This is a genomic window from Campylobacter sp. BCW_6871, from assembly GCF_001762325.1.
GTDB classification, from domain to species: Bacteria; Campylobacterota; Campylobacteria; order Campylobacterales; family Campylobacteraceae; genus Campylobacter_D; species Campylobacter_D jejuni.
The window spans coordinates 57,672-106,861 of sequence record NZ_MJWQ01000005.1 but is presented as its reverse complement, the minus strand read 5'-3'; the positions used below and the strand labels follow the sequence as shown (position 1 = coordinate 106,861).

Here is a 49,190-nt window from a genome sequence, read left to right as displayed (position 1 = left end):
ACAGAAATCACTGATGTATGTTCTTTTTATATCATCAATCGCACTTTTAAAGATGAAGAACTTCTACCTATAGGTAAAGCATGTAAAAACACAGAACTTTTAGTTTTTGATGAAAATATGAATTTCATAAGCCCTAAACAAATAGGTGTTAAAGGAGAGCTTTACGTGCGTGGAACTTCTTTGTCTTTAGGGTATTATAATGACAAAGAAAAAACCAAACAAGCTTTTATTCAAAATCCTTTGCATGACAATTATTTAGATTTACTCTATAAAACAGGAGATATTGTTTCTTATAATGAATTTGGAGAGCTTTTGTGCTATGGAAGAGCAGATAATCAGATCAAATATATGGGGCATAGGATAGAACTTGGAGAGATAGAAAGTGTGATCAATTCTCATGCAAGTGTAAAAAATAGCGCTTGTATTTTTAAAGAAGATATTATTTGTTTTTATGAAAGCAAAGAAGAGCTTGATTTTAAATCTTTTTTAAAAGATAAATTACCTTCTTATATGATCCCAAAAAATTTTATTAAAATTAACAAATTTAAGCTTAATCAAAATGGTAAAATTGATAGGAAAGTTTTAAAAGAACTTTAAGGAGATAAAATGGAAGAGATTAAACAGTTTTTTAAAGAAATTGGAAAAGAAAACATTGATGAAAATTCTAAAAATTTAGTGACTAATGGTCTAATAGATAGCTTAGATATCATGAAATTAGTAACTCAAATAGAAGATTTTTACGATCAAGAATTAGACATGGATTTTATAATGCCTGAAAATTTCGAAGATTTTAAAACCATAGAAGCAATGATAAAAAAGGCTTTTAATTTATGAAGATTGTCTTACTTGGATCTTGCGAATCAAGATGGAATTATATTTTTTTTCAAACTTTTAAAAAACGCGGAATAGATATTAAAACTTTAAGTTTTGGTGCAATGCATCCCTACGGACATATTTATAACTTTTATAGAAAGAAAAATGATGCTTTTTTTAGTTCCGCAGATCTTTTTATCTATACTATCGACTCCGCAATTTTTTCTAAAAATAATGAAGTAAAAAAAGAATATTTATACGCCTATGATTGTATTTGCAAAATTTTGAGTAGTTTAAATTGCAAAGTTTTAATGATTCAATGGCATCATTATGTTCATGTTAGCGGAGATTACACACCTTTTTGCAAAATCCAAAGTGAAAAATATGGTTTTAATTTTATAGACGCTTATCAATTTTGTTTAAAAGAAGAGTTGTTGGATTTTTTTACCTCATTTTCCGATTATGCTCATCCTATGGATTTTGTGTATTCCAAAATGGCTGAAAATATTATAAAAAATCTAGAAGTATTGAAGCCGCAAAAACCTGTTTCAATTCCAAAATTGCCTAGTTTTAAAGTTTTGGATTTAGATGAAATAGAAAATAAAAACGATAATAATTTTGTAATTGCAAGAACTTACTTATATAGAGAAAAAGTATATAAAATAGATAATATAAAAGAAATTAATTTTTCAGAAAATGATCTCAACATGAAAATTATTGGTGTTCATACTTGGAACGATGCTTTCTTATCTGTTGGCTATAATTCTTGTTGCATACTAGAAAATAACAAACAAAAAGTAGCATTCACATCTTATTCGGGAGAAACTTTTAGAAAAATAGATTTTAATTTTATTGTTAATAAAACAATTAAAATTCATCACTTTTTTGACAAAAATACAAAAAAATCTAGATTTGATTATTATAATTCAAGATATGAAAATAATAAACAAAGTGGAATTATAGGCTTTCTTCTTGTATCAAAAGAAGAGAAAATGGAAGATGTAGAAATTCCAAAAGAAATAGAATTTGAAATTTCAAAGGAATATGATTTTACTCACCTTTGCGAATATTTAAAAGAATATAAAATTATTATCGAACAATATAACCAAAGGAGAGATCCTGCCAAACTCCAACCTTTGCAAGATCAAATATCCAACTTGAGCAATGAAAAACAAAATTTACTCAATGAAAAAAGCAATCTTGAGAATAAACTCAACTCCATCCCTATTAAAAAACAACATTTAGAATTAGCTAATTTAGAACAAGACCTAATCATTAAAAAACTAGAAAGTAAAAAGTTAGCTAAATCTTTAGGAATTAAAATGGATATTATTAATCCTAAAGTAACTTTTATCCAAGCTAATTCAGCTAAAGCAAGAATTCAAAACCAACTTTCTTATAAACTAGGACAAGCTATGATAGAAAATTCAAAAAGCATACTAGGTTATATAAGAATGCCTTATGTTTTATCTTATATAAAAGATAAATACAAACAAGAAAAAATCAAAAAAGACCCTTCTTTGAAATTACCCCCTTTAGAATCTTATCCTGATTATAAAGAAGCTTTAAAATTTAAAGAACATTTATCTTATAAGCTAGGAGAAGCTTTGATAAAGGCTAGTAGAAATTGGTATAAGGGTGGATATCTAAAACTATTTTTTGAGATAAGAAAGCTTAAAAAAGAATTTAAAAATAAAGAAATATAATTTTTCATCTAAGTATTGAATTTGATTATTTTTGAAAGATATTTTTGTATTTTTCAAATAAATTTAAAATTCAAAAAAATAATCCCGATCAACTTTGATGATGGTTATACCTACTATGATTAAAAATAGACTTAGCTTATTTTTTGATAAAATTTGTTAAAATTATGTAAAAATTAACTTTGAGAAAGAAATTTTTATGGATAATTACGAATTTAGCGAACTTTTAAAAACTTTAAAAAACAAAGTCGGCAACATAGCCTCCATCATCAAGCCTGAAAATATCCAAACAAGGCTTAAAGAAATCGAAGAGCTTGAAAATTCTCCTTCTTTTTGGAGTGATGTCAAACAAGCAGGGATCATAGGCAAAGAAAAAACCAAAATCACCAATCTACTTAAAAACTATGAAAATGCTTTTAACGCCCTAAATGACGCAAACGAACTTTTCGATCTGGCCAATAGCGAAAACGATACAGAAACGCTTGAAGCTTTATTTAATGATGCACCAAAACTTGAAAATACTATCACAAGTCTTGAAATTTCCATGCTTTTAAGCGGGGAAAATGATGGTAAAAATGCCATTGTTTCCATTCATCCAGGTGCAGGAGGAACAGAAAGCAATGACTGGGCAAGCATACTTTATAGAATGTATTTAAGATTTTGCGAAAGAGAAGGTTTTAAAGTCGAAACTCTAGACTTTCAAGAAGGCGAAGAAGCAGGACTTAAAGATGTGAGCTTTTTGGTTAAAGGAGAAAATGCTTATGGTTATTTAAAAGCTGAAAATGGTATCCATCGCTTAGTAAGAACTTCTCCTTTTGATAGTGCAGGACGCCGTCATACAAGCTTTTCAAGTGTTATGGTAAGCCCTGAACTTGATGATGATATAGAAATTGAAATCGAAGAAAAAGATATAAGAATAGATTATTACAGAGCAAGCGGTGCAGGCGGACAACATGTCAATAAAACAGAATCAGCCGTGAGAATCACGCATTTTCCAACTGGTATAGTTGTACAATGCCAAAATGACAGAAGTCAGCACAAAAACAAAGCTACCGCTTTTAAAATGCTAAAATCTCGCCTTTATGAGCTTGAACTCATGAAACAACAAGATAGCGCTAATGCTGGAGAAAAAAGCGATATAGGCTGGGGGCATCAAATCCGTTCTTATGTACTTTTCCCTTATCAGCAAGTCAAAGACAATCGCAGTGGAGAAGCTTTTTCTCAAGTGGATAATATCCTTGATGGAGATATCAAAAAAATGATAGAAGGCGTTTTGATTGCTTTAAAAGCGGAGTAACAGGCTTAAAAATAAGTAATTTCCGCAAAATGTCGGTATAAAAAAATTAGAAAGATAGCGGGACTTTCCCGCTTGTTTTATTATCTTGCATAAAACCTAAATGCGTCATTCGCGGAACAATAAATTCTTTTCTTAAGATCTCTATCGCAATAAATACTCACAACTTTATAATCTCTTTTATCATTTGGATTTAATAAGAAAACATAGTTTGAGTATGGAGTTTTATCTATTTCTAAATCACGCTTCATTTCTTTGATTTTACCTTCTGGGTCTTTAATATCACTAATTGCTCTGACTGAAGTATAATCATAAAGCTTATAATTTGGATATTTTTTCATAATCTCTTGATTACCTAAATCAAACATAGTTTGATCGTTGCCATTGTTTTTTAACTCGACTAAATCGCCATCGCCACAACCTATAATTAAAGTCATAGCTCCTAAAGCCAAAGCACTTGTTAAAATCTTTTTCATTTTTACTCCTATTTTAAAAATTAAATTAATATAATTATACCTAAATTTAAAATTTAAATATCATTTTTGCAATAAATTCTAAAGTAAAAATCACATAAAATTTAACTCATAATCATTTCATTCAAACAAATTTTTATGCAAAATTTCTTCTAAAACCACAGTAGCATAAGAGCCTTTTTGCAAGAAAAACTCTATACAAAAATGAGCTTTTTCTTCATCATAACGCCATTTTAACTCTTCTAAATATCCCCACATAAAGCGTCTTGAACCTTGCATTTTAGCCTTAAACTCTAAGACATCTTTAAAAATTTCATTTTCTAAATTTAAAGCCAAACCTTCTCCTGTTTCATAAGCCTTAGTACCGATTAAAAGCCCCATGGCGCTTATATCTCTTGCCTTAAAACGCCCAAGCTCAGCACTCAAATCCTCGCATAAAAAACACTTTCCAAAAGGATAATGCCCTAAAACCTCGCCTTTTAAAAGCTTAAAAAATTGTTCTTGTTTTTTAAGTTCCTTAGCTTCTTCTTTGGAGATTTTATAAATTTGGATTAATTCTTTTTCACTAAAATCATTTGCAAAATGTGATAACTCCACTCTTTTACTCAAATAGCGATTAAAAAGCTCACTTTGAAAAGCCGAGATTAAAAACTCTTTCATTTTTACATTTTTCATCTTTTTACCACGCAAAATTTCAAGCCCTTCTTTATAATTATCCCCAAATTTTCCAAAACGCTGATAACCAAAATAATTCGCAAAACCTTGTTTATCCAAATTCATCAAAGCTTGTTCTAGTTTTAAAGCATCGCTTGGTAAAACTTTTTTTAAGCGTATGAAAAAAGAATTTCCTTTTAAATGCCCTATTCTTAGCTTGTTTTCATGGGTAAAAATTTCTAAAATTTTAAGTTTAGGATGAGAAAAATTTGACAAAAAACTCTCAAATTTTTTAGGCATAGAAAGGTATTGAAAGGTTGATCCTTGCTTGTCTTTAAGCCCTGCATAACCAAAATCTTTTATTTTAACCCCGCTTGCTTCACTTAAAATTTTTAAAGCTTCATTTGTGGTTAAATCTTTTTTATTGATATGTAAAATAAGATGCTCACCCTTACCGCTAAATTCATACAAAGGCTTTTCACGCACTACAAAATCATCGCTATTTTTACTAAAATACGCATTAATAGGACTGTGTTTTAAACTATACAAAGGCTTAAAAATGGTGTTCTCTTCCGCTAAATTCATATTTTCCCTTCACTGCTTTTCCAAAGATATTTAATTTCACGCCGTGTTTTTTGGCTATTGTTTCTATATTTTGCCGTTCTTTTTCATCAAAAGCAAATAAAATTTCATATTCTTCTCCGCTATAAAGCGTATAATCATCAAGTTTTTTAAACCAAGAAATACCGCATTTATTTAAGGCTAAAAGTCTTGATAAATCCTTACTTAAACCATCTGAAATATCCATAGCACAAGAAATCAAAGGTGCGATTTCATAAAAAAAACTAGCTCTTAATTTTGGCTTTATAAATACATGGTTTGGTTTTAAAGTGCCCCCATTTTGTAAAATTTCAAGCCCTTTTAAACTTTGCCCTAATTTTCCTGTATAAGCAATTAAATGTCCCTTTTTTAAACCTTTTCTAAAAACGGCTTTATCGTTAATCTTTGAAATGATAGTAAGACTAATGTCTATTTTATCATTACTTATAGTATCGCCGCCTATGATTTTTATATTAAATTTCCTAGCTGTTTTTAAAAAACCTTTTTGCAAGGCTTTGATCTCATTTTCGCTTAAATTTTTTGGTAAAGCAAGTCCTAAAAGTGCGTATTTTGGTACAGCATTCATCGCAATAGCATCTGAGATATTGACAAGCATTGCTTTTGTAGCGATTTGCTCTAAGCTAAGCCACTCTCTTTTAAAATGCACATTTTCAAAAAACAAATCCTTGCTAAAACACCAATCATCAATAATAGCTCCATCATCGCCATTTTTTTCATTTAAAAAAGCTTTGATAATAAAATCTTCTTTGTTCATAATGCGTGATTTTATAAAATTTCCTTTTAAATTCTAGTGAATTTTAGAAAAATTTTATATAATATAGAAATATTTAAGGAAAAACCATGAAAAAATTAGAATTAAGAATTTTTAGATTTGATAAAACCAAGGATTATGAGGCTTATTATAAACCTTATATTTATGATAATTATGAAAATTTTGCAAGTTTTTATGATTTGCTTTTGCAAGTTCAAGATGATGATATTTATTTTGATTTTGATAAAGATGAAGATACTTACATAGTTGTAAATAAGCAAATCATACCACTTTTTACACCTTTAGAAAAAATAGCAAAAGAATTTGATTTTAATCTTTGTATCGAGCCTTTAAGTACAAAAAGAGCTATTAAAGATCTTATCATTGATAAAAATGATTTTTTAGACAAATACAAATATCTTGAAAAATTTGGCGATGAAGAGGATAAAAAGCTTTATGCAAAATATGATTATTTATATTATGCAAGTGAAATTTTAGACTATCTTCCTGAATATATGGGCGATGGAGTGTTTTATTTGGCCTCAAAAATGATAGAAAAATATCCTGAAAAAAAGATAGAAATTTTAAAAACTCTAGCAGATAAAGAAAAGGGTATTTTTTATCACCTTGAAAGTAAAAATGAAATTTTAGAAACAACGATCAAAAACCTACAGAATGAAATTTTAAATTTAGGGCTTTTTGATAAAAATATTTTACACTTTGATTTACCTAAAACCAATGCTTTTGATAATGAGATTAAAGAACTTAAGGAAATTAAGCATAATTTTAAAGATTTCAATATAGCTTTTTATGGTTTTAATGCTTGTGATACTTTAAAATCCAAACTTGAAGCTAAATTTATTTCCTATGAAAACAGTACAAAAAATAATGGTTTTACTTTGCTGAATTTAAATCCTACACTAAGCTATAAAATGGCTGCAGATATTGTTTTGGACGCTTATGATAGCGGGGCTGATTTTATGGTAGTAAAAGAAGAAAAAGATTTTTATCTTTTTGATACTTGTGCTAAAAAACTTATGCAAACAAGCGGAAGGGAATTTGAAGACTTTTATATTTTAAGTCGTTTTGAGTTTTTAGCCCTTATCCAAGGCATACAAGCTCCATCATTAAAAAATCACACTTTAAAGGTTAGTTTGATATGAAAATCTCTTTAGAATGTAAAGATCTCATCATAGAAAAAACTTTAGAACTTTTTTTAAAAGATCATTTGGTAATGAAAAAAGATTGTGATTTCATCATTAGCGATGAAAAAATTCACACCGCAAAACCCTTATTTATCATCTCTAAAAACTCTCCATTTTTAAGCGTACCATTTAGCAAAGAAGCCTTGTTTGAGTCTTTAAATGAATTTGATAATGCCTTAAAAGCAGCAGCTTTGCAACTTGCACTTGAACAAAAAAGACTGCTTGAAGAAAAAATTGACGCTATTGCTTTGGAATTTAAAAAAGATTATGAAAATAAAATCGATCTTGCCATAAAAGATCTTAAAAACAAACTCGTAAAAGCACTTAATGATGAATGATGAATTTATAAGCGTTAAAGACTTTTTTAATCACAATGAAAAAAGAAAAAAATTTCTTCAAAAACAAGAAATTAGTTCCCCTAAAGAAAAAATAAAAAAAGTCAAAGAAACAAAGCTTTATACAAATATAGAAAGTGGTAAATACAAAGGAAAAAAACTACTTTTACCTAGTCTTACAACAACAAGAAGTACTAAAAGCATAGTAAAAAGTTGTGTTTTTAATGTAATAAGGGAAGATTTAAGAGATAAAATTTTCATTGAAGCCTTTGGCGGAAGTGCTTTGATGGCGGCTGAAGCACTAAGTAATTATGCTTTAAAAGCTTATGCTATAGAACTTGATGCAAAAGCCTATAAAATTGCTTTAGAAAATGCTAAAAATATAGATCCAAATTTAGAAGTTATCCACGCAAATACTTTTGAAATTTTACCCAAATTCATAGAAAATTCAAAAAATGAAATCATCTTATATCTTGACCCACCTTTTGATATCAGAGAAGGTTTTAGTGATATTTATGAAAAAATTTATCATTTTTTAGAAAATTTAGATTTAAAGACTTTAAATTTAATCATTTTTGAACACCACTCAACCATAAAAACTCCCGAAAAAATCCAAAATTTTCAAAAAATTAAAGAAAAGAAATTTGGATCAACTAGCTTAAGCTTTTACACTTCTTAACTTACTTGGAACACTTCTTGCTTAATCTATCATCAACAATAGATTAAAGGAAGAATCCATGAGAGTTTTAACGATATTTTTACTCTTTATGACAAGCATTTTTGCAGTGCAAATCAAGGATGTAGCAAACACTGTAGGTGTAAGAGATAACCAACTCATAGGTTATGGACTTGTTGTAGGACTTAATGGAAGTGGCGATGGAACAAGCTCTAAATTTACACTACAATCCATCTCAAACCTTTTGCAAGGTATGAATATCAAAGTAGATCCTAACGATATCAAATCAAAAAATACCGCAGCTGTTATGGTTACAGCCAAACTTCCAGCCTTTGCAAAAAGCGGAGATAAACTTGATATTACCGTTTCATCTATGGGTGATGCAAAATCTTTACAAGGCGGAACACTTTTACTGACTGCACTTCGTGGGATTGATGGTGAAATTTATGCTATAGCACAAGGCTCTATCTCAACAGGAGGTTTAACACCTAGACCAGGAGGAGCAGGTTCTCACTCAACTGCTGCAACCGTAATGGGCGGAGCTAATGTAGAAAGAGAAATTCCACAAAATTTTAGCCAAAATAATGATCTAACCTTAAGCTTAAAAGTAGCAGATTTTAAAACCGCAAATGATATAGAAAGAGTTTTAAATACCGTTTTTGGCGAAGAAGTGGCTAAAGCTATCGACTCTCGCACAGTAAAACTCAAAAAACCTGAAGATCTTTCAAATGTTGATTTTATGGCAAGAGTTTTAGAACAAGATATAGCTTATAAACCACAAAGCAAAATTATCATCGATGAAAGAACAGGAACAGTGATTGCTGGAGTTGATGTAGAGGTAGAACCTGTTTTAATCACTCATAAAGATATCACCATAAAAATAGATCCAAACAATAACGCAGTAGCTAATCAAAATGAAATCGATATGAAAGATGGTGGTTTTGTAGATCCAAGTTCAAATACCTTAAGAATCAACAATGCAAAAAGCACAGTTGCAAATATAGCTAGAATGCTTAACAAACTTGGAGCAACCCCAAATGACATTATCGCTATTATGGAAAATTTAAAGCGCGCAGGTGCAATTAACGCGGATTTGGAGATCATCTAATGAAAGTGGATAATTTTTTAAATACTTATAGTATGAATAGCGCTTTACTTGATCGTGCAGCCAAAGCAAGAAGTTTAGAATCAAGAATCAAAATAAATAATAATGATATAGTCACAAAAACCAAAGAAGATGAAGCCTTAAAAGAACAAACGGATGCTTTTGAAGCATTTTTTTTAAAGCAAGTTTTAGATGTATCTTTAAAAAGTCAAAATTCACTCTTTGGAAAAGATGCCAGCGATGAAATATACTCTTCCATGTATAACGATACTATGAGTAAAGCTTTAAGTGGAGGTATGGGTTTTTCAAAATTATTATACGATTTTTTAAAAGAAAGGGGTTAAGTTTTTTAAATTTGAGTCGATATGGTTTGTAGAGGATTATAACTAAGATCAAGGAGGCAGAAATGATCAATCCTATACAACAAAGTTATGTGGCAAATACCACATTAAATACAAATAGAATAGATAAAGAAACAAAAACAAACGATACTCAAAAAACGGAAAATGATAAAGCGAGTAAAATCGCAGAGCAGATTAAAAACGGTACTTATAAAATCGATACAAAAGCTACGGCTTCTGCGATTGCTGACTCTTTAATCTAAAACTTTCATTCTCCTTTTTTTGAGAGAGAAAAGGAGAAAATATGCTTAAACAAAAACTTGATGAAGTAAATGCTATCTTAGCAAAACTTATTGCTTTAACCGAAGAAGATATAGAAAATATCAAAGTGGCTAAACATGAGAGTGTAACGCCAAGTGTAGAAGAAAAAAACAAACTTATCGCCGAATTTATTACAGCTAAAAAACAGCTTGATGTTGCCTTGGTTGAGCTAAATAATAGCTCTACAAAAGGGCTTAGTGAACTCTTAGATGATGAAGATAAACAAAAACTAGATCTACTTAAAAAAAATCTTCAAAACCTTCATAGTAAAAACAAAGAGTATGCTAAATTTGTTCTTATTGTCAAAGATTTTCTTGATAGCTTAGTAAATAAAATGTTTGATATCAATGATGGAACAAATAATGCTTATGGAGATAAAAAGACAAATCCAGAGTCAATTTTCAAGATCAATGTATAAGGATTTATAATGGGTATTTTTGGAACATTATACACAGGTGTTACAGGCTTAAAGGCAAGCGAAGTTCAAATCGCAACAACTGGAAATAATATCTCAAATGCTAATGCAACTTTTTATACACGCCAAAGAGTAGTGCAAACTACAAATGGGTATATTACCACAGGTGGAGTTCAAGTAGGCACAGGAGCTGCTATAGAAAGTATAGTGCGTTTGCATGATGAGTATTCTTACTATAAATTAAAAGGTGCATCAAACCAACTAGAATACACTAAATACATGGCTTCAACCTTACAAGAAATCGCTCAGCGTTTTCCAGACTTACAAAATACTGGAATTTTGAAAGATTTAGAAAATTATAACAAAGCTTGGAATGATTTTGCATCCAACCCCAATGAAAATGCCACAAAAATAGCCCTTGTAAAAGCTTCTCAAACCTTAACAGAAAGCGTTAATAACACTTTTGCAACCTTGGATAAAATCCAAAAAAAAGTAAATAATGATATTAAAAATACGGTTGATGAGATTAATAGAATCGGTGAAGAAATTGCCACTATAAATAAACAAATTTATGGACAAGAAGCCTTACCAACAGAACACGCAAATGAGCTTAGGGATAGAAGAGATGAACTTGAGCTTACTCTTTCAAAGCTAGTTAGTGCAGTTGCAAGCAAAAATGAAATCAATCAAGACAATCGCCTTGATACAACCATCACTGATCCAGGACATCAATACAATCTAAGCATAGAAGGTTTTAGTATAGTAGATGGGATAAATTTTCATCCTTTAAAGCTTGATTATGATGATAAAAATAAATCTTATAGCATTTATTATGAAACCCCTGATGAAAAAGTTCGCGATCTTACTGCAAAGATTAATGGTGGACAGCTTGGTGCTCAGCTTGACTTACGCGGTAGAAACTATAGCAAAAGCGAAGGAAAATATGAAGATGGAATTATCCAAGGTTATATGGATTCTTTAGATACTTTTGCCAAGACCATGATCAATGAAACTAACAATCTTTATGCGAGTTCTGCGAAAAGTTCTGTTACTTCTGATTATCTATCTGGACTTAAGGGAGATATTCCTTTAGTTAATTACGACAGAACCATACAACCAGGAAGTTTCGATATAGTCATTTATGATGATAAAGGCGATAAAAAACTCACCAAAACCATCACCATAGATGTAAATACAACCATGAATGATATCATGCGTCAAATCAATGCTAATACAGATGATAATAACGATCACAATGCAAATAATGATGTTGATGATCATATCAATGCAAGTTTTAGCTACGATGCAAAAACTGGAGATGGTTTATTCCAAATCAATGCAAAATCAGGCTTTAAGGTAGCCATTGAAGATAAAGGCACAAATTTCGCAGGTGCGTTTAGCATAGGTGGTTTTTTCAGCGGAACTGATGCAAGCGATATGAAGGTAAAAGATTCTATCTTAAATGATCCAAGCACAGTAAGAGCAAGCTCAAATGGGGTTGATAGTGGCAATGACATGGCAAATAAAATCATCCAACTTCAATATGATAAAGTTAATTTTTATAATGAAGATGGCACTATTGATAATCTTACCATGGAAGAATATTACCGCAAACTTACAGGTAAAATAGCTTCAGATGGTGAAAATAACAATGTTGTAAATTCAAGCAATGAAACTCTTTATAATTCTGTTTATAGCGAATACCAATCTAAAAGTGGTGTAAATACAAATGAAGAATTAGCCGCTCTTATACAATACCAATCAAGTTACGGTGCTGCAGCAAAAATCGTCTCAACCGTAGATCAAATGCTTGATACCTTACTAGGGCTTAAATCTTAAGCTCTAGCAATATCAAGTGAAAAATTTTATCCATCTTAAAGCTAAGCTTGATTTTTTAGCCAATCAAAAAAATACCAATCATTCCCTTTTTGAAACTCCAGATCCTTTGCAAATTGCTAAAATTCACAATGATGAATTTATTGCCTTAATTTGTGCTTTATTTGCCTATGGAAATGCTAAAAATATAGTAAATTTTCTAAAAAAACTTGATTTTTCTTTATTAAACCTTCAAGAAAAACAAATAAAAAAAGAACTTAAAAAATTTAAAATACCGCTTTCAAAATGAGAAAGATATACAAGAAATTTTTATCACTCTTTCAAGACTTAAAAATGAAATTTCACTCTACGAACTTTTTTATCAAGCCTATCAAAAAAGAGAAAATACCACAGATGCCATCTTAGCTTTTATACAAAAAATCAAAACCTTAAATTCATATTCAAGTTATGGGTATGAATTTTTCTTTGGAAAAATTTGGCAAAACACCCCTACTTCACCTCTTAAACGCTATAATATGTATCTAAGATGGATGGTTAGAAAAGATGAACTTGATCTTGGACTTTTTACCAAAATTCACACCAAAGATCTTTTAATTCCACTTGATACACATACACATAAAATTTCCTTGACTTTAGGACTTCTAAAGCGTAAAATATATGATTATAAAAGTGTTTTAGAACTCACGCAAAATTTAAAAAAATTAGATGCAAATGATCCCATAAAATATGACTTTGCACTCTATCGTTTAGGGCAAAGTAAGGAAATTGACAAATTTAAGGAGTGAAAAATGGGCTTTGAGCACTTAGATACAATTTATTATTTCATACTTTTTTTTGTAGCTCTTTTTGCTGGTTTTATAGATTCTATTGTAGGTGGAGGAGGGCTTATTACTCTACCAGCACTCATAGCCTGTGGAATTCCTGCGCATTTATCCTTAGCAACAAACAAACTCCAAAGCGTCTTTGGTTCTTTTACGGCTACTTTAACTTATTTTAAATCCACCACTCTACCTCATCTTGCTTGGGGTGTTTTTTTTACAGCCTTAGGAGCAGCTATAGGAAGTTATAGTGTTCTTTTTGTAAAAGATGAGCAATTAAAGCTTATTATCTTAATCTTTTTAACTCTTACTTTCTTATATACAGCCTTACGTCCTAACTTAGGCAAACACGAAAGTGAACCTAAAATAAAAAATATCAAAATTTTTCATTTAATTTGTGGCTTAACTTTAGGATTTTATGATGGATTTTTAGGGCCTGGAACGGGTTCATTTTGGATTTTTGCTTGTGTGATGCTACTAGGTTTTAATATGAAAAAAGCAAGCATTAATACTAAAATTTTAAATTTTACAAGCAATATTATTGCCCTTGCTATATTTTTATGGCAATACGAACTTTTATGGGCTGTAGGCTTGCTTATGGGTGTAGGACAAGTTTTAGGAGCTTATTTAGGCTCAAAACTTGTATTAAAAACTAATGGAAAGTTTATAAAAACTTTATTTTTAATCGTTGTAGGAGCTACTATCATTAAAGTAGCTTGGGATTATTTTAGTTAAAATTGACCCCTGAGCTAAGCTCCCACATAGGTAAGAATATACCTAAAGCCAAAAACAAAACTAAAAGCGCTACAAATAAAGTCATCATTGGTTCTAAAAAAACCAAAAATCTATCCATCAAATTTTCGCTTTTTTGTTGATAATATTTGGCAATTTCTTCACTTAATACTTCAAGTCTTCCACTTTTCATCGCAACACTAAGCATAGAAAATACCAAAGAATCAAAAATATCAATCTTTTTAAAAACCTGACTTAACTCAAGACCAGAATCTATAAAACTAAAAAGTTTTTTATACTGAAAAATTAAAAATTTATTTTCAAGCCCTATAATAGCTAAATCAAAAGCTTTAGATATTGAAATTCCATTTTTTAAAAGTAAAGAAAAAGCCATAAAAAAATAATAATTTTGATTATAAATAATCAAACGAGAAATCAAAGGTATTTTTAAAAATAAAAAATCGCAAGAAAAAGCAAAAGAATGAAAATTTTTATAAGCTAAAATAAGCATAACAATAAAAATAACAAACAAAAATATGCAAAAAATTCCATAGTCATCTAAAAAATTATAAATTTCTAACATTACATGCGTGATAAAAGGTAAACTCGCGCCTAAATTTTCAAATAAATCTTTAAAATTAGGCACTACAAAAAGCATTAAAAACAAAAATGCTCCGATAATACTTAAAAAAACCAAAGTAGGATATCTAAAAGCCTTTTTTAATTGTTTTTGAGTCTCTAAGCTTTTTTCTCGAAGTTTAGAAATTTGACTAAACACTTCACTGATTTTTCCTGTCTTTTCAGCTGTTTTAATCAAAGCTAGCTCCGCACGATTTAATCCAAAATTAGCATTTTCAAAAGCTTGATTTAAATTTTGGGCTAAAATTAAATTGTCTAATATTTTTTTCATAATCTTGCAAGAATGCATAAGATATAATTCTCTAATCGCTTCTTGAACACTTAATCCAACTTCACACAACAAAGCCAGCTCTTTAAAAAAGAGTATGAAATTTTCATCTTTTAATCTCTGAAAATTAGATTTTTGAATTTCTTTTATATCAATGATTTTCCAATTCTTTGATAAGGCTTTTGCTTGTGCTGTATTTAAATTTTCAGCTTTTATAGTTTTTGTATAATTTTGATTGTTTTTAAGAAATTCTACTTCATAAAATTTCATCTTACAACCCTTAAAAGCTCATCTATACTTGTAAGACCTTCTTTGGCTTTTTTTAAACCTTGTTCAAACATAGTTTGAAAACCATATTTTTTTGCAAGCTCCATTAAAATCGTTTTATCTTGATTTTCCCTAATTGCACAAGCTAAATCTTCATTGATCTCTAAGCACTCAGCGATTAATTCTCTGCCAAAAAATCCACTATGATGACAACGCTCACATCCTTTTGGTTCAAAAAATTCACCTTCAAATTCAATATAATGTTTTTTGCTTTTTTGCTTACACCAAGGACAAAGTTTTCTAACCAAACGCTGTGCTATAACAAGACTCAAAGCCGATGCTATCAAGTAACTTTTTGCTTGCATATCCAAAAGCCTATCAATGGTACTAAGAGCATCATTAGTATGCAAGGTGCTTAAAAGCAAATGACCTGTTAAAGAAGCTTTAAGTGCAATATCTAAACTTTCTTCATCGCGAATTTCTCCTATCATGATAATATCAGGATCTTGCCTTAAAATTGCTCTTAAAATACTATTAAACTCGACTCCAACTTTTGAATTAAGCAAAATTTGCTGCACTAAAGGAATTTTATACTCTATAGGATCTTCTGCGGAAATAATCTTTTTTTCAATACTTTTCAACTCGTTTAAACACGCGTATAAAGTTGTGCTTTTACCACTACCTGTAGGGCCGGTTAATAAAATCATTCCATTGGGACGATGTAAAATCTTTTTTAAAATTTCTAAATTTTTATCTCCAAGATTTAGTTTATACAAATCCAAAATTTCTTTATCATGTTTTAAAATTCTTATAACAACACTTTCGCCATAAATCAAAGGCAAACATGAAACACGAAAATCATATCTTTCATTTTCAAAATCTAATTCAAAACTTCCATCTTGTGTTTTTCTTGATTCAGCTAAATTCAAACAAGCTAAAAATTTGACATGAAAAACCAAAGCTTCATAAACATCCTTCTCAAAAATAGCAAATTCACGCAAAATTCCATCAACTCTAAACCTAATCAAAGCGTCATCGTTCCTTGCTTCTATATGAATATCACTCGCATGAAAAGATAAAATTTCATGTAATAAAAAATCAAAAATTTGACTGATGCAACTTTGATCATCTCTTTTTTGATTTTCTTGCCATTCAAGTCTAAGCTTAATGCTTAATCTTTTAATCTCCTCTTGAATGCGAATTTGATTTAAAATTTTAGCTATCTTTAATTCATCGGCAATTGCAGTGTCGATTTTTTCACAAATCATAAAAGTCTTAACTTGCTCTAAAAGCTCTAAAGAACAAGGTTTGGATCTAATAATCATAAAGCCGTCATTATTTTTAATAAGCAGAAATTTAAATTTTAAAAGTAAAGAAAAAGGTATACCTTCATAAATAAAATCATTATCTTCATCTAAATCAACAAAATGTAAATTACAAAAATTTGCTAATTTTTTAAAAAAATCCCAAGAAGTGATATTAAATTTAGTGCAAATTTCATCAAGACTTATTTCATTATCAATATAAGCTTGAAAAATTTTATCCATTCTACTTTCCATCTAATTCCATTAAACCATAATAATTTATATAAGCATCTAAAGCACTTTGAGCTTCTTTTTCTTCACCTAAAGCTCTTTTAGCCTGAGCAAAAATCAGCCAAGAATCTTGTTTTTGCTTGTCAAGTTCATTGGCTTTTAAAGCCCAAAATATTGTCTTTTGATAAGCTTTAATATCAAAATACTTCTTAGCTAAATTTAATGCCTTTTCATAGCTTGGATTTTGATAAAAAGATTTTTTTAAATCAGAAATATTTAAAATTTTAGAATCAATTTCTATCTTACTAATGTGTGTATTTTCCCGCACCGCTTTAACTTCTTCTAGTTCTTTATATAACTTTTCCCTAGAAATCTTATTTTTTTCTTGTAAAATTTGCGCTTGAAGAATCTTTTGCTCTAAATGCTTTTTATGTTCAATAGCTTGCAAATAAATATTTTTTTGCTTATTATATTTTTGCATTAGCACAAAAAAACAAAATGCTATCACTAAGATTAAAACAATTAAAAATAAATATTTTAAATATTTTTTAAGTAAAAAATATTTATACCTAAGCTCAAGTTCTTTAATTCTTTCTTGCATACCTTACCTTAATAAGCCATTCTCTAAAGCACTAAGCTTTAAAATATACTCTTGACTTTTGTTTGTATCAAAAAAACTATTTATCTCATAAAAACTTTTTAAAGTTTTATCAATATATCTTAAATTTCCTTGAGAAATTTTTTGTAAAAACTTAAGACATTTATTTGAAAAATTCATTCCGAATTTCAATTTAATATAATCATCAAGCTCTAAAAGACTAATATTTTTCAATTCAAAACAAGCACTTAAACGACTTTTAAAATGCTCTTTTTTAAGTATATTTAACTTTTTATGAGAACTTAAAACAAAACTTATAGAATCACTATAAATCCTAATGCTTTCTAGCATTGCATAATCATACATTCCTACTTCATCAAGAATGATTAAACTCTGACCTTGTGAAATCAAAAACTCAATTTTTTCTTTTAAGAAACTCTGATCTTTAAAATTTTCATTAATAAAATCAACATTATATTTTTTTGCCAATCTTTGCAACAATACACTTTTACCGCTACCACTTTTTCCCCATAAAAAAATAAAAGCTTTTTGGCTTTCTAAAATTTGATTGATTTGATGAAAAATTTCTTCTCTAAATGGAATAATTTTACTCATAATGCTTAAATCCTAGATCTTTAAGACTTGGAGCGTTTACACTATCTACTATACTTGGAGTGATAATAAAAACAATTTCGGTTGCTTTAGAATTTAAAACTTCTCCTTTAAACAAAGAACCTAGAATTGGAATTTTTGATAGAAAATTGATAGAATTTTTCTCATTAGATTTATCGTGAGAAATCAATCCACCTAAAATTAAAGTTTGATTATTCTCTACTTGCACAACACTAGAAAGCTTTTTTTGTATGGTATCAGGAGCAATAGTTCTTGGTTCTTTTTGTCGTTTATTATCTTCTGGATACTTAAAATCACTTAAGCTTGGATTAATTCTAAGCATTATTTTTCCATCATCAGAAATTTCAGGCAAGATATTGAGTAAAATGCCTATAAAAATAGAATAATTATTATAACTTTCACTAACAGTAGTCCCATTTTCAGTACCTTTAGAACTTTCTTTGACTTGATAATTTATAGTATCGCCTACAGAAATAATGGCTTGTTGATTGTTTAAAGCCATAAGCTTTGGATTAGAAAGCACGCTAGTTTTTCCATTTTGAGAAAGAAAGTTAATAATAGAATCAAAATTTAAATTCGCCCTTAAACCCAAATTCTTAACAAAACCTTGCCCATTTTGAAACTGAATAAAAGAATTTTCATTATTTACTTGCGAATTTAAACCTATATTAAAATTTTGCCAATTAATCCCACTAGAATGGCTTTCATTTAAACTCACAGCAAGTATGCTAACATCGATAATAACTTGTTTTTTAAGACGATTTTCTAGTTTTTGCAAATAATTTTTCACACTTTTTAACTGAGAATTTGTTCCAGTTACTATAATAAGACCTGCATTGGGATTTATGATGGGAGTTTTAGCCTCATAATCTTCATGAGAATTTTTTAATAATACAATAATCTCTTTTTCTATATTTTGCCAAAAATCAAATTTTTCCATACTTTTAATCATATTGTCTTCTGCATCATCAAAACTACCGCTATATTCACTTTGCCTTGGTTTAGCGTCTACAGACGCTTTAGTTATGCTTTGTCCTTCTCTGATAGAAGTGATATAACTTATCTTAAAAATCTTCGTATTAATACCTGAAATTCTTAAAATTTTACCATCAAAATCATAGCTAAGATCATGCTCTTTGATAAAAAAATTAAAAATTTCGTCTAAACTCATTTGATGAATATTGACAGAATTTTGCAATGTTTCTAATTTTTCTTTGGCAATTTTATCTTTAACAATAATACTAAAAGAACAATATTTTGCAAGCTCATCAAGACTTTCTTGTATGCTTAATTTTTCATTAATACTGATATCAAAAAGACGCTTTTGACAATCTAAAGCATAAAGATAATGGCAAAAAAGAATGTTAATTAATATTAATCTTATCATTTTTATTTATTTGGATTGCAATTTCTAAATTATCATATTGGAATTTAATCTCTTTAGTATTTATTTCATGTATTATAGCATCATCAATCATATCACCTTTTTTATACCATCGATCATAAATTTTTACTTTATCAAGCATAATTGCAGTAATTTTAATATGTCTTAATTTTTCAAAAGTAGGATTCACAAATGGGTTTTGAAGAGTATTAAAATTTATGCGATTTTCTTTATCTATAAGTTTAAAATACTCTTCAAAATTATCTTGTGCAAACAAAGTGCTAAAACACAATGTAGCACTAAAAATATATTTTATCAGCTTTCAACCTCATTACTATAATCAGCCATAGCGATACGCTTAAGCTGTCTATAGCGACGTTGAGCGTCTTTTTTATTGCGTTCAAAAAGCTCAGCAGCATGTTCAGGATTTGCTTTTTTAAGTGAATTATAACGCACTTCATTCATCAAAAATTGCTCATATAAATCCCAATCAGGCTCTTTTCCTGTTAGAGTTAAAGGATTTTTTCCTTGTTCTTCTAAACGAGGATCAAAGGTATAAAGTGGCCAATAGCCACACTTTGTAGCAAGCTCACCTTGCTCTCCTGAGTAGCCCAGCCCACCTTTAATACCATGAGCTATACAAGGAGAATAACAAATCACCAAAGATGGTCCATCATAGGCCTCAGCTGCAGTGATAGCTTTGATAAGATGAGTATAATTTGCCGTTGAATTTACTTGTGCTACAAAAATATAACCATAAGTCATAGCAATTTGACCTAGATCTTTTTTCTGTATAGGTTTGCCTGCTGCTGCAAACTGTGCTACAGCTCCTGTTCTAGAAGATTTTGAACTTTGACCGCCTGTATTAGAATAAACTTCTGTATCAAGCACTAAAATATTTACATTTTCTCCACTTGCTAAAACATGATCAAGTCCGCCATAGCCTATATCATAAGCCCAACCATCACCACCAAAAATCCAGTGAGATTTTTTACTTAAATACTGTTTAAGCTCTAATATATCTTGTACGGCTTTAATATTTTTATTTTGCTCTAAAATAGGGATCATTTTATCTTTAATTTCCACAGACATAGCACCATTGTCTTTATTTGCAATCCAATCTTTAAAAAGGGCTGATAAAGCATTTGGAACTTCTTGCATACTTTCATTCATGATATATTCAATGCGGTGTCTTGTATTTTCAGTTGCAATTTTCATACCCAAACCAAACTCAGCATTGTCTTCAAAAAGTGAATTTCCCCAAGCAGGACCGTGTCCATTTTTCACACTTTTTCTATAAGGAGTTGATGGAGCTGAACCCCCATAAATAGAACTACAACCTGTCGCATTAGCCACAATCATTCTTTCACCGAACAATCTTGTAATTAAAGTAATATAAGGAGTTTCTCCACATCCAGGACAAGCTCCATGGAATTCAAATAAAGGTTGGGCAAATTGTGCTCCTTTTGTAGTTTCTTTATTTAAAATATCATCTTTGTATGTGATTTCTTTAAATAAATAATCCGCATTTTCTTGCTCACCAAAATCCATCTCTTCTTGAAGTGGCACCATAACCAAAGATTTTTCTTTAGTAGGACACTCATGAACACAAAGCTCACAGCCTGTACAATCAAGTGGAGAAACTTGAATTTTAAAGCTTAATTTTTCTCCTTTGGTTCCTTTAGCTTCTAAAGCATGATCTTTTACACCGCGAGGTGCATTTGCCATTTCTTCATCATTAATCAAAAATGGCCTGATAACAGCATGCGGACAAACTGAAGCACATTGATTACATTGAATACAATTTGCCTCTATCCATCTTGGTACCATAACCCCAACACCGCGTTTTTCGTATTCGGTTGTGCCGTGTTCAAAACTTCCATCTTCATAACCTAAAAAGGCTGAAACAGGCAAATCATCACCCTTAGCCGCATTCATAGGTTTTACGATTTTTTCAACAAATTCAGTACCTTTATAGGCATTAGTTTGTTCTTTTTCTTTAAGCTCTAAATTTTTCCAATTTGGATCCACTTCAACTTTTACAAGTCCATCAGCACCCACATCAATAGCCTTGTAATTCATTTCTACAATAGCATCGCCTTTTTTACTATAAGATTTATACGCAAGCTCTTTCATGTATTTTTGTGCGTCTTCATAAGGAATGATTTTTGCAAGTTTGAAAAAGGCTGATTGCATAATGGTATTTGTACGATTTCCCAAACCTATATCACGAGCTAGTTTGGTTGCATTGATGATATAAAAATTTACTTCTTTTTCAGCTAAAGTTTTCTTTACTGCATCTGGAAGTTGTCTTATGGTTTCTTCAGCATTCCAAATACTATTTAAAAGGAAAGTTCCTCCTTTGCGAATTCCTGCTAAAACATCATAAATTTCCAAATAAGCCGCTACCGAACAAGCGATAAAATGCGGAGTTGAAACAAGATAAGTTGAACGGATAGGTTTTTTAGAAAATCTTAAATGGCTTCTTGTATAACCCCCTGATTTTTTAGAATCATAAGCAAAATAAGCTTGAGCGTAAAAATCCGTTTTATCCCCGATGATTTTAATCGAGTTTTTATTTGCGCCCACAGTTCCATCAGCACCAAGTCCGTAAAATAAACATTCGATCGTACTTTCATCTCCAAGTGAAATTTTCTCTCCAGTACTCAGTGAAGTATGAGTTACATCATCAACTATACCTACAGTAAAGCCATCTTTTGGATTATCAAGTTTAAGATTTTCAAATACTGCTATCATTTGAGCAGGATCAACATCCTTTGAAGAAAGTCCGTATCTTCCACCCACTATAACAGGAGCATTTTCTCTTCCATAGAAAGCTGATTTTACATCAAGATAAAGTGGCTCCCCAAGACTTCCTGGTTCTTTGGTTCTATCTAAAACTGCGATTTTTTTCACTGATTTTGGCATAACATCAAAGAAATATTTTAAGCTAAATGGGCGATAAAGATAAACTTTTAAAATCCCTACCTTTTCACCCTTAGCATTAAGATAGTCTACCACTTCTTCAAGTGCTTGAGTCACAGAACCCATAGCAACAATCACACGCTCTGGCTCTTTATGTCCATAATAAGTAAATGGTTTGTATTCTCTACCTGTGATTTTTGAAATTTCTTGCATATATTCATTAACAACATCAGGCAAAGCATCATAAAAACGGTTACTTACTTCTCTAGTTTGAAAATAAATATCATCATTTTGTGCTGTTCCGCGTGTTTTTGGATTTTCTGGATTTAAAGCATTATTTCTAAATTCAAGCAAAGCTTCTCTATCTAATAATCTATCAAAATGTGCATAATCCATTACTTCAACTTTTTGAATTTCATGGCTTGTTCTAAAACCATCAAAAAAATGCAAAAATGGCACTCTTCCCTTAATTGCAGCTAAATGTGCTATACCAGCTAAGTCCATGGTTTCTTGCACGGAATGCGAACAAAGCATAGCAAAACCAATTTGTCTTGCCGCATAAATATCTTGATGATCACCAAAGATAGACAAAGCTTGAGCAGCCAAAGAACGCGCTGCTACATGGATTACACAGGGGAGTAATTGACCTGCTATTTTATACATATTTGGAATTTTAAGGAGTAATCCTTGAGAAGCTGTATAAGTTGTAGTCAAAGCCCCAGCCTGTAAAGATCCATGCACACTACCTGCAGCACCTGCTTCACTTTGCATTTCTACGATTTTTACAGGAACTCCAAAAAGATTTTTTTTACCTGCAGCTGCCCACATATCGGTGTAATCAGCCATAGGAGAACTAGGTGTAATAGGATAAATTCCAGCAACTTCAGTAAAAGCATACGCAGCGTATGCAGCAGCCTCATTTCCGTCCATAGTTTTCATAATTTTACCCATTGAGACCTTCCTTTATATTGATAATTTTTATAATTTTTTAGCTATCAATTTACTATAAATTCTCTTAAAAGGCGTTTAACGAAAACTTGAAATTAGTTTAATCTAGCTATATAATTAACAGCCTCATATGCATTTAAAAATACCATAGAATGAGCTTTTAATTCATTTTCATTGCCATAGCCACAAGTTAAGGCTAAAGGAGTGATATTAGCAGAAATTGCAGCTTGAATATCTAGTATTGTATCGCCTATCATATAGGCATTTTCTTGAGTTTTATTAAGTCTTTTTAAGGCTAAAATTATAGGTTCAGAACTTGGCTTTGGATTTATGACATCTTCAAGTGTAATTAAAGTTTTAAAGAATTTTTTAACTCCCAAATAATCAAGTAAAATCGGAGTAAATTTACCTCCTTTTGTTGTAACTATACCAAGATCTGCAATTTCGCTTCCAAGTTCTAATGCTTCTTTTGCTTTAGCCAAAAGAGTGGTTTGTTCTAAATAAATTTGTGCATAAATTTCACGATAAGCTAATACAAATTCTTTACTTAAATTTACTTTATCTGGATAAAGCATTCTAAACATTTGCTCTAAAGGATAACCTATGAGATTTTTGATTTCTTCATTATTTTTAGAAGTTAATCCAAGGGCTTTAAAAGCTCCTTGGAAAGAATTTAAAATAGCATCAGTAGAATCAATTAAAGTGCCATCTAAATCAAATAAAATAGTTTTATTCATTATCTTAAAATAAATTTAGCATCCACTCTTCTATTATCCGCTCTACCTTCTTTAGTGTCATTGCTTGAGCGAGGATTATCTTGACCATAACCTACTGTTTTGATGCGACTTTTTTCTACACCATATTTTTCAAGTTCATTAGCAACACTTTTAGCACGTCTTTCAGAAAGCTTTTGATTATAAGCTCTTGAACCGATATTATCTGTATGTCCTTCAAGAATAGTATCATATCTTTCATTTTCATCTAAAACTTTTGCAATTTCTTTGATTTTTTCTTGAAAAGTTGGATTTATAGTAGTTTTATCAAAACCAAAATGACCTTCCAAAGAAATAGTTTTTTCGCAACCATTTTCATCTAACAAAGCACCTTCTCTTGGTTCTACAGGACATTTTGCTTGTGGAGCTGGACGAGTATCAGCAACTTCTTCTACAGCTTTTTCCTTTTTGCCACCAAAACCAAAACTAATACCTAAAGTTGAAACCCAATTATGGTTTGCATGATTAAAATTAATTTGATCTCTAGTTTCAAGTTTTAAAGCCAAAGAATCGCTAAGACGGAATTTTACACCCGCGCCATAATGTCCAAATCCACCGCTTTTATTATCATAAGCAGCATTTGAAAAATCTTCATATCCTCCACCTGCTAAACCATAGAAATAAAATTTCTCACCTACATCAATACCTTTAATAGCACTCAAATAAGTTCTTGTAATATCTGTAGTTTTATTTGTATTTGTATATTTAACATCAGAATAATGCTCTAACCCAAATTCTAATTGATCAAGCCAAAAATCGTCAAAATGATAACCAAGTCTAATCCCTGGTGCATAACGATTATCCATATCTAAATTACCCTCAAAGTAATTATAGTTTAAAGTTGGAGTGATTTCAAATTTTACATTGTTATCAGCACCAAATAAAACACTTGCCAAACCTAAACATAAGAATATTTTTTTCATAGAAAAAACCTTTCATTGTGTTATAAAATAAAAATTTAAATTTCGCAATTATAACATAAATGATAGAAAAAAGGATGAGTTTTATAAAAAATTGTAGAAAGGTGGGAAAATCCCACCAAAAATATTAACGTTTAGAGAATTGTGGGCTTCTTCTTGCTTTGCGGCGTCCATATTTTTTACGCTCAACAGTTCTACTATCTCTAGTAAGAAGTCCTTTAGGTTTTAATAAGGCTCTAAAATCAGCATCCATAGCTGCTAAAGCTCTTGAAATTCCATGTCTTAAAGCTTCAGCTTGAGCACTATAGCCCCCGCCTAAAGTAGTTGCTTTAATATCCATTGAAGTTTCTTGTTTAGTCACAAGTAAAGGTTGAACCACTTTAAGCTTAATCGCCTCGTGTCCACCAAGCCAAGTGTTTAAATCAACACCATTAACACTAATTTTACCACTACCTGGTTTTACCCATACCTTTGCGATAGCAGTTTTTCTCTTACCTGTTGCGTATGTTGTTGCCATGATTATTTTCCTTCTTTAGCAATTTGCGCAGTGTGTGGGTGCTCACTACCCGCATAGATTTTTAATTTTTTAAGCATAGCTCTGCCCAAATTTGTTTTAGGAAGCATACCTCTAACTGCTAATTTATATAATTTTGCAGGATTTTTTTCAAGTAAATCACCAAATTTTTCGCTTTTTACACTTCCAAAATATCCTGAATGTCTATGATAAAGCTTATCTTCTGCTTTATTAGCACCTGTAAATACAGCTTTTGAAGCATTGATGATAATTACATAATCACCACAATCAACATTTGGAGTAAAGCAAGGCTTGTTTTTACCTCTCAAAATTGTTGCTACTTCAGTTAAAAGACGACCAAAGCGTTTGCCTTCTGCGTCTAAAACAATCCATTCTCGTTTTACTTCGTTTGGCTTTGTTATCTTTGTCATAATTTTTACCTTTGCCAAAAATTTAAAATGTGATTGTATAAAAAATAATATTAATTTTTACTTAATTTAAGTAAAAATAAAGTTTATATTTCCAAAATTTGAATTTCATTTTCCAAACAATAAACTATAAAAGCACGCACTTTATCTTTTTTCAAAATTTCACTAATGGCGATCTTATAAGTTCTTACCTGCTCTTTATGTTTATCTTGCATAGCAAGACCTGTTTTATAATCAATTATGAAAGCTTCTTCATCTTTTAAGGCAAGCAAGTCTAATTGTTTAATTTCTCCATTAAAACTCAAAGCTTGTTCTTTTAAAAGCTTTCCATCACCAATCAAATTTTGAAATTGAATATTTTTAAGTAAAATTTCAATTCTTTTAAAAAGCTTTTCAAAATCACTCTCATCTAAAAAATGTCTAAATTTACTCTTGCATCTTTGAGTAAGTATTTGAAAATTTTCACCCTTAGGGAGTTTTAAATTTTGCATAAAAAAGTGAAAAGCATTTCCAAAATATAGCTCTTTACTATCAAGCTTTTCTTCACTTTGAACTTCTTGTGGGCTAATTTTTTCAAATTTTTGTAAAGCTTGAATACTTTCTTTTTTAACACTTAAAATTTGCTCTTTGCTTTCTAAAAAACCTCTCTCTTGAGAATGTATATTTAAAAATCCCCCCTTAAAATAACTTGGATAATTTCCATTTACACTTTCTTCGTTTCTTTTTATGATAATCAAACTTTCCTTAGCTCTTGTAAAAGCCACATAAAGTTTATTAATATCATCTTCATAATTTGCTCTTGTAATATTTTCTTTAAAAAGGGTATAAATAGGCTCTTTAGTAAGCTCTCGAATTTTATCCTTAATATGGAGTTGCCAACCTTGATTGATATCATATTCAAGCATGATATCTTCATTGTTTGAATTGTTTTTAGATAAACTATCTAGCAAAATCACATGATCAAATTCCAAACCCTTAGATTTATGCACACTCATAATACTAATACCCATATTTTGTTCGCTTACTATTTTCAAAGTACAAGGCTCAAATAAAAGCTTTAAAAAATTTTCCTTAGTTTTAGCATATTCGATAAATTGCATTAAAGCGATATCATTTAAATCAAGTTTTAATTCTTTTATTAAAAAAAGTATATTTTCCATAGCATTTTTTGAAAAATCAAGGGTGATTTTTCTCGGCTCAAAACCTAAAAGTTCTTTTAAAAATACCAAGTAAAACTCATCACCAAAAATACAATATTTAGCATATTCCAAAACAAGTCTTACGCTTGCTTTATTTTCAAGTAAAACATTGCTTTGAGTAAACGCAGGAATTTTTTGCTCTCTTAAAAAATCCAAAACCATATCTGCATCGCTATTTTTCCAACACAAAATACAAATATCATCATAAGAAATATTTTTAGATCTTAAAAAATTAATTTGCTCAAATAAAGTTTCTAAAGTCTTTTCCTTGATTTCTTGGGCTTGGTTTTTAACCTTTTGTTCTTTAGATTCCACAATACGCACAAAACCACCTTTTTTACTTTCTAAGGCAAATTGCTCTTTATAATCTTTGATTTTTTCTTTAAAAGTTTCATTAACAAAATCAACCAAAAGCTCTTTAGAGCGATAATTAGTATTTAAACTATCACTTTTAATTTGACTAAATTCTTGTTTTAACAAATCAAATAATTCTTTTTTTCCTTTACGAAAGCGATAAATACTTTGTTTTTTATCTCCTACGTAAAAAAAAGTGCGATTTTTCTTAACTCCTTCTCCTGAAACAAGCTCAGCGATCAAAGGGCGTAAAATTTGATATTGAATCACGCTTGTATCTTGAAATTCATCAATAAGCAAATGCGAAATAAAACCATCTAAACGAAAATAAATCATATCCTTAAATTCACTGGTTATTAGCTCATAAACTTTTTTACTCACATCTTGGAAATTTAAGGTATTTTTATCTTTATGAAATATATTTTTAGCTTCACTATAATGATTTAAAAGATTCATTAAATTAGCAATTTTATAATTTTCAAGCTCTATGGCATAGGTATTTAAAGCATTTATAAGCTCCATTCTCTTTGCGCTAAAATGCAAGTTAGTGCTTTCTAAATCTTGTAAATATTTTGTACTTTCAAATTTTGTCATAAAGCTTGATTGCATAAACACGGATAAATCTAAAACTTCGCTTTTAAAATTGTCACACAAATTTTTATAATTTTTTACATGAGTAAGACCCAAACAATAACTTCTTAACTCACTATAGGCTTTATTGATATAAGCTTTAGATGGATTTGGAATTTTAGGAAGATTTTGAAAATAAGCATTCTCATAAAATTTTTCAAGCTCGTTAAAAAAATTTTCTTTCTCATCAACTAAATTAATATAATAAGCCAAATCTTTTAATTCATCTTTTTTAAGAAGTTTTAAAAAAATCTCTCTTACATCAAGCCTCTCTTCACTCATTGTAAAATCACTACTTAAGCCCAAATTTAAAGCAAAAACACGCAAAATTTTTCCGAAAAAAGCATCAAAAGTGCTGATTTTTAACTCTGTTCTTAAAAATTCTTCTTTTTTAGCATCTCTTAAAGAAATAAGCTCTTCTTTATCTTTACCTAAAAGCTTGCAAAGTTCATTGCATTCACTGGTTTTATTTTCTTTTTCTAAATTTAAAAAAGCCTCAATAATTCTTTTTTGCATTTCATTAGCAGCTTTTTTGGTAAAAGTTAAAGCTAAAATTTCATTAATCCTAACCCCTTTTAAAATAAGTGCTACAAAACGCACACTCAAGGCAAAGGTTTTTCCGCTTCCCGCACTCGCTTCTAATGCCAAAAAAGGCTCAAATTGACTCATTTTAATTCCTTTTTATAAATGAGTTTATAAGGACAATGCTCATCTTGTTCATTTTCAAACTCTATTTCTTCCTTGCTCATAAGAACTAAGTCTTTAAGTCTTTCTCTTAGCTCATCTAAACTTTTAGCTTTTTGGTGCAATATTTGCATACTATTTAAATCATAAAAACCCACGCTTGCATTTTCATCATATAAAGCTTGGTAAAAAGCAAGTTGATAAGAATTACTTGGTACTTTTCCACTTTTATAATCAATGATCAAATTACCTTCTTTTGAACTATCGATACGATCTATAGTGCCCTTAAGTTTTATACTATCTGCTCCGAGCTTTAAAATATTATTTAACTCAAGCTCTGTATGTGCGACATAAAAGCCTTTTGAAAAATGCTCTTTTTCGTTTTTAGCAAATTGTATAAATTTTAATTTAAATACTTCAAGATCAAGTTCACTGATATTGTATTTTTGATATTCTTTATTCAATAAATTTGCAAAAACTTTTATATCAAAATCATTATTTGCATAATTTTTATAATAAATTTCAAGCATTTTATGGATGAAATTTCCTTGATTTTTCGCTTTACTTTCCTCGCTTAAAACCCTAGGTTCTGCTAAATTTAAAATATAACGATAATAATAAGTTCTTTTTTGATTTTCCAATAAATTAAAACGACTAAAAGAAAGCGGAAACTCGAAAGGATTATGCTTTAAAATAGGAGCTTTTATAGGAGTTAGATTAGGTTTTATACCTTCATAGTCTAATTTTAAAGCATTAAGATAAGCTTTTTGGTGGATATGAGTTTCATAAAAAAAGTCAAAATCAAGTTCATCTAAAAAACGTGATTTGCTTTTTTCTTCATTTTCCACAAAGCAAATACTTACTTCTAAAGCATTCTTCATCAAGCTTTCATAATAAAATCTTTGTAAATTTTCTCTTCTATCATAGCTAATCAATCCTGCTTTTTTACGCACTTCATTGTTTAAAAAAAGTTCATTAACACTTCTTTTGGGAATAAATTCTTCATTAAAATCAACCAAAATCACCCCATCAAAACAAAGCCCACGACTTTCTAAAAGTCCCATTACCGTAACCTTACCTCCACCTACATCACTAAGGGAAAGTTGTGAAATTTGCATGAAAAAAAGATGGATCAACTCTTTAAGAGTTAAAGACTGATTTTTTAATAAATCTTTAATAAAATAAAGTTCTTTTCGTATCAAATAAATAAGTTCTTGCTTTTCATTTTCTAAAAATAAAGCAAGTAATTTTTCAAAATATTCAAAATCACATTTCTCATCAAAATACTTTTTAAACTCTATAAAATCAAGCTTTAAAGAATGTAAAAGTGTATTGTGATAATCAAAAATCATCTGCGTGTCTTCAAAATAATCCTCTTGATTTTTATAAACAAAAGAAGCACTACTAGCACTTTCATAAAGTGCTTGAAATTTTTGATAAAATAAACTTTCTTTAATACTAATCCCACTTGCAAAATTAAGCATATTGTCTTTATCAAAAAGTCTTAAAAACTCACAAAAACTTTCATCTGGAGTTATAACTACAATATTTTCAGACTTTAAACCTTTGCGTACAAAATGTGAAATTTCATCCATAACAAAAGCGCATTGTAAAGCCCTTAATTCAAAAGATTTGAGTTTAATTTTTGAATTTTTTGTTTTAAAAATTTCTTCTTTTAAAATCTCTTGTTTTGAAAGATTGATTTCATAATGAGTGTTTATTTTTAAATCAAATGTTTTTAAAAAATCAAGTTTTAAAAGATATTCGAGATTAAATTTACTTGTTTTAAAACTTAAAACCACTTCTTTAATCTGAGAAATTTCACTTAATAAATTTTCTTCAAATTTACTCAAAAAACCTTGCAAATCATAAACTATAGCTTCATACTCATCTAAAAAATCTTTATTAAGAGTGTAATTTTTAGGCAAAGAAAGATCATCATAAAAAGAATTCTTTTCAAGCAAAACAAGATAATTTTTATATACCTCATCTAAAATTTCCAAATGTTCATTATAGGTGGCATAATAATCATTATTTTTAAGATCTTCTATGCTTTTTTTTTCTAAACTAAGTTCTTTGAAAAAGGAAAAAAGATATTCGTTATTTTTCAAAAAAGCAAAAAATTCTACCGAAATTCCTAGTTTTTTTTCTAAATCCTTACTTTTTAGACAAGCTTCTTGCATTAAAAGTAAGCTTTCATAAGAACTTGCCTTATGAAAATTACTCAAACAAACTTTATCTAAAAATTCACCTATATGAATAGCACTATCTAATAAGGCATTTTGCTGTTTTTTGTGGTTATAATACTCTCTAATTTGTCTTGAAGAACTAAAAATTCTTAATTTCATTGAGCATTTAATTCGTAGCTAAAAAAACCCACTGTTTCTTGATTTGCATAAAACTTTAGCTTAAGCTCCCATCTACCTTTATCTAGTTTAGGTAAAGCGATACTTAAAATTCCATTTTTAACTTGTCCTTCTAACTTTTGATCAAAATTTTTAGTGAATGGTCTTGTAAGAAGAACTTGAACTTTTAAATCATCAGAATTTATATTTTGCAATGCAGAAATTTTAAAATTTGCAACATAGGAATTTTGATCCACTTCATAACTAGGAATTTTTCTTTTACCTATAAAAGTGATTTTATCATTTTGAAAATTTACTTTAAAAAATTTATCAAAATTTACTTGTTGTTTTTGTATTTGATTGTAATTATTTTCAACATTTTGATAAGAGTCAAAATAAAAATCATCCTCATATACAGGATGGTGACTTGCTATAAAAATCGTTACAATACAAGCAATAATTATAGCCAAAAGTGAAAGCAAAATACCATAAGGCCAAAAACTTCTTTTAGTTTCTAACATTTTTTTTCCTCTTTATTCTTCTTTGTGCATAGTATAACAATGCAAAGCAAATAAATCCATAGATAAGTATTCTTAAGATATTGATAGCATCACGATTTGCATTACCTATAGAATGTTCTAATTGTAATCCCAAGGATTTTGCCACACGATCTACAATATCTGCATAACCATTAAGTATAGCAGCATTATAAATATCACCTTTATTTGTAGCTAATATCGGCAAAATAGATCCTGTTCCAGGATAAGGACTAAGCACGGCTTCTTTATCAATCAAAGCTAAAGCACCTTTTGAGCCCACTATATCAACTTTGTGAGAATTTTTTGACAAAAGAAGCAATATATAAGATTGAGGAAGTTCTTTTTGTTTATTTAATAAAGTTTCAATTTCAGTTTCATCACCAACCATAACGCCGATAAAAATATTACTTTTTTGGTAAAGCTCTTTTCCTATAAGATTAATCTCATTACTTACTTTTTGACTTAAAATATTTTCATTAAAAAGTACAGCATCAAGAGCAAAAACCCTAGAAGGCAATAAAACAAAGAAGAAGATGGCTAAAAAAAAGCCATCTTGTAATATTTTTTTCATCCTATATGAAGATGATTTACAGTTAAAACCGACCAAGCGGTGATTGCAGCAGCAACAACTAAACCAATAACAATTAAATATTCCAAAGCCTTACTCATTGTGCTTCCTTTATACTTCTATGATCTTGTTCTTTTGAACCAAACATCTTTACACTTTGTGCATCTTTAAGACTATATGGCTTTTGCATCACTTCTTGCTGAGCTTTAAGACCCCAAATAGTTAAAACTACTAAGATAGCAAGTAATAAAACCGTAGCAATTAACATACCTGTAACACCTGAAAGAGAAAACACGCATCTATTATTATTTTCCATCATTCACCCCTTGAAAGAGAAATTACATACTCGCCAACAGCTTCTTTTTGAATATTATTAAGTGTTGGAAAACTCGGCATTGTTCCTATAAAACCAGCCTTACCACTATGTAAAACATCTACTACAAAAGCTGCAGAACCGTATTTTGTAAGATCTGGGAACATTCCATCTTGACCTTTTCCATCTTCTCCATGGCATGCTGCACAAGTTGCATAAGCTTCTTTACCTTTTGCTACTAAATTTTCATTTGCAGTTTTCTTAATAGCTGAAAGATCTTTTGCTACATAAGCAGCAATAGCAGGGATATCTTCTTCTGCCACACCTAAATCAGCAGCACCAAGCATTTCTCCACCTGGAAAATTCATACCTTTTGAACCATGTTTAATTACATTGATTATACCTTCTTCACTACCCCAAATATTTAAATTTTGAGCTTTACCATTGATACCATCGCCTGTAATTCCATGACAAGCTGAACACTGAACTAAAAAGATATTTTGACCCATTGCTATTTTATCTTCAGGAGATAAATTTTTAAATTTTTCTTCAAATTTTGTATTATGAGTTGCTACTTCTTCATTGTATTGACCTATACTTGAAAAAGAATTTAAAGGATATCCCCATAGAAAATACCAAATAGCCCAAACAATAGTCAGGAAAAATACCACAGCCCAACCAGTAGGAACAGCATTTTTATACTCTCCTATTCCATCCCAACTATGTTCACTAAGCTCTGACTCGCTTTTTTTTTCTTTCATCTGCTTAAACATTCTACTCACAATAACTAGTGTGATTAAAATGATAAGAATAGCTCCAATTAAAGATAAGAGATTAACATTATCTTCTAAATTTAACCATTGCATTAAGCACTCCTTTTACTTTCTAATACACTATCATCAATATCATCTTTTAAGGCAAGGTTTGCATAATTTTCATAATTTCTCTCACCTTTTTTTTCTGTTCTATATAAATGATACCAATACGCATATAATACTATTGACAAAAACATCACGAGTGCAAAAAAACCATAACCTTGGAAAATCTCCCACTCATGTTTTTGAACTGTTGCTAAATCAAATGTGATTAAATTTTTAATCACATCAAAAACTATTGATAAATGTTCCATCATCTTACTTTAAGCTATTTAAATAAGCGATCAAAGCAACTATTTCTTTGATTTCACCTTTAGCAAAAGCATCTTTTACTTCTTGATTTTTCATTTGATCAACTATAGCCTGAGCTTCAGCTTTTACTTCAGCTTGCGCATCCTCCCAAGAACCAAGTTTTGTTCCATTTTCTGTATCATAAGGAACATTGAAAACTTTTTTCACGGTTAAAGCCTCAGCATAAGCAGTTTCAATATCTGCATTATTTTTAAACATATGCTTATATGAAGGCATAATAGAATCTGGAACAACAGAAGTAGGATCCCACATATGATTTTCATGCCAATCAGCTGTTCTATAATTTCCTACACGAGCAAGATCAGGTCCTGTTCTTTTTGAACCCCAAAGAAAAGGTCTATCATAAGCAAATTCACCACTTACAGAATACATACCATAACGATCTGTTTCTGATTTAAATGGACGAATAAGCTGTGAATGACAAGCATTACAACTATCTTTAATATATACTGCACGCCCTGCAAGTTGTAAAACCGTATAAGGTTTTTTACCTTCAATTGGTCTTGCATTTTCTGCAAAATTTGGTAAAACTTCAACTATGCCTGCATAAGCAATCACTACAAAAACAGCTACAGCAAAAAAGAATGGATTTTTTTCTAACCAACTAAACATATTTTCTCCTTTTTATGCTGCCATAGGCGAAGCGCTTTTTGGTTCTTTATCAAGCACTCTTCCACAAGCAATTGTTTTGTAAATATTATAAGTAAACATAAAGAAACCAATAAGATACAACAATCCACCAATCGCTCTAATCCAATAATAAGGAACAATAGCCACAACAGTATCAATAAAGCTATAAAGCAAGTTACCATACTCATCTGTCGCTCTCCACATCATACCTTGAGTAATACCCGCAATCCACATTGAAGCAAAATAAAGAACTATACCTGTGGTTTGGATCCAAAATTGAGCTTCCATTAAAGATTTGCTATAAAGCTCTCTTTTGAAAACTCTAGGAGTCATATGATAAAGCGCAGCCATAGTCATAAATCCTACCCAACCTAATGTTCCATCATGAACATGTCCTGGAATCCAATCTGTAAAGTGTGCTAAAGCATTAACAGACTTAATTGAAAGAATTGGCCCTTCAAGTGTTGAGAACATATAGAAAGTTGATGCCAAAATCATAAATTTAATCAATGGACTCTCGCGAAGCTGGCTCCACTCACCTTTCATAGTAAGTAAGATATTAATCGCTGAACCCCAAGAAGGTAAAATCAATACTATAGAGAAAACCGAACCCATAGTTTGCATCCAATCAGGTACAGTTGAATAAATCAAATGGTGACCACCTGCCCAAAGATAAACAAACATTAAGCCCCAAAATGCAAATAAAGAGAGTTTATAAGAGAAAATCGGCTGACCACTTTCTTTTGGCAAGAAGTAATAAATTTGAGCAATAATACCCACAGTAAATACAAATGCCACAGCATTATGTCCATACCACCATTGTACTAAAGCATCATTTGTTCCTGCATACATTGATACACTATGCCACCATTTACCCATTCCAGTAACAAAATAAGTTGGTACTTCCATGTTGTTAAAAAGATAAAGCATAGCTATACCTAAAAATGTAGCTATATAATACCATAAAGAAATATAAAGAGTTTTTTCACGGCGAATTCCAATAAGTCCAAAAATACTTACACCCCATAAAACCCAAACAAGAACAACAAGAATATCTAAAGGCCACTCAAGCTCTGCATATTCTTTAGATGTAGTCACACCCATAAACAAAGATATAACAGCTAAAACCATAGTAAGCATATAAAGCCAAAAATGAAGCTTACCAACAGCCATTAAAAATCTTGACTCAGCCATACTTACCTTAAGAACACGCTGACCTATATAATACCAAGTTGCCCAAATCCCTGAAAGCATAAAACCAAAAATCACACCTGAAGTATGAAGTGGTCTAAGTCTTGAAAAAGTAGCATATTCTCCTGCTAAATAATTTAAGTTAGGATATGCCATTTGAAAAGCTATAAGAGTTCCTATAGCCATACCAACAATGCCAAACAATACGGTTGTAAACATAAAATATCTTGCAACCGTATAGTCGTAATTTAATACATTACCTGGATGCATCGACTTTCTCCTTAAAATTTTTGATAATAAGAGAATATTATAGAATATTAATTATACATTTTTTCTTAAAAATGATAATTTTGTTAATCATTTGTTATGCTTTATATTTTAAGGCTAAATCAGTCTTATTTATTGATATTTATCTTATAACCTAAACTTGGCACATTTTTTATAAAATCTTCACCCACTTTATCTCTTACTCTTTTAATAAAAGTTCTAACAGCAGTATCACTCACATGTTCACCTATCCAAACATTTTTCTTTATATCTTCATGCAAAACCAAAGCCCCAGGTTGCTTTAAAAGCAAAGAAATAAAAGCTAATTCTTTTTTAGTTAAAACAATTTCTTCACCATTGTAAATCAAAGTTCTTTTAGTTTTGTTAAATTGATATTCTTCAGAAATTTTTACAAGCATATTTGCTTCAATTTTTTCGCCTATCAGATAATCTAAAACTTTAAACAACTCTTCTATATCAACAGGTTTGATCAAATATTTATCTATACCAATATCAATAGAACGCAAAAGTCTCTCTTTCTCTGAATACGCACTAAGAACAACAATTGGGACATCATCTGAAATTTCCTTAATCTCTCTTGCCATATCAAGCCCATCCATAATAGGCATAGCAATATCTGTGATAACTAAATCCGGCTTAAATTTTTTAAATTTTTTAAGCCCCTCATCTCCATTTTGAGCTCCGATTACTTTACTAAAGCGTTCGCTTAATACATTAATCAATGATTCTCTAGTCTTAATTTCATCTTCAACTACTAATATTATCAATTCTTTACATTCTTGTGACATTTCTACTCTACCCTCTCTTTTAGTTTTAAAAATACCTCAAAACAAGCCCCATCTTTTCCATTCTTAACTTTTATTTTTCCTTGGAAACTTTCAATAATTTGTCTACTTATATAAAGTCCTACTCCTATACCCTGACTGGGATGTTTTGTTGTAAAATAAGGTTGAAAAATTTTATCTAAATTTTCTTTATCAATCCCACCAGCATTATCTTTTATTGTAATTTTCAGATAGTTTTTTCCAAATTTTGAAAAATTTATTGTTATGATTTTCCTTTTTTTGTTTTTAAATGCCTCTACTGAATTTAAAATCAAATTAAGAAAAACTCTTATTAAACCATTCTCATACGCCAAAACTTCATAATCACTTTTCGAAACAATATTAATATTTACATGATTTTTTTCTATAGTTTCAAAAGCAATTTCTAAGGCTTTATTTAAAGTCTCTTTTATAAATACACACTGCTCTACTCCTTTGTTAAACAAAGTTCTAAACACATCAATTGTTTCTGACATATTTTTAATCATATCTTTTGATTGTGAATAAATTTCAGCAAATCCTTTTTCATCTTTAAGATTTTGCTTCATTTGAAACATGGCAATACCAAGCTCATTTAACGGTTGTCTCCATTGATGTGCTATATCACTAATCATTTGTTCTAATGAAGATTTCAAAATCTCTTCATATGCTATTTTAATATCTTTTTCATTTTTTTCCAAGGCAATTTTCATTTTTTTCTCAAATTTTTTACCTAACTGTATAAATTCTTGTTGGTGATTTTTAACTGTATTTTCAAGATTAATACTTAATTCTCTTAATTTAGCGTGATTTAGAGCAAGCTCTTCATTAAGCTTAAAAGAATTACTGACATCATGAGAAAGCGCTACTATTTCTATTAATTCATTATTTTTATCCAATATGGGGATTAACAAAGTTTCAAGATAGAAGGTTTTGCCTAATTTATCAATATTTTTAAAAATAACCTGATAAGGCTTTTTATATGAAAGATCTTTTAAAAGCTTCTCAACATAACATTCATCAACATCTGGATGTTTAAATATTGAATGTTTTTTTCCTATAAGCTCTTTTTTGCTATATCCACTTATTTGACAAAGCTTATCACTGACAAAAATTAAATTTCCTTGCACATCAGCTCTTGAAAAAATTGTATTTTTTTCCAGAGCTTTAAAAAACTGATCTTTAAAAAAATCTTTCATTGAAAAGCCTTAAAACCTATATAGGCAAGATTTATACCGTAACAAACAATAATGCCATACGATAAATAATTAAACAAATTTTTCAAAAAATCACTAAAAAATTGTGAAATTTTAGAAAAAAATAACATCGCAGGTAAAGTTGATATTCCAAAAATCATCATTACCAAAATACCTTCAAAAATATTTTGCTTACTTATTGCATTGGCTATAAAAAAATACACCAATCCACAAGGAACAAAACCATTTGAAAATCCTAAAAATATAGCTGATTTTAATCCTTTAAAATTTTTAGATTTTTTAATAATTTTCTTTACAAAACTATCAAAAAAAACATTATTTTCAATAAAAGATAACATATTGCCTCTAAAAATAAGAGCAAAACCCAAAATCATCATAAATATACCAAGAATAAAAAATGACAAACTTTGAACCTTAGCATTGATTGCCAAGATATTCCCAAAAGTCCCAAAAATTATCCCTAAAACAATATAAGCAAAAATTCTAAACAAATGATAAATAAAAGTTAATAAAAATAAATTATTGCTTTTTGAATTTAAATTTATAAAAAGTAAATTAAAACCACCACACATAGAATAGCAGTGTCCAAAACTAGATAAAAAAGCAACGCTGATAATAGCTAAAAAATCTATACTCACATCAAATTCATAAATTCTTTAAAAATGTACTTACTTTCATGAGGACCTGAAGAACTTTCCGGGTGATGTTGCACTGAAATAATAGGATAGTCTTTATATCTTACTCCTTCAGCATTATCGCCAAATAAATTTCTATGAGTGATATGAGCCACTTGAGCTAATTCTTCTGGAACATTATAATTATGATTTTGTGCGGTAATTTCTACCGTTTTTGTATCAAGATTGATCACAGGATGATTTGCTCCATGTTGTCCAAATTTCATTTTATAAGTTTCATATCCAAAAGCATTACTTAAAAGCTGGTGACCTAAGCAAATTCCAAGCATAGGAATTTTAGCTTCTGCAAGTTTTTTAATCTCTGCAATCTCTTGTTTTAAAATCCTTGGCTCACCTGGACCATTAGAAAGAAACACGCCTTGAATTTCACCTTTTTTATACAGAGTAATCAACTCATCTGCTTTAACATTATATGGATAAACTTCTACTTCAAAACCTACTTCTACAAGTTCATTTAGGATATTTGTTTTAACACCATAGTCTATAACAGCAACTTTTTTCTCACTTCTTTTAGCATCATTAAATTTTTGAAAACTAGCGTTCCAAACACCTTGTTTATGAGAATAATTTTTCTTAGTGCTAACTTCTTTTACAAAATTTACTTCATCAATTTTTGCTGATTTTTCTAAGGCGATTTTTAAATCTTCTTTATTTGAAATTTTAGTTGAAATTACAGCTCTTAAATTGCCATTATTTCTTATCATTTTTACTAGATATCTCGTATCAAGTTCATAAATTCCTATTTTTCCATGTTTTTCAAGATAATCTTGCAGACTTTCTTTAGCGCGAAAATTTGAAAAACTGGAACTTAATTCACGCATTAAAACACCGCTTGCAAAAATTTCCTTACTTTCATTATCATTTTCATTGGTTCCCACTATACCAATTTCTGGCATGGAAAATACGATAAATTGCCCTGCATAAGAAGGATCTGAAATAATTTCTTGATATCCTGTTAAAGAAGTGTTAAATACAAGCTCTCCAAAAAAAGTACCGCTCTTTCCAAAAGCCTTAGCACTTAAAAAAATATCATTTTCTAAATAAATATAAGCCTTCATTAAAACATACCTTTTTTTCTAAGCTCTTCTTGATAGAGTTTTTCAAAGATAAGATCGTATTCTTCACTACCTGGAATAGGTTTTGTTTTATAATTGCTAATTTTCTCATAAACCTCATCTTCAAGTTTTTCATAAATTTTAAGATAAGACTCTATGCTTGAAAAGATTAAATTTTTAACTCTATTTTCGCTCACTATAAAATTAATATAATCATTCTCTACAAGTTCTTCTAAAATTTGATGCGCTAGATGATTATGTCTATCTTCAGAATCTAAAATCACATTAAATTCGGGAGCTAACTTTTTCTTCACAAGCCAAAACATATTTTTACGATCTACTTGCATAAGTTCCATTTCATCTTCTTGTTGCTCTAAAAGTTCTTTTACTCTTTCATCTAATTTTCTTTCATTTAGAATATCTTTCTCTAAAACTTCTATTATACATACCTTAAGCTTTTCTAATTGATCTTTAATTTCTACAAAAGAAGAATTAGCTATATCTAACATCATTTTATTTGCGATATAAGGAATATGTGGTAATTTTATACGCATCTTGAAAACCTTTTATTTAATAATGTTTGAAATAATAGCTTATTTTTGGTAAAAGAATGTTAAAAATGAAAAATTTTCATTCTTTTAATCACCTAATTACTAGTATTATTATCTAAATTTTTCAAAAGCAAAGTAAGCTCGCTAGCTTTTTTTGGATCCATTTTAGATAAAACACCTGAAATTTTACGTGATTCCAAAGAAAGCATTATTTTGCTTGCATCCTCTGCATCCATTTGACTTAAAACATCTGCAATGGCTGCATCTTTCATTTGGGAATAAATTTCTTTAACCCTACCTTGAGTTTTATCATTGATTGAATTTAAAATCTTTTGTTGCTCTTCTATAAGCCTTGCGTTTTCAAGCTTTAATTCTTCAATTTTTGCCAAAGTTGCATTAACCTCAGCCTCTTTTTTTTCTAAATTTTCAAGCCTTTCTTTTTGCAAAGCTTCAAAAGAGGCTTTATAAGCTTCTAAAGATTGTCTTGCTTCATCAAATTCTCTAGTTTGCAATTCAATTTGAGCTTTTCTAGCTTCAAAATACTGCTCACAATCTTGTTCAGCTCCAAAAACTACACTTGAAATAAAAACTAACAATATAATTTTTTTAATCATCTTTTTCCCCTTTGAAAAAACGACTGATTGCAATTTCATCTAAAAATTTTTCTTCAGCCTTCGCAAGTTCTTTTTGTTTTTGTTTAATTTCTTCAGTTTCCAAAGCCTTCATTTTTTCATAATCTAAATGCGCTTTTTGATATAAAAACTGATAATGATTCATTTCTTTTTTAGAAAGTTCTACTTTCTCCTTAGCTCTTGCCAAAGCCTCGCGTCCTACTTGCGCCATACTTAAATTTGATCTTAACTCTGCTATAGATCCTGATTTTGGCAATACGCCTAAACTTTCACACTCTTGGCGTGAAAGTTCATAAGCTTTTTCATGTTCAAGCTGTCTTTGTTTGGCTTGATTAAGATTTGATTCTGCTTTATCAAGTTGTTGTTTTCTTACTTTTACAACAGAATTATATTTACTTTTCATAAGATGATAGTATCATCTCTTTCAGGGCTAGTGGAAATATACTTTACTTTAACCCCTGCAAGCTCTTCAAGTCTTGCTATATATTTTTTAGCATTTTCTGGCAATAAATCATAATCTTTTATACCAAAAACTTTATCCCAACCATCCATTTCTTCATAAATAGGTTGAACATTTTCTAAATCACTTGGTATATAGTCGATTTCCATGCCCTTATATTCATAAGCACGACAAATTTTTATCTTTTCAAAACCATCTAAAACATCAAGCTTCATCAAAGATAAAGCATCAAGACCATTAAGCCTTGCTGTATATCTTACAGCAACTGCATCGAACCATCCGCAACGTCTTTTACGTCCCGTGCTTACGCCAATTTCTTTTCCAATTTGCGCAATTTTTTCTCCATCTTCACCCTTATCCTCAGTAGGAAAAGCTCCATTTCCCACACGCGTTGCATAAGCTTTTACAATACCTATAATATTTCCCGCTTCTTTAGGATTTAACCCAAGTCCTGTTAAAGCACCTGCTGAAATAGTACTTGAACTTGTAACATAAGGATAAGTTCCATGATCAATATCAAGCATAGAGCCCTGAGCTCCTTCTAAAAGCACTCTTTTATCTTCATCTAAAGCCTTCCAAAGCATTCTTGTAGTATCTGTAATATAAGGAGTTAAAATTTCATTAAAGCGTTTTAAATCAGCAAGCAATTCTTCAGCACTTGGAATTTCAATTTCAAGCATTTCAAAAAAAGTTTTATTAGCTTCAAAATCTTTCATCAAAGCCTCACAAAGTCTTTGTGGTTCTAAAAGCTCTCCAACTCTATGTCCTGTACGATTAATCTTATCTGCATAAGAAGGTCCTATACCCTTACCTGTCGTTCCTATAGCATTTTTACCTTTGAGTTTTTCTTTTGCAATGTCTATTAAAGAATGATGTTTTAAATTTAAATGAGCTCTATCGCTGATATATAATCTACCTTTTAAATTTTCAAATTGAGCCATTTCAGCAATCAATACTTCAGGAGAAACCACAACTCCATTTCCGATAATATTAATACATCTTGGATGCAAAACTCCACTTGGCATAAGATGAAGCGCATATCTTACACCATTTACCCAAATTGTATGTCCTGCATTGTGTCCACCTGCACTTCTGCAAACAAAATCATAATTTTCACATAATTTATCAACTACCTTACCTTTTCCTTCATCGCCCCATTGAATGCCGACAATAATATCTGCTTTGCTCATAAAAATTTCCTTGATTTTACTTTAATATTGGCGAGAAGATGAGAGAATCGAACTCCCCAAAGAATAGTCAACTATCCTTTCATCTGATTTGAAGTCAGTGGCGATCACCAGATACGCTAATCTTCCAAAGCGACAATTATAGCGATTTTTAATGAAAAACAAAATAAATTTATCAATATTCTTTTTGACTTCATATTAAATTTAAGCTATAATCTCACTCTTTTTTAGCATCAAGTTTTGATGATTACATTTTTAGGATCTTTCTTTGAATTCTTTTAAACAAAAATATTTAATCAATTTTTGGGACAATTCCCGTTCTATGATTGCACTTGGAATTTTAAGCGCAGTGTATTTTGGGATTTTTGGTGGCGTTTGGGCTGTTACTGGAGAAATGACGCGTTGGGGCGGTGAATTTTTAGAACTTTTAGGTATGAATTTGAATGGATATTCTTATTACCAAAAGCAAAATTTAAACGAAACCCCTTTAACAAGAACTGATGGTATTATGCTCATAGGTATATTTATAGGTTGTTTAGTAGCCGCACTTTTAGCTAACAAAGTCAAATTTCGTCTACCTGCTAGCAATATAAGAATTTTTCAAGCAATAGTAGGTGGAATTCTTTCAGGATACGGAGCAAGACTTGCATTTGGATGTAATTTAGCTAATTTTTTTACAGGTTTACCTTATTTTTCTTTACACACTTGGCTTTTTACTGTTTTTATGGTTTTAGGAAATTATCTAGGAGTGAAAATTTGCAACACTTCCTTTTTTAAACCTAAAGCTAAATTAGAACGGGTAAATAAAGAAAACTTGCCGTTAAACAAGCAAAGTTTGCGTACAAAATTATATTTTAACTTAGGCATATTGCTTTTCATGACCTTTTTAGTTTGGGTGTTTTATCTTGTTTTTACAAATGGCAATATCAGCACACAAAACAAACAAAGTCTTCTAGCTTTAGCACTGATTTTTGGTTTTGTTTTTGGCTTTATTATTTCTAGAGGACAAATTTGTTTTACTTCTTGCTTTAGAGATTTATTTTTATTTGGTAGAGATAATGCTATAAAAGGCGCATTAATTGGCATGATTATCGCTTCTTTAATCGCTTTTGCTTTTATCTTGCAAGGTCATACTAGCAAACTCATAGAACTTTCTCCTGCTGTAGCTGTGGGAGCATTTTTGTTTGGTTTTGGCATAGTTTTTGCCGGAGGTTGTGAGTGTGGTTGGGCTTATCGTGCCTTTGAAGGGCAAAGTCATTTTATGATAGTAGGAATTGCAAATATAATAGGAACTATGATTTTAGCTTTAAGTTATGACTTTTTACCCAAGGCTCTTAAAGAAGGTATAAAAATCAATCTTTTAACTGAATTTGGAAATTTAAATGGATTTTTTATCAACCTTATTTTATTCATCTTAATGTTTGCTTTTGTGGTATTTTATAAAAAACACTTCTTTAAAAATCAACTTAAAGGATAAACAATGAAAATTACTTATAGTTTAAATTTGCAAGGTGAAGCTTGCCCTTATCCTGCTATAGCAACACTTGATGTCTTACCTAAGCTTCAAAGTGGAGAAATTTTAGAAGTACTTTGTGATTGTCCACAAAGTATCAATTCCATACCTCAAGATGCAAAAAACCGTGGTTTTAAAGTACTTGAAATCGACCAAAGTGGACCCACACTAAGATTTTTAATCCAAAAGCCTTGAAAATATTAATTTTTAAGCTTTAAAAAATAGTGAGAATATTCATCTAAAATTATTCTCACTCTAAACCTTAATCATTCAAGCTCACGCACCAAATTATCAATTCTATTTCTTAAAACACTTTGGCGTTTTACAATCTCTTCTATTTCTTTATTTAGTGCTTTTATGTCGATTATCTCTCTTGTATCTTTTGCTTCTACATAGCTTGATACGCTTAAGTTATAATCATTTTTTGCGATCTCTTCAATGCTTACAAGCTTAGTTAAATGTGGCACTTCTTTTCTATCTTTATAAAGTTTTAAGATATTTTCTAAGTTTTCCTTGCTTAGCATATTTTTATTAGTTACTTTGATAAATTCTTCATTTGCATTGATAAATAGTGTATTTTTATCAGTTTTATTCTTTCTAAGCACCAAAATACACACCGCAATGCTTGTGCCAAAGAAAAGATTTGGTGCTAGAGAGATCACACAATCTACAAAATTTTCTTCTATGATGTATTTTCTTATCTCTTTTTCTGCTCCACCTCTATACATTACCCCAGGAAAGCAGACAATCGCTGCACTTCCTTTCTCACTAAGCCAAGAGAGTGAGTGCATCACAAAAGCCAAGTCAGCTTTTGAAGTGGGTGCTAAAACCCCTGCTTTGTTAAATCTCTCATCATTGATTAAAAGTGCATTGTCTTTGCCCTCCCATTTGGTACTATAAGGCGGATTGCTAACTATTGCATCAAAAGGCTCTAGCTCTTTATGATTTTCACTAGGATTTATCAAAGTATCGCCGTTTGCGATATCAAAGCGTGTGTAATTTACATCATGTAAGAACATATTCATTCTAGCAAGGTTGTAGGTAGTGATATTGATCTCTTGCCCAAAATAGCCCTTTTTAGGATCGCTTTTTAGTGATTTTTTGTATTGCAAAAGTAGCGATCCACTCCCACAAGCAGGATCGTAGACTTTATTTGGCTTAGCATTATTATACAAAGTAATTTCTACCAAAAGTTTGCTTACTTCTTGTGGAGTGAAAAACTCTCCCCCGCTTTTACCCGCATTACTTGCATACATTGTCATTAAAAACTCATAAGCATCACCAAAAGCATCGATCTCATTTTCATTATAGTGCAAATCAAGCTCACTTATTGTTTCCATAATCTTTAAAATCTTTTTATTACGCTCTTTATTATCCGCTCCAAGTTTATTAGAGTAGAGATCCAAATCATCAAAAAGCCCTTTAAAACTTTTTTCGCTCTCACTTCCACTAGCACTAGATTCTATCTCTTTAAAAACTACACTTAGTTTTTCATTTAAATTTTCTAATTTTGCATTTTTAAATATATTTGAAAAAAGATGGCTTGGCTTTATAAAAAATCCTTTAGCATTAATGATTGTATCTCTACCATTTTCTGCCATCTCATCGCTTAAATTTTCATAATCTTGCTCAAAAGATTTTAAAACATAATTTTTTAGATTCTCGCAGATAAAATAATAAAATAAAAATCCCAAAACATAACTTTTAAAATCCCAGCCATCGACACTTCCACGCAAATCATTTGCGATTTTCCAAATGGTTTTGTGTAATTCTTCTCTCTCTACAACGCTTTTCATATGGCTTCCTTAAAAGTTAATAATTGATTTCTATAGTATTCATACTGCTTTTTTCTTGCTTCTATCTCTGCGGGGATTCCACTTTGTAAATCCGTGGTAAGTGCGTGGAATTGATCTAAAATATTTACAATTTTTTCTTGTGTTGCAAGGGGTGGGATTGGGATTTGGAAACCTGTTAACATTTTCATTCTTAAAGATGATACAGATGAGCTAACAGCAGTTTTCATAATATAATCATAAAAATATGCTTTCATATAAAAATAGACAAATTTAGGACTTATAGAATCTTGCAAAATATGGATTCTATATGCTCTTTGATGTAGTGCATATTTGCCTTGTATAAAATGAATAATTTTACCCACACCTACACCATCTCCAGAAGTTATAATTGCTGTCTCATCAAATTCATATCGATTAATGCGTTTAATTTCTTGAGATCTTGTATAGAATGGATATATTCCATTCATCTCTTCATCAACACTATTGCTACCACCTGTGCTAATCTCACATACTTCGCCTAGCATTTTTAGCTCATACCCCCCCCATTAGTTTTTAGATACTCAAAAGATAAAAGCTTGTTGCGATAATACTCATATTGACGGCGGCGGGCTTCTAGCTCTGCTTCTAGCTCTGCTTCTAGCTCTGTAAAAGTATCTAAAATCTTTACTATCTCTTCTTGAATTTCAAGCGGCGGAATTGGGATTTGGAGATTTTTCCACTTGGGTTGAGTTAAACCAAATCTAGTAATTCCTTGTGCATTTTTTAAAATTTGTTTTCGCAGATTCTCAGAATCAAAACAATATCTCAAAAAATAAGGATTAATTTGTCTATTGAAAATCCTAAAACGCATAATATGATAACTATAACAAACATTAGGCATATCTTCAATTGCAACAGAAGCAAAACCAATTTCATTAATATTCTCAGACGATGGAGTAATAAATAAATCATTTTTTAAAATATTACATTTTTGTATTTCAGCTTCTGAGGCAGTTACTTTCATTGAAGGAATATTTTTATTAATATAGTGATTATTCATCACATCTAAAAAATTTAAAAGAAAAACTTCTTTTTGGTTTTCTCTTATTTTTTTATCAACTCCTGTATTTGACAACTCCCCAATTTCCCATAAACTCTTAAACTCCACGCCATTAGGACAAAGCTCATTTAATAATTTTTCTATTTTATTCATTCTCTTCCTTTTTAAGAAAAACTACAAATTTATCAAAAAAACTCTTAAGTTTATTAATGATTTGTTGTCGTTTTTCATCATTTCCTTCACTCTTTGGAGCAAAAGGATTAATAAGCGGTAAAAGTCTTCCTATGCCCTCTCCTTTATCTTGGAAGAAATTTAGCCCAAAGGCTTCATCTAAATATTCTTTTGTCAAATATTCATTTAGATTTTCGTCTTCTATGATTTTTTGTAATTCTTGCTCTTTTTTTCTTTGCATAAAACTTTCAAAAAGGCTTTTATAATCGCTATTTTTATTATGATCAATCTCATTTAAAAACCCTTCGATTAGCTCTTTTTTATCCCTTAGGCTTGGGTTTGAAATAATGGTTTTTAAAATATTTTCTTTTGTCTTTTCTTTGGAATCTTTGTGATACTCTTCAAGCAAGAACAATATAAAGTCTACATTGATCTCATTTTGTTTAATCAGCTCGATTTCAAAGATTAAATCATCATTGATATTTTCTTTTTCTTTCTCTTTTCTTAGAGTGTTGTAAAGCTCTAAATAATGGCTTTGATAATCTTGCTTATCTCTGATGTTTAAAGGGTTTTTAAATTCATCAAAAAGATTTAAAATATTTTCTAGTTTTAAAATTTCATTGAAAATTTTGATGAATTCTTGTTGCTCTTTTTGCTTTTTTAATGGAAAATTTAAAAGTTCAAATTTTTGTTTTAATGCATCCACTAACGCACTATATTTTTCAAAATAAAAAGCAAAATTTTCTAGCAAAACAATGCTTGATGCTTTTTCATCACCAAACATTTTTAAGCTTTCATTTGTGGCATTTTCTAAATCCCTAAAACACACGACATTACCGCAATTTTTTTGCTCATTTAAGATTCTATTGGTGCGTGAAAAAGCCTGCAATAATCCGTGGTATTTGAGATTTTTATCCACATAAAGAGTATTGATCGTTTTAGAATCAAAACCTGTTAAAAACATATTAACAACTATAAGCAAATCTAGCTCTTTATTTTTAAGCTTTTGGGATATATCTTTATAATAATTATCAAATTTTTCTAAGCTAAAATCACTTTTAAAATAGCTATTATAATCTTTTATCGCATTACTTAAAAACTCTTTTGCACTTTGACTATCACTTGCAAACTCATCTAAATCTTCATTTTGTTCATAAGAGTAAATAATGCCAACTTTTAAATCTTGTTTGTTTTGTTTTAATTGTCTGCTAAATTCTTCATAATATTTTTTGGCAAAATCCACACTAGCGGTAGCAAAAATAGCGTTAAAACCTTGCACTCTTTGATTTTTAAGCATATAAGCGTTTTGTCTTTTGGTATGACGATTAAAATTCTCTAAAATATAGCTTGTGATTTTTTCTATTCTTTCATCATTTAAAAGGCTTGATTCTCTATCAATGGTTAGAATTTTCTTATCTGAATTACTTTCAATTTGCTTCATTGTAGAATGATAACTTACTTTAAAAGGTAAGACATTTTTATCTTTTATTGCATTTAAAATCGTATAGGAATGCAAACAAGCACCAAAAGTGCTTTGCGTGGTTTTAAGCTCTAAATTTTTATCACTATTAACAAAATAATTTTTGCTAGCATTTTCTTCAAAAATCGGCGTGCCAGTAAAACCAAAAATATAGTATTTTTTAAATTTTTTGATAATTTGTTCGTGCATTAAGCCAAATTGACTTCTATGGCATTCATCAAAAATAAAGACGATTTCAGAATCAAAAATGCGAGAATTTTCATATTTTTGCACGAATTTTGAAAGCTTTTGAATTGTGGTAATGATAATTTTCTCATCTTCTTTTGTGCTTTCTATGCGACGCTTTAGCTCATTGGTATTTTTAGTGGCATTAGCTGCACCTTTTTCAAATTTATCATATTCTTTTTGCGTTTGATAGTCTAAATCTTTCCTATCTACAACAAAAAGCACTTTTTGAATAAAGTTTAGTTTTGTGGCTAAAATCGCTGTTTTAAAGGAAGTTAAAGTCTTTCCGCTTCCTGTGCTATGCCATATATAGCCCCCTGCTTCTACACTGCCATAATGTTTGTGATTATGGGCGATTTTAATTTTATCTATAATCCTCTCACTTGCTGCGATTTGATAAGGACGCATAATAAGCAATTCATTATCTGCATTAAAAACACAATATTTTGTAAGGATATTAAGCAAATTTCTTTTAGCTAAAAAGGTTTTTGCAAAGTCTTCTAAATCTTCGAT

49 protein-coding genes, 1 tRNA gene and 3 pseudogenes (1 of these 53 only partly in view) are annotated in these 49,190 nt (G+C 29.9%); 16 read left to right on the top strand and 37 right to left on the bottom strand.

What is annotated here, in order from left to right; all coding sequences use genetic code 11:
* From AJ930_RS00555 to prfB, 4 genes and pseudogenes are all read left to right on the top strand, one after another.
* Positions 1-597 (top strand): annotated as a pseudogene (locus AJ930_RS00555) (AMP-binding protein); the annotation flags it as partial.
* Between the two features lie 9 nt (positions 598-606).
* The gene (locus AJ930_RS00550; RefSeq protein ID WP_070274673.1) at positions 607-834 is read left to right on the top strand and encodes a phosphopantetheine-binding protein; all 228 of its coding nucleotides are present in this window, start codon (positions 607-609) and stop codon (positions 832-834) included.
* Positions 831-2,519, top strand: a complete 1,689-nt coding sequence (locus AJ930_RS10445; RefSeq protein ID WP_070274672.1) for a hypothetical protein — start codon at positions 831-833, stop codon at positions 2,517-2,519. The genes AJ930_RS00550 and AJ930_RS10445 overlap by 4 nt, the downstream gene beginning before the upstream one ends.
* Positions 2,520-2,715: 196 nt before the next feature.
* Positions 2,716-3,813, top strand: a complete 1,098-nt coding sequence (gene prfB, locus AJ930_RS00540; RefSeq protein ID WP_070274671.1) for a peptide chain release factor 2 — start codon at positions 2,716-2,718, stop codon at positions 3,811-3,813.
* Between the two features lie 161 nt (positions 3,814-3,974).
* On the opposite strand, the pseudogene AJ930_RS00535 reads toward prfB, so the two are convergent.
* The 3 genes and pseudogenes from AJ930_RS00535 to AJ930_RS00525 form a co-directional block, all read right to left on the bottom strand.
* Positions 3,975-4,286, bottom strand: a pseudogene (locus AJ930_RS00535) (hypothetical protein); the annotation flags it as partial.
* A 117-nt stretch (positions 4,287-4,403) separates the two neighbouring features.
* On the bottom strand, positions 4,404-5,522 hold the full coding sequence (gene truD / locus AJ930_RS00530) for a tRNA pseudouridine(13) synthase TruD (RefSeq protein ID WP_070274669.1): 1,119 nt from the start codon (positions 5,520-5,522) through the stop codon (positions 4,404-4,406).
* Positions 5,491-6,312 (bottom strand): thiamine-phosphate kinase, encoded by an 822-nt coding sequence (locus AJ930_RS00525; RefSeq protein ID WP_070239595.1) that lies wholly within the window; start codon positions 6,310-6,312, stop codon positions 5,491-5,493. Before AJ930_RS00525 ends, truD begins: the two co-directional genes overlap by 32 nt.
* Before the next feature lie 86 nt (positions 6,313-6,398).
* On the opposite strand from AJ930_RS00525, the gene AJ930_RS00520 reads away from it, so the two are divergent.
* The 10 genes and pseudogenes from AJ930_RS00520 (at position 6,399) to AJ930_RS00475 (ending at position 14,096) form a co-directional block, all read left to right on the top strand.
* Positions 6,399-7,472 (top strand): DUF5644 domain-containing protein, encoded by a 1,074-nt coding sequence (locus tag AJ930_RS00520; RefSeq protein ID WP_044778877.1) that lies wholly within the window; start codon positions 6,399-6,401, stop codon positions 7,470-7,472.
* Positions 7,469-7,852 (top strand): hypothetical protein, encoded by a 384-nt coding sequence (locus AJ930_RS00515; protein ID WP_002870895.1) that lies wholly within the window; start codon positions 7,469-7,471, stop codon positions 7,850-7,852. Before AJ930_RS00520 ends, AJ930_RS00515 begins: the two co-directional genes overlap by 4 nt.
* Positions 7,845-8,528 carry a 16S rRNA (guanine(966)-N(2))-methyltransferase RsmD gene (gene rsmD, locus AJ930_RS00510; protein ID WP_052800372.1) on the top strand — a complete coding sequence of 228 codons (684 nt, stop codon included), beginning with the start codon at positions 7,845-7,847 and terminating at the stop codon, positions 8,526-8,528. The genes AJ930_RS00515 and rsmD overlap by 8 nt, the downstream gene beginning before the upstream one ends.
* Before the next feature lie 58 nt (positions 8,529-8,586).
* Positions 8,587-9,633: a flagellar basal body P-ring protein FlgI gene (locus AJ930_RS00505; RefSeq protein WP_070239593.1), complete on the top strand. Its 1,047-nt coding sequence runs from the start codon at positions 8,587-8,589 to the stop codon at positions 9,631-9,633.
* On the top strand, positions 9,633-9,974 hold the full coding sequence (locus AJ930_RS00500; protein ID WP_070239591.1) for a hypothetical protein: 342 nt from the start codon (positions 9,633-9,635) through the stop codon (positions 9,972-9,974). The genes AJ930_RS00505 and AJ930_RS00500 overlap by 1 nt, the downstream gene beginning before the upstream one ends.
* 62 nt (positions 9,975-10,036) lie before the next feature.
* Positions 10,037-10,234, top strand: a complete 198-nt coding sequence (gene flgM, locus AJ930_RS00495) for a flagellar biosynthesis anti-sigma factor FlgM (RefSeq protein ID WP_002855791.1) — start codon at positions 10,037-10,039, stop codon at positions 10,232-10,234.
* A gap of 41 nt (positions 10,235-10,275) precedes the next feature.
* Positions 10,276-10,710, top strand: a complete 435-nt coding sequence (locus tag AJ930_RS00490) for a flagellar protein FlgN (RefSeq protein ID WP_070239589.1) — start codon at positions 10,276-10,278, stop codon at positions 10,708-10,710.
* Between the two features lie 9 nt (positions 10,711-10,719).
* Positions 10,720-12,546 carry a flagellar hook-associated protein FlgK gene (gene flgK / locus AJ930_RS00485; RefSeq protein WP_070274668.1) on the top strand — a complete coding sequence of 609 codons (1,827 nt, stop codon included), beginning with the start codon at positions 10,720-10,722 and terminating at the stop codon, positions 12,544-12,546.
* A gap of 16 nt (positions 12,547-12,562) precedes the next feature.
* Positions 12,563-13,328, top strand: a pseudogene (locus tag AJ930_RS00480) (TIGR02757 family protein).
* A 3-nt stretch (positions 13,329-13,331) separates the two neighbouring features.
* Positions 13,332-14,096, top strand: coding sequence for a TSUP family transporter (locus AJ930_RS00475; RefSeq protein ID WP_061210475.1), 765 nt, complete (start codon positions 13,332-13,334; stop codon positions 14,094-14,096).
* Here the strand turns inward: AJ930_RS00475 and AJ930_RS00470 are convergent.
* From AJ930_RS00470 to AJ930_RS00325, 30 genes are all read right to left on the bottom strand, one after another.
* Positions 14,089-15,270: a type II secretion system F family protein gene (locus AJ930_RS00470; RefSeq protein WP_070239583.1), complete on the bottom strand. Its 1,182-nt coding sequence runs from the start codon at positions 15,268-15,270 to the stop codon at positions 14,089-14,091. The two genes, AJ930_RS00475 and AJ930_RS00470, sit on opposite strands and share 8 nt — an antisense overlap.
* Positions 15,267-16,826 (bottom strand): GspE/PulE family protein, encoded by a 1,560-nt coding sequence (locus tag AJ930_RS00465; protein ID WP_032588785.1) that lies wholly within the window; start codon positions 16,824-16,826, stop codon positions 15,267-15,269. The genes AJ930_RS00470 and AJ930_RS00465 overlap by 4 nt, the downstream gene beginning before the upstream one ends.
* Positions 16,816-17,403, bottom strand: a complete 588-nt coding sequence (locus AJ930_RS00460; RefSeq protein ID WP_002921278.1) for a hypothetical protein — start codon at positions 17,401-17,403, stop codon at positions 16,816-16,818. Before AJ930_RS00460 ends, AJ930_RS00465 begins: the two co-directional genes overlap by 11 nt.
* 3 nt (positions 17,404-17,406) lie before the next feature.
* Positions 17,407-18,015: an ATP-binding protein gene (locus tag AJ930_RS00455; RefSeq protein ID WP_002921280.1), complete on the bottom strand. Its 609-nt coding sequence runs from the start codon at positions 18,013-18,015 to the stop codon at positions 17,407-17,409.
* On the bottom strand, positions 18,008-19,420 hold the full coding sequence (mshL, locus tag AJ930_RS00450) for a pilus (MSHA type) biogenesis protein MshL (RefSeq protein ID WP_044779973.1): 1,413 nt from the start codon (positions 19,418-19,420) through the stop codon (positions 18,008-18,010). The genes AJ930_RS00455 and mshL overlap by 8 nt, the downstream gene beginning before the upstream one ends.
* Positions 19,398-19,709 carry a hypothetical protein gene (locus tag AJ930_RS00445; RefSeq protein WP_002862131.1) on the bottom strand — a complete coding sequence of 104 codons (312 nt, stop codon included), beginning with the start codon at positions 19,707-19,709 and terminating at the stop codon, positions 19,398-19,400. Before AJ930_RS00445 ends, mshL begins: the two co-directional genes overlap by 23 nt.
* Positions 19,710-19,732: 23 nt before the next feature.
* Positions 19,733-23,293 carry a pyruvate:ferredoxin (flavodoxin) oxidoreductase gene (gene nifJ / locus AJ930_RS00440; RefSeq protein WP_002862132.1) on the bottom strand — a complete coding sequence of 1,187 codons (3,561 nt, stop codon included), beginning with the start codon at positions 23,291-23,293 and terminating at the stop codon, positions 19,733-19,735.
* A gap of 92 nt (positions 23,294-23,385) precedes the next feature.
* Complete coding sequence (locus AJ930_RS00435; protein WP_070274667.1) at positions 23,386-24,027, bottom strand: HAD family hydrolase; 642 nt, start codon at positions 24,025-24,027, stop codon at positions 23,386-23,388.
* Positions 24,027-24,986, bottom strand: coding sequence for a fibronectin-binding outer membrane protein CadF (cadF, locus tag AJ930_RS00430; RefSeq protein ID WP_002862134.1), 960 nt, complete (start codon positions 24,984-24,986; stop codon positions 24,027-24,029). Before cadF ends, AJ930_RS00435 begins: the two co-directional genes overlap by 1 nt.
* A gap of 124 nt (positions 24,987-25,110) precedes the next feature.
* A complete protein-coding gene (gene rpsI, locus AJ930_RS00425; RefSeq protein ID WP_002851459.1) occupies positions 25,111-25,500 on the bottom strand; it encodes a 30S ribosomal protein S9 in 390 nt (129 codons plus the stop codon).
* 2 nt (positions 25,501-25,502) lie between these two features.
* The gene (gene rplM, locus AJ930_RS00420; RefSeq protein WP_002779321.1) at positions 25,503-25,928 is read right to left on the bottom strand and encodes a 50S ribosomal protein L13; all 426 of its coding nucleotides are present in this window, start codon (positions 25,926-25,928) and stop codon (positions 25,503-25,505) included.
* Between the two features lie 83 nt (positions 25,929-26,011).
* Positions 26,012-28,777 carry a RecB-like helicase gene (locus tag AJ930_RS00415; protein ID WP_070274666.1) on the bottom strand — a complete coding sequence of 922 codons (2,766 nt, stop codon included), beginning with the start codon at positions 28,775-28,777 and terminating at the stop codon, positions 26,012-26,014.
* Complete coding sequence (locus AJ930_RS00410) at positions 28,774-31,140, bottom strand: PD-(D/E)XK nuclease family protein (RefSeq protein WP_044794291.1); 2,367 nt, start codon at positions 31,138-31,140, stop codon at positions 28,774-28,776. Before AJ930_RS00410 ends, AJ930_RS00415 begins: the two co-directional genes overlap by 4 nt.
* On the bottom strand, positions 31,137-31,658 hold the full coding sequence (locus AJ930_RS00405) for a FixH family protein (RefSeq protein ID WP_002862138.1): 522 nt from the start codon (positions 31,656-31,658) through the stop codon (positions 31,137-31,139). Before AJ930_RS00405 ends, AJ930_RS00410 begins: the two co-directional genes overlap by 4 nt.
* Entirely contained in the window at positions 31,645-32,247 is a 603-nt protein-coding gene (locus AJ930_RS00400; RefSeq protein ID WP_070274665.1) for a hypothetical protein, read from the bottom strand. The genes AJ930_RS00405 and AJ930_RS00400 overlap by 14 nt, the downstream gene beginning before the upstream one ends.
* Positions 32,244-32,345 (bottom strand): hypothetical protein, encoded by a 102-nt coding sequence (locus AJ930_RS00395; RefSeq protein ID WP_002858872.1) that lies wholly within the window; start codon positions 32,343-32,345, stop codon positions 32,244-32,246. The genes AJ930_RS00400 and AJ930_RS00395 overlap by 4 nt, the downstream gene beginning before the upstream one ends.
* Positions 32,342-32,563, bottom strand: coding sequence for a DUF4006 family protein (locus AJ930_RS00390; protein ID WP_072223679.1), 222 nt, complete (start codon positions 32,561-32,563; stop codon positions 32,342-32,344). Before AJ930_RS00390 ends, AJ930_RS00395 begins: the two co-directional genes overlap by 4 nt.
* Positions 32,560-33,423 carry a cbb3-type cytochrome c oxidase N-terminal domain-containing protein gene (locus AJ930_RS00385; RefSeq protein WP_002862141.1) on the bottom strand — a complete coding sequence of 288 codons (864 nt, stop codon included), beginning with the start codon at positions 33,421-33,423 and terminating at the stop codon, positions 32,560-32,562. Before AJ930_RS00385 ends, AJ930_RS00390 begins: the two co-directional genes overlap by 4 nt.
* Positions 33,423-33,686 (bottom strand): cytochrome c oxidase, cbb3-type, CcoQ subunit, encoded by a 264-nt coding sequence (locus AJ930_RS00380; protein ID WP_002851307.1) that lies wholly within the window; start codon positions 33,684-33,686, stop codon positions 33,423-33,425. Before AJ930_RS00380 ends, AJ930_RS00385 begins: the two co-directional genes overlap by 1 nt.
* Positions 33,687-33,690: 4 nt before the next feature.
* Positions 33,691-34,356 carry a cytochrome-c oxidase, cbb3-type subunit II gene (gene ccoO / locus AJ930_RS00375; RefSeq protein WP_002855439.1) on the bottom strand — a complete coding sequence of 222 codons (666 nt, stop codon included), beginning with the start codon at positions 34,354-34,356 and terminating at the stop codon, positions 33,691-33,693.
* Positions 34,357-34,368: 12 nt separating this feature from the next.
* Entirely contained in the window at positions 34,369-35,835 is a 1,467-nt protein-coding gene (gene ccoN, locus AJ930_RS00370) for a cytochrome-c oxidase, cbb3-type subunit I (protein WP_002862142.1), read from the bottom strand.
* A gap of 125 nt (positions 35,836-35,960) precedes the next feature.
* Positions 35,961-36,641, bottom strand: coding sequence for a butyrate response regulator transcription factor BumR (bumR, locus tag AJ930_RS00365; RefSeq protein ID WP_002862143.1), 681 nt, complete (start codon positions 36,639-36,641; stop codon positions 35,961-35,963).
* 2 nt (positions 36,642-36,643) lie between these two features.
* On the bottom strand, positions 36,644-37,855 hold the full coding sequence (bumS, locus tag AJ930_RS00360) for a butyrate sensor histidiine kinase-like phosphatase BumS (protein WP_070274664.1): 1,212 nt from the start codon (positions 37,853-37,855) through the stop codon (positions 36,644-36,646).
* Complete coding sequence (locus tag AJ930_RS00355; RefSeq protein ID WP_002870873.1) at positions 37,852-38,511, bottom strand: sulfite exporter TauE/SafE family protein; 660 nt, start codon at positions 38,509-38,511, stop codon at positions 37,852-37,854. The genes bumS and AJ930_RS00355 overlap by 4 nt, the downstream gene beginning before the upstream one ends.
* Entirely contained in the window at positions 38,508-39,626 is a 1,119-nt protein-coding gene (gene carA / locus AJ930_RS00350; protein ID WP_070274663.1) for a glutamine-hydrolyzing carbamoyl-phosphate synthase small subunit, read from the bottom strand. The genes AJ930_RS00355 and carA overlap by 4 nt, the downstream gene beginning before the upstream one ends.
* On the bottom strand, positions 39,626-40,177 hold the full coding sequence (locus AJ930_RS00345) for a DUF507 family protein (RefSeq protein WP_002851269.1): 552 nt from the start codon (positions 40,175-40,177) through the stop codon (positions 39,626-39,628). Before AJ930_RS00345 ends, carA begins: the two co-directional genes overlap by 1 nt.
* A 92-nt stretch (positions 40,178-40,269) precedes the next feature.
* Positions 40,270-40,788 carry a MotE family protein gene (locus AJ930_RS00340; RefSeq protein WP_070274662.1) on the bottom strand — a complete coding sequence of 173 codons (519 nt, stop codon included), beginning with the start codon at positions 40,786-40,788 and terminating at the stop codon, positions 40,270-40,272.
* Positions 40,781-41,209, bottom strand: coding sequence for a flagellar export protein FliJ (locus AJ930_RS00335; RefSeq protein ID WP_002880459.1), 429 nt, complete (start codon positions 41,207-41,209; stop codon positions 40,781-40,783). The genes AJ930_RS00340 and AJ930_RS00335 overlap by 8 nt, the downstream gene beginning before the upstream one ends.
* Positions 41,206-42,456: an adenylosuccinate synthase gene (locus AJ930_RS00330; protein ID WP_002862151.1), complete on the bottom strand. Its 1,251-nt coding sequence runs from the start codon at positions 42,454-42,456 to the stop codon at positions 41,206-41,208. The genes AJ930_RS00335 and AJ930_RS00330 overlap by 4 nt, the downstream gene beginning before the upstream one ends.
* Positions 42,457-42,484: 28 nt before the next feature.
* Positions 42,485-42,582: transfer RNA gene (locus AJ930_RS00325), tRNA-Sec, on the bottom strand.
* Between the two features lie 139 nt (positions 42,583-42,721).
* Between AJ930_RS00325 and yedE the strand changes: the two genes are divergently transcribed.
* Together yedE and yedF are read left to right on the top strand one after the other, a co-directional pair.
* Positions 42,722-43,930 carry a selenium metabolism membrane protein YedE/FdhT gene (gene yedE / locus AJ930_RS00320; protein ID WP_070274661.1) on the top strand — a complete coding sequence of 403 codons (1,209 nt, stop codon included), beginning with the start codon at positions 42,722-42,724 and terminating at the stop codon, positions 43,928-43,930.
* Positions 43,931-43,933: 3 nt separating this feature from the next.
* The gene (gene yedF / locus AJ930_RS00315; protein ID WP_002867050.1) at positions 43,934-44,161 is read left to right on the top strand and encodes a sulfurtransferase-like selenium metabolism protein YedF; all 228 of its coding nucleotides are present in this window, start codon (positions 43,934-43,936) and stop codon (positions 44,159-44,161) included.
* Positions 44,162-44,232: 71 nt separating this feature from the next.
* Here the strand turns inward: yedF and AJ930_RS00310 are convergent, their stop codons facing one another.
* The 4 genes in view from AJ930_RS00310 to AJ930_RS00300 are tightly spaced (at most 2 nt apart) and all read right to left on the bottom strand, a layout consistent with a single transcriptional unit that may run on beyond the window.
* Positions 44,233-45,762 (bottom strand): type I restriction-modification system subunit M, encoded by a 1,530-nt coding sequence (locus AJ930_RS00310; RefSeq protein WP_070274660.1) that lies wholly within the window; start codon positions 45,760-45,762, stop codon positions 44,233-44,235.
* Positions 45,759-46,286, bottom strand: a complete 528-nt coding sequence (locus AJ930_RS09910) for a restriction endonuclease subunit S (RefSeq protein WP_083263140.1) — start codon at positions 46,284-46,286, stop codon at positions 45,759-45,761. The genes AJ930_RS00310 and AJ930_RS09910 overlap by 4 nt, the downstream gene beginning before the upstream one ends.
* Before the next feature lie 2 nt (positions 46,287-46,288).
* The gene (locus tag AJ930_RS09905; RefSeq protein WP_083263139.1) at positions 46,289-46,954 is read right to left on the bottom strand and encodes a restriction endonuclease subunit S; all 666 of its coding nucleotides are present in this window, start codon (positions 46,952-46,954) and stop codon (positions 46,289-46,291) included.
* Positions 46,947-49,190, bottom strand: partial view of a type I restriction endonuclease subunit R gene (locus tag AJ930_RS00300; protein ID WP_070274659.1) — the 3' portion only. 720 nt of this gene lie beyond the right edge of the window; 2,244 of the gene's 2,964 nt are visible here — the last part of the coding sequence; its start codon lies beyond the right edge, outside the window; the stop codon is at positions 46,947-46,949. The genes AJ930_RS09905 and AJ930_RS00300 overlap by 8 nt, the downstream gene beginning before the upstream one ends.

What these genes read in the sequence shown, in the direction of transcription:
- AJ930_RS00550 (WP_070274673.1), top strand. Translation starts at nt 607, where the DNA reads ATGGAAGAGATTAAACAGTTTTTTAAAGAAATTGGAAAAGAAAACATT.
- AJ930_RS10445 (WP_070274672.1), top strand. Translation starts at nt 831, where the DNA reads ATGAAGATTGTCTTACTTGGATCTTGCGAATCAAGATGGAATTATATT.
- prfB (WP_070274671.1), top strand. Translation starts at nt 2,716, where the DNA reads ATGGATAATTACGAATTTAGCGAACTTTTAAAAACTTTAAAAAACAAA.
- truD (WP_070274669.1), bottom strand. Translation starts at nt 5,522, where the DNA reads ATGAATTTAGCGGAAGAGAACACCATTTTTAAGCCTTTGTATAGTTTA.
- AJ930_RS00525 (WP_070239595.1), bottom strand. Translation starts at nt 6,312, where the DNA reads ATGAACAAAGAAGATTTTATTATCAAAGCTTTTTTAAATGAAAAAAAT.
- AJ930_RS00520 (WP_044778877.1), top strand. Translation starts at nt 6,399, where the DNA reads ATGAAAAAATTAGAATTAAGAATTTTTAGATTTGATAAAACCAAGGAT.
- AJ930_RS00515 (WP_002870895.1), top strand. Translation starts at nt 7,469, where the DNA reads ATGAAAATCTCTTTAGAATGTAAAGATCTCATCATAGAAAAAACTTTA.
- rsmD (WP_052800372.1), top strand. Translation starts at nt 7,845, where the DNA reads ATGAATGATGAATTTATAAGCGTTAAAGACTTTTTTAATCACAATGAA.
- AJ930_RS00505 (WP_070239593.1), top strand. Translation starts at nt 8,587, where the DNA reads ATGAGAGTTTTAACGATATTTTTACTCTTTATGACAAGCATTTTTGCA.
- AJ930_RS00500 (WP_070239591.1), top strand. Translation starts at nt 9,633, where the DNA reads ATGAAAGTGGATAATTTTTTAAATACTTATAGTATGAATAGCGCTTTA.
- flgM (WP_002855791.1), top strand. Translation starts at nt 10,037, where the DNA reads ATGATCAATCCTATACAACAAAGTTATGTGGCAAATACCACATTAAAT.
- AJ930_RS00490 (WP_070239589.1), top strand. Translation starts at nt 10,276, where the DNA reads ATGCTTAAACAAAAACTTGATGAAGTAAATGCTATCTTAGCAAAACTT.
- flgK (WP_070274668.1), top strand. Translation starts at nt 10,720, where the DNA reads ATGGGTATTTTTGGAACATTATACACAGGTGTTACAGGCTTAAAGGCA.
- AJ930_RS00475 (WP_061210475.1), top strand. Translation starts at nt 13,332, where the DNA reads ATGGGCTTTGAGCACTTAGATACAATTTATTATTTCATACTTTTTTTT.
- AJ930_RS00470 (WP_070239583.1), bottom strand. Translation starts at nt 15,270, where the DNA reads ATGAAATTTTATGAAGTAGAATTTCTTAAAAACAATCAAAATTATACA.
- AJ930_RS00465 (WP_032588785.1), bottom strand. Translation starts at nt 16,826, where the DNA reads ATGGAAAGTAGAATGGATAAAATTTTTCAAGCTTATATTGATAATGAA.
- AJ930_RS00460 (WP_002921278.1), bottom strand. Translation starts at nt 17,403, where the DNA reads ATGCAAGAAAGAATTAAAGAACTTGAGCTTAGGTATAAATATTTTTTA.
- AJ930_RS00455 (WP_002921280.1), bottom strand. Translation starts at nt 18,015, where the DNA reads ATGAGTAAAATTATTCCATTTAGAGAAGAAATTTTTCATCAAATCAAT.
- mshL (WP_044779973.1), bottom strand. Translation starts at nt 19,420, where the DNA reads ATGATAAGATTAATATTAATTAACATTCTTTTTTGCCATTATCTTTAT.
- nifJ (WP_002862132.1), bottom strand. Translation starts at nt 23,293, where the DNA reads ATGGGTAAAATTATGAAAACTATGGACGGAAATGAGGCTGCTGCATAC.
- AJ930_RS00435 (WP_070274667.1), bottom strand. Translation starts at nt 24,027, where the DNA reads ATGAATAAAACTATTTTATTTGATTTAGATGGCACTTTAATTGATTCT.
- cadF (WP_002862134.1), bottom strand. Translation starts at nt 24,986, where the DNA reads ATGAAAAAAATATTCTTATGTTTAGGTTTGGCAAGTGTTTTATTTGGT.
- rpsI (WP_002851459.1), bottom strand. Translation starts at nt 25,500, where the DNA reads ATGGCAACAACATACGCAACAGGTAAGAGAAAAACTGCTATCGCAAAG.
- rplM (WP_002779321.1), bottom strand. Translation starts at nt 25,928, where the DNA reads ATGACAAAGATAACAAAGCCAAACGAAGTAAAACGAGAATGGATTGTT.
- AJ930_RS00415 (WP_070274666.1), bottom strand. Translation starts at nt 28,777, where the DNA reads ATGAGTCAATTTGAGCCTTTTTTGGCATTAGAAGCGAGTGCGGGAAGC.
- AJ930_RS00410 (WP_044794291.1), bottom strand. Translation starts at nt 31,140, where the DNA reads ATGAAATTAAGAATTTTTAGTTCTTCAAGACAAATTAGAGAGTATTAT.
- AJ930_RS00405 (WP_002862138.1), bottom strand. Translation starts at nt 31,658, where the DNA reads ATGTTAGAAACTAAAAGAAGTTTTTGGCCTTATGGTATTTTGCTTTCA.
- AJ930_RS00400 (WP_070274665.1), bottom strand. Translation starts at nt 32,247, where the DNA reads ATGAAAAAAATATTACAAGATGGCTTTTTTTTAGCCATCTTCTTCTTT.
- AJ930_RS00395 (WP_002858872.1), bottom strand. Translation starts at nt 32,345, where the DNA reads ATGAGTAAGGCTTTGGAATATTTAATTGTTATTGGTTTAGTTGTTGCT.
- AJ930_RS00390 (WP_072223679.1), bottom strand. Translation starts at nt 32,563, where the DNA reads ATGATGGAAAATAATAATAGATGCGTGTTTTCTCTTTCAGGTGTTACA.
- AJ930_RS00385 (WP_002862141.1), bottom strand. Translation starts at nt 33,423, where the DNA reads ATGCAATGGTTAAATTTAGAAGATAATGTTAATCTCTTATCTTTAATT.
- AJ930_RS00380 (WP_002851307.1), bottom strand. Translation starts at nt 33,686, where the DNA reads ATGGAACATTTATCAATAGTTTTTGATGTGATTAAAAATTTAATCACA.
- ccoO (WP_002855439.1), bottom strand. Translation starts at nt 34,356, where the DNA reads ATGTTTAGTTGGTTAGAAAAAAATCCATTCTTTTTTGCTGTAGCTGTT.
- ccoN (WP_002862142.1), bottom strand. Translation starts at nt 35,835, where the DNA reads ATGCATCCAGGTAATGTATTAAATTACGACTATACGGTTGCAAGATAT.
- bumR (WP_002862143.1), bottom strand. Translation starts at nt 36,641, where the DNA reads ATGTCACAAGAATGTAAAGAATTGATAATATTAGTAGTTGAAGATGAA.
- bumS (WP_070274664.1), bottom strand. Translation starts at nt 37,855, where the DNA reads ATGAAAGATTTTTTTAAAGATCAGTTTTTTAAAGCTCTGGAAAAAAAT.
- carA (WP_070274663.1), bottom strand. Translation starts at nt 39,626, where the DNA reads ATGAAGGCTTATATTTATTTAGAAAATGATATTTTTTTAAGTGCTAAG.
- AJ930_RS00345 (WP_002851269.1), bottom strand. Translation starts at nt 40,177, where the DNA reads ATGCGTATAAAATTACCACATATTCCTTATATCGCAAATAAAATGATG.
- AJ930_RS00340 (WP_070274662.1), bottom strand. Translation starts at nt 40,788, where the DNA reads ATGATTAAAAAAATTATATTGTTAGTTTTTATTTCAAGTGTAGTTTTT.
- AJ930_RS00335 (WP_002880459.1), bottom strand. Translation starts at nt 41,209, where the DNA reads ATGAAAAGTAAATATAATTCTGTTGTAAAAGTAAGAAAACAACAACTT.
- AJ930_RS00330 (WP_002862151.1), bottom strand. Translation starts at nt 42,456, where the DNA reads ATGAGCAAAGCAGATATTATTGTCGGCATTCAATGGGGCGATGAAGGA.
- yedF (WP_002867050.1), top strand. Translation starts at nt 43,934, where the DNA reads ATGAAAATTACTTATAGTTTAAATTTGCAAGGTGAAGCTTGCCCTTAT.
- AJ930_RS00310 (WP_070274660.1), bottom strand. Translation starts at nt 45,762, where the DNA reads ATGAAAAGCGTTGTAGAGAGAGAAGAATTACACAAAACCATTTGGAAA.
- AJ930_RS09910 (WP_083263140.1), bottom strand. Translation starts at nt 46,286, where the DNA reads ATGCTAGGCGAAGTATGTGAGATTAGCACAGGTGGTAGCAATAGTGTT.
- AJ930_RS09905 (WP_083263139.1), bottom strand. Translation starts at nt 46,954, where the DNA reads ATGAATAAAATAGAAAAATTATTAAATGAGCTTTGTCCTAATGGCGTG.